Below are 56209 nucleotides of genomic sequence, written 5' to 3'. Positions count from 1 at the left end.
CGAAGTCGGCGTGACCAGGGGTGTCGACGAGATTGATGCGCACGCCGCCCCACTCGATCGAGGCGGCCTTCGCCAGGATCGTGATGCCTCGCTCCCGCTCCTGGTCGCCCGAATCCATGACGCGCTCCGTCAGCACCTCGTGAGCGGCGAAGACGCCGGTGGCGCGCAGCATGGCGTCGACGAGGGTCGTCTTGCCGTGGTCGACGTGCGCGATCAGCGCCACATTGCGGACAGAGGAGGATCCCGGCATGGGATCGCAAGGCTACTCGCCTCCCGGACGGCCAGAATGCGCTGGTGAACCTCGAAGACCTCCACGACGACTACGACACGCCGGGCCTGGAGGCGAGCGAGCTCGGTGCCGACCCCGTCGCCGCCGCCGCCGGATGGCTGCAGGAGGCGATCGACGCCGCCGTGCCGCAAGCCAACGCGATGAGCCTTGCCACGGCCGATGCCACCGGCAAGCCGTCCGTTCGTACGGTGCTCCTCAAGGAGGTCGACACCGGCTTCGTGTTCTACTCGAACTACCGTTCGCGCAAGGGCGACGAGCTCGAGCAGAACCCGCACGCCGCCGGGTCGCTCACGTGGGTCACCATCCACCGGCAGGTGCGTTTCGCGGGTCCTGTGGAGCGGGTCGACGACGCCATGTCGGACGCCTACTGGGCAACCAGGCCCCGCGGTGCCCAGATCGCGGCGGCCGCCTCGGATCAGAGCAGAGGATTGTCGTCGCGGGCCGAGTTGGAGCGGCGCGTCGCCGACCTCGAGGCCCGCCACCCCGGTGCCGTGCCTCGCCCTGCGGATTGGGGGGGATACCGGATCGTCCCGCGGCGCATCGAGTTCTGGCAGGGCCGCCGCAACCGACTCCACGACCGCATCGAATACCGGCGCGACGGCGGCATCTGGTCGGCAAGGCGGCTGGCGCCGTGATCCTCGGCGACGGCGAGGTTCACGTCGACTTTCGCAAGTGGCCCGACACGATCCACTGGCAGTTCAGGATGCGCCGGCTCGGCGAAGACGAGCACGGCATCTGGCTGTGGGCGCCGGCCGGGACGGTGGCAAGGCGCGCACAAGAGCCTCCGAAGCGCTTCGGGTACCTGACCGTCAAGGTGGTCCCACGGGACCGATGGTGGACCGCCATCTTCAACGACGGGGCATCGCATCGGGTGTACGTCGATATCATCACCCCGGCCGAGTGGAGCGGGGACACCGTGACGATGATCGACCTCGACCTCGATGTGGTCTGCACGCAACGAGGCGACGTGTTCGTCGAGGACGAGGACGAGTTCCTCGAGCACCAGGTGACGCTCGGATACCCGGATGACGTGGTGGCGAGGGCTCGGACGACTGCCGCCCAGGTCGCCCAAGCCCTCGAGGGCGGCCACGAGCCGTTCGCCGGGCTCGCCGACGCCTGGCTCGAGGCGGCGCGATCGCTCGACGGGTGATGGACCAGCGCGGCGTATCCTCGGCCTCCGATGATCGACCACTCGCATGTCTCGATGTTCGGCGACACCTCGTGCAGCTGCACCGAGCAGGAGGCGGCGAACCTCGACCTCGTCACCAGGTACAGGGCCGCCAGGGTGTCGGAGCGGGCGCCGTTCCTGTCCCGTGACTTCGTGCGACACCGGGCAGGCTTCAGCCACATCGGCGAGCTGTTCGGCATGGAGGGGTCGGCAGGCTTCGACGATGCCTCGATGGAGGACAGGGAGAACATCCTGCTCGAGCTGACCGCCAAGGACGACAAGGTCTGGGGGGTGTTCCGCATCGTCGGCACACACACCGGGACGATCTACGGGATCCCCGCCACCGGGAAACGGGTCGACGTCGTCGAGGCGGCGCTGTGGCGCTTGGAGGGCGAGAGGATCGCCGAGGCGTGGTACTTCGGCGACGAGCTCGGCATGCTCCGCCAACTCGGCGTCGCCCCTCCGCTGGGGACGAGCGCCTCAGAACAGCCCTGACGTACCCCCGCCGTCGACGGCGACAGAAACGCCCTGGATGTGACGCGCTTCGGGCGTGCAGAGGAAGGCGACGAGCCCGGCGACGTCCTCGGGGCGCCCCAGCCTGCGCACGCCTTGACGTTGGGTCGTCTGGTCCAAGAACTCGTCGCGGGTCACGCCCGCCGCTTCGGCCCGCTTGGTGAGGAGCATCTCGAACCGCTCCGTCATCGTCTGCCCCGGGTGGACTGCGTTGACGTTCACATCGTCGCGCAGCCCCTGGCCGGCCAGGGCTTTCGTGAAGTTGGCGAGGGCCGCGTTGACCGCTCCCCCGACGAGGATGTCGGGTGCCGGCGTCCTGGCGAGCCCGCCGACGACGTTCACGACGGTGCCGTGGGAAGCGGCCAGGTCGGGCCAGAAGAGGCGACAGACTCGCACCGTGCCGAAGAACTTGAGAGCGAAGCCGTCCTCCCACGTGTCGTCGTCGACGTCGAGGAGACCTCCCGGCTTGGTCGCCCCGGCACAGTTCACGAGCACGTCGACGCGGTCGAACGCCGATGTGGCGGCGTCGTGGAGGGCTGCACACCCCTCTGCCGTCCGCAGGTCGACCGGCACGACCGCGACGCGGCGCCCGGAGTGCGCCCTGATCTCGGACGCCGCCATTTCCAGGTCGACGGCAGAACGAGCGGCCAGCACGCAGTCGGCACCCTCGTCAGCCAAGCGCCCGGCGATGGCCCGCCCGATCCCCTTGCTGGCTCCGGTGACGACGGCCACCTTGCCTTCCAGCGTTCCACTCATGGCTCACTCCCTGCGAATCCCTGCGACACGGCCGGCACGGCCCGTACCGTACTCGCGCCGCCCGGCCGGATCAGCGAATTGGCCGGGCGGCGGGGCGCCGGGATCGTTACACTCGGCGGTGGTCGCCACAATCGATTGCAGCAGCACGAGGGTGGTGGTGCCACCGATTGGGCGAGAAGCCACAGAACACAAGGAGCCGATCCATGAGAAGAGCGATCATCTGGCTCGCAGCGTTCACCATGATCGTTGCCGCGTGCGGGGGAGGCGATGGCGACACCACGACGACTGCCGGTGGAACGGAAGCGCCGAGCACGACCGCCGATGCGGGTGGTGAGCCGAGCGGCGACCCCCTCGTCATCGGCACGTCATTGCCGTTGACTGGTGAGTTCTCCGTCCCAGCCATCAAGCACCGCGACGGATTCCAACTGTGCGTCGATCTGATCAACGAGCGCGGCGGCCTTCTCGGCCGACCGGTCGAGCTCCTCGTCGAGGACAGCAGGTCGGACACGCAGACTGCGGTCACGCAGTACGAGCGCTTCATCAGCACGGGCAACGTCGACGTCCTCTTCGGCACGTTCTCGAGCGCGCTCACTTTCCCGACATCGACCGTGGCGGAGCAGAACGGATGGGTCTATCCGGTGCCCTCAGGCGGTGCCGGTCGCATATGGGAGCGCGGCTTCGAGAACCTCTTCTATTTCCAGCAGGGAACTGCGGAGATCATCGGAGCAACCCCGATCCGTGCTCTCGAGTACTACCGGGACCAGGGGCTGATCCCTGAGGACGAGTTCCCGACAACTGCCGCCGTCATCAATGCGGACGACTTCTTCGCCATCGCCATCTCGGCAGGGCTGGTCGGCGACCTGGTCCCGATCCCGGACACGGACGTCGTGCTCGACCTCTCCCCCGGGTGGTTGGCCGAGGCCGGCATCGAAGCCGTCGTCGAGCAGGCATGGCCGGTTGGCGAGTTCAACGACTGGATCAACCTGGCGAACACGATCCAGGCGGCCGACGCCGACATCGTCTTCGTCGGGACCGCCTCGGTCGAGGAAGCCGTCTCGGTGGTCGACGCCTTCAATACGATCGGCTACCAGCCGAAGCTGCTCTACATGTCGCAGGGCGCACAATCCGAGTTCCGCGACACCGTCGGCGATTCCGCCAACGGCATCATCATCCACACCTCGTGGACGACGGACGTGAACTTCGACAGCCTGCTCGCAGGCGAGCCATACGGCAACGCCGACTTCATCGCCGACTTCACGGCGGTGCACGGCCGGGCCCCGGACGAGGACGAGGCGATCCCGTTCGCGGTGTGCCAAGGCATGGAGCAGGCCATCATCGCAACGGGAGGGACGGATCAGGACGCGCTTCGTGAGTTCTTCCAGACCCGCACTGCAGACGATCCCGTCAAGACGGTGCTCGGCGAGTTCAACTGGGACGAGAAGGGGCTGCCGATCGATCGGGCACACGTCCTCACCCAGTGGCAGGACGGAGAGCTGAAGACCGTGTTCCCGGCCATCGAAGGCTCCGTGGACATGATCTATCCCAAGCCTGAGTTCTGAGCCGATCGAGGGGGCCGGGTGGATGCCCGGCCCCCTCTCGTATCGTGCCGGGCGACAACGGAGGCAACGCGACAGGTGACAGCCCTACTCGAGGCACGTGAGCTGAGCAAGGCTTACGGCGGACTGCAGGCTCTCTCCCGGTGCTCCTTCGAGGTGCAGCTGGGCACCATCACATCGCTGATCGGACCGAATGGGGCGGGCAAGACCACAGCCTTCGATCTCATCAACGGGATCGTTGCCGCCGACGGCGGCTCGGTCACGTTCGACGGCGAAGACGTGACAGGGATGCTTCCTCACCAACTCACCAGGAAGGGCATGAGCCGCACGTTCCAGATCACCCGCGACCTCGGGGAGATGACGGCTCTCGAGAACATGGTCGTGAGCTCTCCCGCCTCGGGAATTCGCAGCCTGCTCGGCAATCGGATCCTCGCGCGGGAACGGGACAGGGCGATGGAGTTGCTCGAGTTCGTCGGTATCACGGCCCTGGCGCACACCAGCGCCAAGAAGCTGTCGTACGGACAGAAGAAGCTCCTCGAGTTTGCCTCCGTTCTCATGTCGGAGCCGAAGCTGATCCTCCTGGACGAGCCGGCCGGTGGCGTCAACCCTGCGCTCCTGGAGCGGATCATCGATCGGATACGCGACCTCAACAGGCGCGGCATGAGCTTCCTCGTCGTGGAGCACAACATGAACGTGGTGATGCAGCTCAGCGACTGGGTCATCGTCATGGCACACGGTGAGGTGCTCGCCCAAGGCACCCCGGAGGTGATCCAGAGCGACGACATCGTCCTCGACGCCTACCTGGGGAGGACCTGATGCTCGAAGTCGTCGAGGCGACGGCGGGGTACGGGCACGGACCCGACATCCTCAACGACATCTCGCTGACCGTGGAGCTCGGTAGGCGCTACTGCATCATCGGGCCCAATGGCGCCGGCAAGTCGACGCTGCTCAGGTTGATCTGCGGCATCATCGCGCCGCGCTCGGGAGATGTGCGGTTCGAGGGCCGTTCTGTGGGTGGGCTCCGACCCGACCAGCTCCTCGAGGTCGGCATCAGCTACGTCCCCCAGGAGCGCACCGTGTTCCCGTCGATGTCGGTCAAGGAGAACCTGGTCATGGGGGGGTTCACCATCAAGGACAAGGGCCTCGTCAACGAGCGCCTGGCGACGGTGTACCGGTTGTTCCCCGTGCTCGGGGAGCGCCATGGTCAGCTGGCCGGCACCCTCTCCGGCGGCGAGCAGCAGATGGTGACCCTCGGCAGAGCGCTCATGGTCCAACCGAAGGTCATGATGATCGACGAGCCGAGCCTCGGCCTGGCGCCTCTCATGGCCGATCAGATCTTCGACACGATCAGGGAACTGTCCGATCTCGGCATCACCGTGATCCTCGTCGAACAGAACGCCTACCGGGGCTTGCAGGCCTCGGATTGGGGCGTCGTGCTCGATCTGGGCACGAAGCGGTTCGAGGGCCCTGCCGAGAGCATCCTCGACGACCCGCGGATCCGAGAGCTGTACCTGGGCAGCCAGATAGCCGGGAAGGAGGGGTCGGCTTGAGTGACTTCCTCCAAGTCCTGGTGCTCGGGCTGTTGCTCGGTGGCGTCTACGCGCTCATGGCTTCGGGGCTCACCCTGCTCTTCGGGGTCATGCGGATCGTCAACCTGGCGCACGCCGCCTTCATCATCGGTGCGGCCTACATCGCCTTCTTCGCGTTCGACAAGGCCGGCATCGATCCGCTCCTGTCGATCGCCATCACCATGCCCGTCATGTTCGCCATCGGGGTCGGCGTCTACCTCGCCCTGTTCCCGAGGATCGAGGGGAGCCCGCGTTTTGGCGAGATGACGGTCCTGATGACGTTCGGCCTCGCCCTGATCATCGAGGGCCTTCTCACCTTCTTCTTCACCGGGATCTTCCGCTCGACGAGACCCGGCTACGCAACCCAATCTGTGTTCATCGGAGACCTGTTCATCCCGAAGGGTCAGCTGTTGGCCCTCGTCGTCAGCGTGGTGCTGTTGCTCGTGCTCTGGGCGTATCTCACGTTCAGCAGGATCGGCACGGCTGTGCGGGCCACCATGCAGAACCGCAGCGCCGCCCAGATCGTCGGGGTGAACGTCCGACGCATCTCGGCGCTCTCGTTCGGACTCGGGATGGCGCTGGCCGGCGCCTCGGGATCCATGCTCAGCTACCTGTTCCCGTTCTTCCCGTCGCGACACTGGCAGTGGGTGGCGTTGCTCCTCTCGCTGATCGTGCTCGGCGGGCTGGGCAGCCTGAAGGGTGCAGTCATCGGCGCGGTGATCCTCTCTGTGGCGGCCGCCTTCGTGACCGACCAGTTCGGGCCGACCTGGTCACCGATCACGTTCTACCTGGCCCTGTTCCTCATCATCATGGTCCGACCACAGGGCCTCTTCGGGAAGGCGGTGCGCATCTGATGGCACGAACGGGGATCACGCAGCGGATCGGTTTCGACTCCGTGGAGCCGGACACGACCAAACGACTGCGGCCAGACGCCGCCAGGAGACGGTTCCTGCTCGTCGTGGTCATCGCCGTGCTGGCACTGCCCCTGGCCCGACCGATCATCGGATCGTACAACTACGTGCTCCAGTTGGGCCTCATCACGCTGATGTGGATCGCCATCACGTCGAGCTGGAACATCATCGGCGGATTTGCCGGTTACATCTCGCTCGGCCACAACGTGTTCTTCGGGATCGGTGGCTACGCATCCGGCATGGCACTCGCATACTGGAAGTGGAATCCGTTCATGACGGCCGTGATAGCTGGGATCATCGCGGTGCTCGTCGGATTGGTCTTCGGGTTGATCACGCTCCGAGCCCGAGGACCGGCGTTCATCATCTCGACGATCGCCCTGCTGCTCCTCGTCGGCCTGTGGTTCGACAACTGGGAGACCGCCGGCGGCGGGAGCGGTCTCAGCCTGCCGCTCCCACAGCTGTCGGTCCAGTGGCTCAAGGTCCCCTTCTACTACGCGATGGCCATCCTGGCCATCGGATCCGTGTACCTGTCCTACCGAGTCGCCCATTCGAAGTTCGGGCTCGGGTTGCGAGCGCTCTCCCAGGACGAGACGAAGGCTGAGGTCGCCGGGATCAACACCAGGTGGTACAAGGTGATCGCCTTCGCCATGAGCGGTCTCTTCATCGGGATGGCGGGTGCCATCTTTGCGTACTCCCTGTCGTATCTGCGGCCCACGACCTTCTTCGAGATCGGGCTGGCAGCGCAGATGGTGCTCATGGCCATCATCGGCGGGAGAGGCACAGTCGCCGGTCCCGTGATCGGCGCCGTCCTCATCAATGCGATCAACGAATTCTCGGTGGTGCAGTTCGGGGCGACGGCCCTCAACATCGCCGTGACGGGCGGCATCCTCCTGGTTGCCCTGCTGTTCTTCCCGCTCGGCATCGTCGGTTCGCTCCGCGAGGCAGGCAGGTTGCCCGCAGTCCTCGACTGGGACTGACACCGGGCGTCATCTGCCGCGTCGTTGGGACGCAGTGACCGGCGGCATGCCCTACATCAGCCTCCCGAGGCCGTCGCCTCTCTCGGCCGTGCCCTCGACGCCCGGCGTGTCCTGATGCCACAGCTGGTTGCCCGACGACGTCAACCCGGCGGCGCTTCCGTAGACGATCGCAACCGCCCCTGCGTTCTTGACGCCGACGTCCTCCCCGGGCACACCGACGATGAGCTCGGCGAACCCGTCCCCATCGAGGTCGCCGGTGGCGACGAACCGACCGAACCGGTCCTTCGGCTCGGCGGTGTTGCGCAGGTTGGTGCCCTGGGCCCAGAGATCGGAGCCGGGAGCCGCCGGCCCTCCGGTGGTGCCCATCAGCACATTGACCGCACCGGCGTCCGACGTCGAACCGATGTCCTCCTTCGGGACCCCGATGGCGAGGTCCGAGAAGCCGTCATCGTCGAAGTCGCCGGCGGCCACCGCCGCCCCAAACCGGTCGCCCGGCTCCGGAGACCCTTCGACACCACCGCTGCCCTGCGAGTGGAGTCGGCTGCCGGCAGTGACGATCCCGCTCTTGGCGCCGAGGAACAAGGCGACCCGTCCGGTACCGTCGAGGTCGCCCGGGGCACCGACGGCCACGTCTGCGTGCCCGTCCCCGTCGAAGTCGGCTGCGGCAACCGCCGATCCGAAGTTCGACCGAGCCGCCGGATCGCCGGCCACTCCGGCGGTCGCCCGATCGATCCTTTGATCACCGGCGGGCGACAGGCCCCTCTTCGTGCCGTAGACGACGTGGAATGCGCCCGCGTTGCGTGCGCCGAGCCTGTCCTCGCCCGGCACGCCGGCAACGAGGTCGTCGCGGCCGTCGCGGTCGATGTCGCCCGACGCCAGCGCCGCGCCGAACCGGTCGCCACTCTGGGGTTTGCCCTTGACGCCGTCGGTCGCCTGGCTCCAGACCTCGGACGTGCGGAGCCGCAGCCCGTTGCGCCCACCGTAGATGACCTCGACCGAGCCGACGCGCCGGCCTCCGATCTTGTCCCGCGGTATCCCGATCGCCAGATCGCGGTAACCGTCGCCGTCGAAGTCGCCTGCCGCCAGCGACGATCCGAAGGCCTCGTTGCGCCTCGGCTTCCCGTTCACGCCGGCGATGCCCTGGTGGATCATGACGCTCCCGGTGGCGGTCAGCCCGCCGGCCGAGCCGTAGAGCACGTTGACGACTCCCCCTCCCGCTATGGAACCGACGCCGTCTCCCGGGGCGCCGAAGGCGAGATCGCCGTAGCCGTCCCCGTTGAAGTCGCCCCCTGCGATGGCGGCGCCGAAGCGGTCACCGCGCTCGGATGGCCCCTCGACGCCCGGCGAGTCCTGGTACCACAGCTCGTCCGTGGCGGTGCTCGGTCCCGACCCTCCCCCGTACATGAGGTTCACGACGCCACCGTTGACGATGTCCCCCAAGTCCTCCCCCGGTGCCCCGACCGCCAGGTCGACGTAGCGATCGCCGTCGACGTCGCCCGCCAGGGCGGCTCCGAATGCGGCGCACGTGCTGTCCGGTGTCTTGAACCAGAACGTGCTCGCCGCCGCCTGGTCGGCTCCGACGTGGACCGTGACCCTCCCGCTCGAGGTCATCGACAGCAGGTCCGACCGGCCGTCACCGTCGTAGTCGCCGATGCCATACGCGCCGGAGGGATCGGCGGGAGCACCGGTCGTCCTCGTCACGGCCGATCCCGAATAGCCGCCGTCGTCCGTGACTATCCGGAGCCGCACATCTGCCCCGGCTTGGATGGCGTAGAGGTCGGGACGACCGTCGAGGTCGTGGTCACCGAGGTCGAAGTGCCACGCCGCCCCGCGGGTGTCGCCGAGCCCCGTCGTGGTGTCGACGAGGCGCTTCGTGTACCCGGACTTGCCGGACCACACCTCGATCCTCGTCTGTCCCGACCGGCCGATCACGTAGAGGTCGACCTTCCCGTCACGGTCGTAGTCGCCGGCCAAGTACACCGCGTTGGCCCGCAGCGGCAGATCGTTCGAGATCACCTTCTGTGTATCGTATCCCTTGGCGTACCGGAAGACGGAGGCTCGGACGGTCGATCCGCTCGTCTTGAACACCCATATGTCGGGGCGGCTGTCGCCGTCGAAGTCGGCCACGAGCCGCTTCGTCCCGACGTCGGCTCCGTGGGCGTAGAGGCGTGACGTGGCGCAGTACCTGAAGCTGCCGCTCGATCTCGCATACTCGAGGAGCAGGCTGCCGTCCCCGTAGTCACGCAAGCGGACGAGGTCGGGTGCACCGTCGCGATTGACGTCTGCGAACGTGTGCAATGCGCCTGCGGCAGTCGAGGCCCAGGCTCCCTGCCCGTCGAAGGCCTCGTCCGTGTAGCCACCGGCTGTCGTGTTCGGGGCGTACGGGCCCGGGATGGCACCGTACCCCTTCGTGGCGGCCGGCCCCTTCCACGAGAAATGCATGGCGTCCTTCGTCTGGCTCCAGTCGCCTCCCCAGCAGAACCCGGCGTCCCGCCACGCCTGCACGTACCAGTCGGGCATGTCGGTGACCAGGACGCCGTCCGACCTGTAAGGATTGGTGTCCCAGTTGATGTCGATGGTGGTCCCGAACGAGTGGGTCGACATTCGGTAGCTGCCCCCGATGCGCCTCCACACCCACGTTGCTGCGATGCGTGCCGTGTAGTTGCGGCCCCGGGCTGCCTCTGCTGCGAGGTTGGAGGCCACCCGCTGGAAGGCAGGCAGCGCTCGTTGGTGGACCCTGACCGTGATGCCGCCGCTCATCGGAACGGTCCAGTCGACCATCGACCCGGCGACGTCCGAGTAGTCCCTGCCGAAGAATGCGCCCCATGGCCCGCGAACCTCGTGGCCGGGCGGGAGGGACCGGTTCGAAGAGGAGTTCGTGGTCGACGCCGGAGTGATGACACCGGCCGGGTCGTCGCACGCCCCCGACTCGTTGAAGAACGGCGACGTGAGGGAGGCGACTTCGGCGCCGTGGTCGTGGCCCTCCTCATCGCCGGCGCCGTGTCCGTCCGTCGGCGGTGGCTCGTCTTGCGCGCCGGCAGGTGCCACGCCGAAGGCGACGAGCAATGCGATCACGGCAACGGTTCGGGTCCCGATACTCATCCTCCCCTGAGTCTTCGGCGCCTGGCGCCCCGCGCCTGAGCGCGGCAGCCACTCAACCACAGTCCGTGGATTACGTCGGCGGGACGTGAGGCTCAGATGATCGGTGGTCGACCGAGCATCGTCATGCGCCACACGGTGCGCCACCGCATCGGAACCCGGGCGCCCGGGTCGGCCCGTAGCCCCTCGCCGATGCCCCTCCACACGTCTCGGGCGGCCGCCGGCGACCCCGAACGCAGGGTGGAGATCACGCTCCAAACCGCCACGTAGATCGCTGCAACCACCCATGGGAGCCGCCGCCTCGCCAGCCACACGCGGTTGCGGCTCGACCTCCTGTGGTATTCGTCGTGCCGTTGCGGCCGTTGGGCGGGGTGGAGGACCTCGAGATCGGCCCGGTACTCGATGCGCCAGCCGGCGTCGAGAGCGCGCCACGCCAAGTCCGTCTCCTCGTGTGAGTAGAAGAACTCGTCCGGGAACCCGCCGACATCCTCGAAGACCTTCCGGCGGACGGCGCTCGCACCTCCGAGGAACGTCGTGACGTCCGAGCTTCGATCGGGATCGGACCGACCGAGACGGGGGATGTGCCTGCGCTCGGTGCGACCCGTCGCCGGGTCGCGCAGCCGCAGGGACACGATTCCGAGGTCCGGGGCTGCCGCGAAGGCGGCGACGACCGCAGACGCCAGACCCTCGTCGGCGTAGCAGGCATCGTCGTCGAGGAAGAAGACGATGTCGCCCGTCGTGTGGCGAACCCCGGCGTTGCGCCCTGCCGGGATCCCCGCGTTGTCGGCGAGTCTCAGCACACCCGCTCCGGACGGCGCCGGCACGTCGGCGCCGTTGGCGACCACGAGGACCTCCGGCTCGACGTCTGCCTGCCGCCCGATCGACTCGACCGCGGCGGCCAGCTCCCTCGGCCTGTCCCCCATGCTGAGGACGACCCACGACGCCGAGGGAGTGCTCACGGTTCCAGCCGGGCGATCGCCGGCTCGCCTTCCGTGCGCCGGCCTGTCAGGAAGCCGAAGCCCCACGCCAGGTGCATCGTCGGCAGGACCACCGGCAACAGCAGGCCGGCCGGATCGGCCCGTCTCACCGTCTCGAGGAGCGCCGACGCCGCCAGGGCTGCCAGGTACAGCCCCGGCACCACCAGCGAGAGCGGGCGGGCCGGTGTCAGCGCCAGACCAGCCGAGGCGGCCAGCCCAACGACGAGCCCGGGAGCCGCCAGTTGGCGCCATCGCAGGGAATCGGGGTGGCGGCGGAGGACCTCGCGCTTCCACGTCCCGTACTGGCGGTACTGGCTCGCCAGGGCAGCCAGTGAGCGTCGTGGCGAGTACTCGACCGCCAGATCGGGATGGAAGTAGACCACGCCGCCCGAGGCGCGGATCCTGTGGTTCAGCTCGTAGTCCTGATTGCGCACCAAGGTCGTGTCGAAGAGCCCGACCTTCGCCAAGGTGCTCCTCCTGAAGACGCCGAGGTATACGGTGTCCGTCGGTCCCGGCGCCCCGCCGATGTGGAACTTGGCGTCACCGACGCCGAGCGGAGTGCTCATGGCGAGGGCGATGGCTCTGTGCATCGTCGACGTCCCTCTCGCCAACTGGATGCCGCCGACGTTGTCGGCCCCGGTGCCCTCGAGGAGCTCGACTGCCCGCCTCACATAGCCGGACGGGAGCACCGAGTGGGCATCGCATCGAACGATGACCTCCCCTGACGAGGCGATGATGGCCGTGTTGAGGGCGGCAGGCGTCGAGCCGGCCGGATTGTCCACCCATTTGAGACGGCGATCGCTCGACAGCTCGCCGAGCAGCGTGCGGGTGCCGTCCGTGCTCATGCCGTCCGCCACGACGACCTCGAGCCTCCCGGGGTACTCCTGCTCGAGTGCGCTCGCCACGGCAAGGCCGACCGCGTCTCGCTCGTTGCGGACGGGGATGACGATTGACACGTCCGGCCACTCCATCGGACGAGAGGCTAGAGGCCGGGGGCGGTGATCCGGGATCTCTCCCCCGTTCCGGCGTCCCGGCGTCGCACCCATGCGACGGGGGTACGCAGGAACGGCCTTCGGTCCCGCTCGGGCCGCTATTGCGCCCCGAAGCCGGAGAGCACCGTCCACACGCTCTTGCCGAGGATCTGCAGGTCGAGCCACGGCGACATCAACTTCACGTAGTAGAGGTCGTACGTCAGCTTCTCGACCGTGTCGGCCTGGTCGTCGGCATATCCGTAGTTGACCTGAGCCCAGCCGGTCACGCCCGGGCGGATGAGATGCCGGTAGCGGTAGAAGGGAATGCCGGCGGCGAACTGCTCGACGAAAGCGGGCTGCTCCGGGCGGGGGCCGACGAGGCTCAGGTCGCCCTTGAGGACGTTGAACAGCTGCGGCAGCTCGTCGAGCCGGATCTTGCGGAGGAGGCGGCCGGCACGGGTCAGCCTGGAGTCGCCGACGACCGTGAATTGCGGCCCGTCGGCGTCGGCGTCCTCGACCATCGTGCGGAACTTGTACAGCGTGAACGTCTCTCCCCCGCGGCCGACCCGCTCCTGCCGGAAGATCGCCGGGCCCTTCGAGTCGACTCGAACGAGAAGCCAGATGAGGCCGCACAGGAAGAGCCACAGGGGGGAGGTGACGAGCACGAACGTGACGTCCAGCACCCGCTTGACCGGGGCGTAGCTGTTCCGCGAGACCGGAGCCGTCAGCTCCCAACCCTCGGCGAGGTGGACGATCGGAAGCCGCCCGGTGTGCTCCTCGTACACGTTGCCGAGTGCCCGCACCGGAAATCCCGCCAGGTTCCATGACGAGACGTAGCGCGCCATCTCCTCCGAGAGAACGGGACGCAGGTCGAGCGTCAGGGTCACGCCCGGCGGCGGGTGCTCGGTCGGAGGATCTCCGGACGGGTCGTAGACGGCCATCACGTCTGCGTGTTGCGTGCTGCGCATGTCGTCGACGAGGCCTTTCTCCGAGGAGATGAGGATCATCCGCTCGGTCCACGGCTTGCGTCGGCGCAGCGCCCTGTGCGCCAGCGCCCCGACGAGGAACACGCCCATCGTCTCGAAGAGGAAGGGCCTCGACCAATAGACCCGGAAGAGGACGAGACCGACTGCGACGGTGGCAACCGCGGTGGTCGTGATCGCCACGGCGCGGCCATAGGAGGGACGAGGCACTCCGAGGACCGAGGCCCGGGCACTCAGGTACGAGCCGAGCACGACCCCGCCGGCGGTGAGGCCGATCAGGGGCCAAATGGAGGCACCCGGCCGCGCTCCCCACGGGAGTGGCGTGTCGAAGGTGACCAGCGAGGCGGCGACCATGCCAGATGCCAGGACGACCAGATCACTCGCCAGCACAGAAAGAAGGAATCTCCTGCGCATGAGCAAGCGGAAGCATACCCGCACGCCGCAGGAAAGAGACTGCACGGCGGCGCCGCCGGGCTGGCGCCTGGTGAGAGAGAAGGCATCGGACCGGGGCGACTACGCTCCCGGGCCGATGCCTTCAGCTTCGTTCAGCCACGCGGCGTCCGTGAGCGCCTCCGTCGAGGTGGTGTGGGCGACCCTCCAGGAAGCCGAGACGTGGGAGCTCATCGGGCCGCTGCAGAACGTGTGGGACGCCGAGCACGATGCGCACGGACGTCTCTTGAGGTATCGGTGGAGCGCCGTCGTCGGTCCGACGACGTATCGGGGGACGAGCGTGGTCACCGAGTCGCAGCGGCCGACCGTGATGGCCCTCGCCCTCGACTCGAGCGAGGTGGCCGGCGTGCTCACCACCAGACTCGCCATGGCCGATCGCAACACCAGCCTCGACGTGTCGCTCGCCATCACGTCGAAGGGTCCGCTCGCCTCGCTGTTCTTCCCGGTGGTGGCGGCCGCCATCGGCAACGGCCTGCCCCAACAGGTCGACGCCTTCGCGGCGTCGTTCGAGCAATGAGGGCCCCGGCCGGCGGTGACCGTTCCCGACGAACACCACCTCGGCGTGCCCTACGAGCTCACGACTCGCACCCGGATTCGTTCTCGCCGTTGCAGGAGTCCGTCCCCGACCCGCCCACCAGGGTGTCCGTGCCACGGCCGCCGACGAGGGTGTCGTTGCCACCCTGCCCGCGCAGCGTGTCGGCGCCCGCCTGACCACGCAGGGTGTCGCCCCCGCCGCCCCCGGCGATGGTGTCCATGCCGTCACCGCCGTCGAAGGCGTCTCGTCCCGAGTTGCCGTTCATCTCGTCGTTGCCCACTCCACCGTCGCCGACGTCGTCGCCACCGCCACCCGCGATCTCGTCGTTGCCGCTGCCGCCGTCGAGCGTGTCGTTGCCGCCGCCGCCTTTCAGCGTGTCCTTGCCGCTCCCTCCGTCGAGGTCGTCCTTGCCGCCGGACCCGATCAACGTGTCGGCGCCGCCCTTGCCGTCGAGGGTGTCGTTGCCACCCATGCCGCGCAGCACGTTGGCGCCACCGTCACCCTTCAGGGTGTCCTTGAAGGGTGATCCGTCGACGTTCTCGATGGACGCCAGAGTGTCCGAGCCCTGGTTCCCTGTGCCATTGGCGAGGTTGACGGTGACGCCGGCGGCGGCACCGGAGTAGTCGGCGGTGTCGACGCCGCTGCCGCCCATCAGGTTGTCGTCATCGTCGTCTCCCGCAAGGGTGTCCTTGCCCTTCTGGCCGAAGATCCTGTCGTTCCCGTTGCCGCCGTTGCCGACGTCGTTCCCGTTGCCGAGGCAGATGACGTCGTTGCCACCCTTGCCGTTGACGATGTCGGCACCGCCCAGAGACACGATGACGTCCTTGGCGGACGTTCCGTCGATCACATCCGGGCCGTCCGTTCCGATGATCGTCGCCGCCTGCCCGTCGCACTCGAGGTCGGGGAGGTTGGACAGAGCGTCCACCGCGTCGACCAACCCGTAGCCGCTGAGGTTGTCCACCCCGTTCGTCTCGATGTCGATGGCGGTGTTCTGGAGCTGGAAGTAGACACCGGCCGGCGTGAAGTCCGGGGCGCGGTCCAGGAGGAGCGCAGCCACGGCGGCCGCATGGGGCGCCGCCGCCGACGTCCCGAAGAAGTTCGGGAAGGCGTCGGCGTCGAACCCGATGTCGGATCCGAAGAACGTGGTGTTCGTGCCGTCGGCGGCCGCGATCTCCGGCTTGTGCCGCAACTCCGGACCGCCCGGAATGGTGTTGCCGCTGCCGTCGAAGTAGATGGGGATGTTGCCTCCGAGCGACGAGAAGGGCTCGACGTTCGTTTGGTTGTTGGGTGGGTCCACGGTCGGGTCGTCGATCTCACCGTAGAAGACGGCCGCCACCGACCGAGCGTCCTTGGCCACGGCGTGGCCGTACTGCTGGGCGTCGGTGAAGATGTCGCCCTCGAAGCCGAGCGAGGTGATGCTCGACGTGAGGCCGTAGGTGGCGATGCGGAAGTAGTTGCCACCGCCGGCGGCGCTGCAGAAGCGGTCGACGACGACGAAGACGTCCTGCTGCGATCCGGTCGTGTTCTGGTAGCTCAACCCCTCGAGGGGATCGCCGGCCTGCGTCCCGGCAGCGATCCCGCAGCCCTGGGCGCCGGCGCTGGCCGCCAGGAGATTGGCGGCTGGATCGGCGGCATCGAGGAGGTAGATGTCGAAGTCGTTGATGGCGCCGTCCCCGAGCGTGCCGTCGAACGGGTCGTTCCACTGCATGATCATCAGAACGCCTTCGCCGGGGTCGAGCCTGACCCGGGCGAAACGGTCGTTCCCGCCGAAGTCGTGACGACGGTCACCGAAGTCCTCGTAGGAGTCGGTGACCCCGAACGTGCCCTGGTTGCCGGCAGACGAGAAGTACGGGACACCGGCGTCGGCCGCCGCTTGGGCCGCCTGGGCGACGACGCCGTCCTGGAACATCGGCTCGGCGAAGTAGATCACGTCGTCGACGATGACGTTCGATCCGCAGTCGACGAGATCGGTGATTCCCTGGGCGAAGTCGGCCTCGCTGATGAAGGCGGTCCGGAAGCTCAGGTCGGCGCCCGGGGCCAGGTCGGAGATCAGCTCGGCCATGCCGCGACCCTCGTCGCTGCCGGCGGTGTCCTGGATGACCCGAACCGAGGCGGGGACGTCACCCGAGGTCTGGGAAGACGTGCCGCTGACCGTCCGGTTGCAGCCGCTGCCATTGACCGTGCCCGTCCCGGCGCCGTCGAACGAATCGGACAGAATCCCGATGTCCACGCCCGTGCCGTCGACGCCGAACTGGGAGCGGGCCTGGGCCGCCCGCATCGAGTCGTCGGCCTGGTTCTCGACCGACCCGGTCGCCGTCGTCGCCCCGTACATGGGGTGGATCGTCGCAAGGCCCTCGAGCTCGACGAGGTCGGCGATGCCGTCAAGGGCAATCGCTCCGTTCAGGAACCCGACGTCGAGGTGGGCCCCCGTCACCTGCAGTCCGGCAGCTTCGGCGGCGGCGACGGTCGCCGCATCCAACCTGTCGAATCTCAGCTCGACCTCAACGAGGCTGTCGACGAACGTGACGATGGGGACTTCCGCTTGGATCGCGGCGGTATCGGTGCCCTCCGCCGCCAGATCCATGGCGGCGACCAGGTGGCTCGACACGCTCACTCCCTGGGAGGTTCCCACGACCGATTTGACGGGTTCCTGCCGCCTGGTCGCCGCGGGAGCTGCGACCCACCCGGCGCTGACGAGCGTCAGTACTGACACGAACACGAATAGGCGGCGCATGTGGACTTCCCCTCACGAGATCATCGCCAGCCGAGCATACGCGATCGGGTCAGCCCGTTGTCGCTCCGAGCGCCGCCGCGATCGAGACGACGGAGTCCAAGTCGGCGAGATCCAGGAGGCCGCTGGGCGAGATCGACCCGGTCAGCAACCGCAGGTCCGGGTAGTCGCCCGTGATGTGCAGACCTACCGCCACGGCGGCGGCGCGCTCGACGTCGGTGAGATCGTCGAAGGTGACCTCGATCATGACCCCGCCGTCGTCGAATCTGAGCTCGGGGAGCTCGGCCGCGATCTCATCGATGCCCATGCCGGCCTCGGCCAAGTGAAGGGCCTGGATGAGACGCGACGCCAGCTTTGCCTCGGACCCGGTCGGCTTGTCCACACGTGGATCGTCCGACGGCAAGGTCTGCGGTGGAGCGGCCGTGGTCGTGCTCGTCGATGTCGAGTCGGTCGCAACGGGGTCGGCTGCACCGCATGCAGCCAGGATGATCGCCATCACCACGAGTGAGCGCTTCATGACATCCCTGAGACGCCGACACTGCGACCGCACGTTCCCGAGATGGCTGTCGGAGCGGTGGATCGACCCCCGGCGACGACGCCCAGAGCGGAGTCCGTCCCCGCTACGTCGACTCGTCCGCCGCCGCCTGCAACTCGACGGCCACCTTGAGCGCCTCCTCGCGACTCTCGCTGATCTCGGCACGGTCGGTCAGCAGCGTCACCTGGTTGTGGAAGATCTGGAGGAAACCGCCATGGATCCCGACGGTCGTCCGCGAGGCGTCCCGTCCCTGGATCTCGACCACCCCGGTTGCCAGCGCAGCCATCGTCGGCTCGTGGTCCCGCAGCACCCCCATCTCGCCTTCTGTGGTCCTCGCCAGCAGGAAGTCGGCCTCGCCCGTCCACACGACGGCCTCCGGCGTCACGACGTCGACGTCGAAGTACGGATGCTCCGCCATCAGGACGCCTCGATCTGCTTGGCTTTTGCGACGGCGTCCTCGGCGCCCCCCACCATGTAGAAGGCCTGCTCAGGGAGATGGTCGAGCTCTCCGTCGATGATCTGCTTGAACGACGAGATCGTCTCGTCGAGCGGTGTGTAGATGCCCTCCTGGCCGGTGAACTGGGCGGCGACGAACATTGGCTGGGCGAGGAAGCGCTGGATGCGGCGGGCCCGCCCGACGATGAGGCGGTCCTCCTCGGACAGCTCGTCGATCCCGAGGATGGCGATGATGTCCTGGAGGTCCTTGTAGCGCTGCAGGATCTGCTGCACCTGGGTGGCGACCGCGTAGTGGTCCTCGCCGACGATCTGCGGGTCGAGTGCCCGGCTCGTCGAGTCGAGAGGGTCGACGGCCGGGTAGATGCCGAGGGCGGTGAGCGGCCTGGAGAGGACCGTGGTGGCGTCGAGGTGGGCGAACGCCGTGTGCGGCGCTGGGTCGGTGATGTCGTCGGCCGGGACGTAGATCGCCTGCAGGGAGGTGATCGACCGGCCGCGCAGCGACGTGATGCGCTCCTGGAGGAACCCCATCTCTCCGGCCAGCGTGGGCTGGTAGCCGACCGCCGAAGGCATCCGACCGAGCAGGGTGGAGACCTCGGACCCCGCCTGGGTGAAGCGGAAGATGTTGTCGATGAACAACAGCACGTCCTGGCGTTGCACGTCACGGAAGTACTCGGCCATGGTGAGCGCCGACAGGGCGACACGGAGGCGCACGCCTGGGGGTTCGTCCATCTGGCCGAAGACGAGGGCGGCTCGCTCGATGACGCCGGACTCGGTCATCTCGAGGAACAGGTCGTTGCCCTCGCGGGTCCTCTCCCCGACCCCGGCGAACACCGATACGCCACCGTGCTGCTCGGCCACCCGGCGGATCATCTCCTGGATGAGCACCGTCTTGCCGACGCCCGCCCCGCCGAACAGGCCGATCTTGCCTCCCTGGAGGTAGGGGCAGACGAGGTCGAGTACCTTGATGCCGGTCTCGAACACCGTCTTCTGCGGCTCGACGTCTTCATACGCCGGCGGGTCGCGGTGGATCGGCCACCAGTCGCCGGTGAACTCGACGTCCGGGGCGTCGAGCGACTTCCCCCACACGTTGAAGATGTGGCCGAGCGTCTGGTCGCCGACGGGCACAGAGATCGGAGCACCCGTGTTGCGGACCTCGGCTCCCCTCACCAGGCCGTCGGTGGGAGCGAGGGCGATGGCACGGACCCGGTTGTGGCCGAGGTGCTGGGCCGTCTCGCACAGCACGGTGTTCGCCTCGCCGAGCAGCTCGTAGTCGACCTCGAGGGCGAAGTTGATCTCGGGAAGGGCGTCGGGAGGGAACTCCACGTCGATGACGGGGCCGGACACCTTGACGATGCGCCCGGTCGCGAGGCTTTGCGCTGTTGTTGTCACTGTCATGCTCCGTTGTCGCTCGAGAGTCGTGCTCGTAGAACCGTCTTCATCCGGAGAGCGCCTCTGCGCCTCCGACGATCTCGGAGATCTCAGTGGTGATCTCCGCCTGGCGAGCCTGGTTGGCCTGGCGTGTCAGGAGCCTCGTCAGCTCTTCCGCGTTCTCGGTCGCTGCCTTCATCGCTCTGCGGCGCGCCGCATGCTCGGATGCCGAAGCCTCGAGGAGGATGCCGAACACGGTTCCCTCGAGGTACCGAGGGAGCAAGCGGGTGAGGATCTCCTCCGGCGATGGCTCGAACGTGTACCCGCTGCCCGTGGTCGCCGCCTCCATGTCCGGCGGCTCGATCGGGAGCAGCGGCCAGAGGCCGGCGTTCTGCGTGAGCGCTGAGACGAAGCGGGTCGTGAACACCTCGACGGAGTCGATGACGCCTTCCTCGTAGTCGTTGAGCAGGACGTTGGCGATCGCCCTGGCGTCCCCGTACCCCGGCGTATCCGTGACGCCGAGGAATGACTGCTCCAGTACGTACTTCCGATAGCGGAAGTAGCCCTGCGCCTTCTTGCCGATCGCATACAGCCGCGTCTGGAGCCCGTCGGCTCTGTGGGCCGCCATCGCCCGCTCGGCGAGACGGATCACCGATGCGTTGTACCCGCCCGCCAGGCCTCTGTCCGACGTGACGACGAGGACGCCGACCGTGCGAACCTCCCTGCGCTCGAGCATCGGATGACGCAGGCCACCCGAGGCGGCCGCGATGTTCCTGATGACGTCCGCCATCTTCTGGGTGTACGGCTTCGACTGGGCGACCCGCACCTGGGCCTTGGCGATCCGCGATGTGGCGATCAGCTCCATGGCACGGGTGATCTTCATCGTGGACTGGACGCTGCGAATGCGCCTCCGGATCTGGCGAACCTCGGCAGATGCCATCGGCTACTCCCCGGCCTCCCCGTCCGGCACCTCGGACGGTTCCTCGTCCGAGCCGGCCTCCGCCACGTCGTGGGTCGGCGCCACGGCCGCCGGAGCAGCGGTCTCGCCCCGGCCGGTCGCCTTGAACGTATCGATTGCGCTGCGCAACTCGTCCTCCGGCAACTCGCCGGTGTCACGGATCGACGCCAGCAACCCCGGGTGGCGTGACTCCAAGAACCCGCGCAACTCGTGCTCGAACTCCCTGATCTGCTTGACCGGGACGTCGTCCATGTAGCCCTCGGTGACCGCGAAGATCGCAGCCACCTGCCCCTCCACGGGTACCGGGGCGAACTGGCCCTGTTTCAAGGTCTCGACGACCCGCCGGCCGCGCTCGAGCTGGGCCAGCGACGCCGAGTCGAGCTCCGAGCCGAACTCGGCGAAGGCTTCGAGCTCGCGAAACTGGGCGAGGTTGAGGCGCAGCGGACCGGCGATCTTCTTCATCGCCTTGATCTGGGCGTTGCCGCCGACCCGGGACACCGAGATGCCGGCGTTGATGGCGGGCCGGATGCCGGAGAAGAAGAGATCGGACTCGAGGAAGATCTGCCCGTCCGTGATGGAGATGACGTTCGTCGGGATGTACGCCGAGATGTCGTTCGCTTTGGTCTCGATGATCGGCAGCGCCGTCAATGAGCCCGCTCCCAGCTCGTCGGAGAGCTTGGCGGCGCGTTCGAGCAGCCGGCTGTGGAGGTAGAAGACGTCACCCGGGTACGCCTCACGCCCCGGAGGGCGGCGCAGCAGGAGCGAGATCTCCCGGTACGCCACGGCCTGCTTGGACAGGTCGTCGAAGATGACGAGGGCGTGCTCGCCCTTGTACATCCAATACTGGCCGATGGCGGAGCCGGCGTACGGGGCGTACATCTGGAGCGCTGCCGCCGTCGAGGCGGGGGCGCTCACGATCACGGTGTACGCCATGGCCCCGACCGCATCGAGTGCCGACTGCACCTCGGCAACGGTCGACGCCTTCTGGCCGATCGCCACGTAGACGCACTTCACGTTCTCGGTCGCCTGGTTGATGATCGTGTCGACGACGATCGCCGTCTTGCCCGTCTGACGGTCGCCGATGATGAGCTGGCGCTGGCCGCGTCCGATCGGAATCATGGCGTCGATCGCCTTGATGCCGGTCTGCAACGGCTCATGGACGGGCTGTCGCTCCACCACCGACGGCGCCTGCGTCTCGAGCAGGCGTGTCTCGGTGGCTTCGATGGGCCCCTTGCCGTCGACTGGGTTGCCGAGCGGGTCGATCACCCGGCCGAGCAGCGCGTCGCCGACGGGAACCGACAGCACCCGCCCCGTCGCCCGTACCTCGTCGCCCTCCTCGATCGTCGAGGAGTCGCCCATGAGCACCGCTCCGATCGAATCCTCGTCGAGGTTGAGGGCGACGCCGATCATCCCACCGGGGAACTCGAGGAGCTCGGAGGCCATGGCGCCGGGCAGGCCGACGACGCGTGCGACGCCGTCGCCGACCGAGGTCACGTAGCCGATCATCTCCTGCTCGAGGCGAGGAGACCAACCCTCCAGATTCTTGCGGAGCGCTTCGGTGATGTCGCCGAGTACCAATTCAGCCATTCGCTATCCCCATGCCTCTCTCAGATCCTGCAGGCGGCTGCGGACCGACCCGTCGATCACCATGTCACCGACCTTCGTGACGATGCCGCCGACGAGGGACGGGTCGACGATCACGTTGGCTCTGATGCGCTTCCCCGTCATCGCCGCCAGGGTCTCCTCGAGGCGTCCGACCGTCGCAGCGTCGAGGTCGACGGCTGAGCGCACCTCGGCCACGGTGAGCCGCTCGCTCTCGGCGGCGAGATCGACTGCCCGCTTGGCGATGCGGTTGAGGTCGGAGGTGCGCCCGGCGCCGACGAGCAGAGTGACGAGTGCGATGGACGCTCTGGAGGCCCGGCCATCGAGCACGTCCGTCAGCACGGCTTGCTTGCGCTCGACGGGCACCCGCGGGTCGGCGAGCGTGTCGTGCAGCTCGGCGGAGCCCTCGACGGCGCGGGCGATCTTGTACAGCTCGTCCGTGATCCCGTCCGGGTTGCCCTCCGCACGACCGACGTCGAGCACGGCGGAGGCGTACCCGTCGATGACGCCGGAGTCGGTGATCCCGTCCATCAGTTCTTGGTGCTCCCCAGCTCCTCGATGTAGCGGTCGACGAGGGCCTGCTGGGCGTCACGATCGAGGCTCGATCCGACCACCTTCTCGGCCACGTCGAGGGACAAGCTCGCCACCTCGCGGCGGATGGCCGCCTCGGCCCGCTCCCGCTCCCCTGCCAGGTCGGCCTGGGCGCGTTGCTTGATCGCCGTTGCCTCCTGCTCGGCCTTGGCGACGATGTCCGCCCGCACCTTCTCGGCCGACTGGCGGGCCTCTTCGACGATCCGGTTGGCCTCTTGGCGGGCACCGGCGAGCTGCGCCTGATAGTCGGAGAGCAGGGACTGCGCCTCGAGCTTGGCCTTGTCGGCCGCCGCCAGATCAGACCGGATGGCGGCTTGGCGCGCCTCGAGGATTCGGTTCACGGCAGGCAAGACCCGCTGGCGCACGACGATGAAGATGATGACCGCGGCGATGACCCCGGCGATCAGCTCCGACGTCTCGGGACGAAGCAGGTCGATGCCTCCGCCCTCCTCGGCCTCTTCGGCCGCAAGGATGAGCCCGGTTGACAGGAAGAACATCGCTGCCTCCTAGGCGATGAAGAAGAGCACGAAGCCGAGGAGCGCCAACGCCTCTGTGAAGGCGATGCCGAGGAACATCGTGGTCCTGGCGACACCAGCCGCCTCCGGCTGCCGCGCCATGGCTTGGATGGCGTTGCCCGCCACGATGCCGATGCCGATGCCCGGCCCGATGGCGGCAAGCCCGTAGCCGACGAGAGCGAGCGGTCCGCTCAGGTTGTCGATGTTGCCGCTCACCCCCTCGGCTGCCTGGGCAAGGATCGTCTGCACTGCGAGGAGTGCCTGCATCCGCTGTTTCCTTTCTCTTTTCTACAACCGTGTCCGGGTGCCGCTCAATGCTCCGGGTGCACCGAAGACTGGACGTACACCGCTGAGAGCAACGTGAAGATGTATGCCTGGAGGACGGCGACGACGATCTCGAAGACGAAGATGCCGAGCCCGAAGACGAACCACAGGATGCCGATGCCGGCCCTGACCCCGATGTCGCCGACGCTGCTCATGAAGATCCAGCCGGACACGAGCAGCAGGGTCAGCATGAGGTGGCCCGCCACCATGTTGGCGAAGAGTCGAACCGCCAGCGTGATGGGGCGCAGCGCGAACACTGACACGAACTCGATGAGGCCGACGAGCCACCGCAGGCCGATCGGCACGCTGCGGGGCCAGACGAGATCACCGACGTACCGAAGACCGTTCTTGGAGAAGCCGACCACCACGAAGATGACGTAGGTGACGAGTGAGAGAAAGAGCGGGATGGCCATGCGGGAATTGATCGGGAAGTTCACGAACGGCGTCACCTCGAAGAGGTTGCCCACGAGGATGAACGTGAAGATCGTGAGGAGGTACGGGGCGTACTTGGCGCCCTCCGGCCCGATGATCCCGAGCGCGATGTCGTTGCGGACGAATTGGACGAGTGACTCGACCATCAGGCCGAACTTCGTCGGCACGAGTTGTTGCCTGCGCAGCCCGAAGTAGAAGAGTGCCAGTACCACGAGCATCGCCAGGAAGATGAGGAAGACGGTGCGCGTGAAGTGGAACGGGCCGATGGAGAAGAGCGCCCTCTTGAACTCGAACAGCTCGAGGACGTCGGCGGGGGCGCATATCACCTCACCCGTCGTATCGCACTCGCTGGTGGCCAGGATCAGTTCCACTCGAGCTCCCTCTCCGCGCCGCGCACCACGGCCCACGCCTCCCACGTCAGCAGTGTCAGATATGCGACGACTGCTGCGATGCCCATCGCCGGGCGGTCGACCTCGAACACGGCGGCCAAGAGCAGCATCGTGAGTGTGATGAGGCCAAGCCGCACCAAGAAGCCGAGCAAGGCGGCCGCATGATAGACCCGGAGGGACACCGTCGCCGCCTTCGACAGGACGGCCCCTGCGAGCAGGAAGTTGGCGACCACGACCGTGACGCCGACGGCGGCGGACACGGCGCCGGCGCCGCCCCGTAACAGGAGGGCGCCGCCTACGACCGCCGGAGCGACGACGACGGCGCGGCGAACCGTCTCCCAGGCGAGGATGGACTCCACCGGTGTCTGCAGAGGGCTCGGCGAGCGGTAGGCCCGTTCGATCGACTCCGCCTCGTCCGGGCCGCCGCCGGCCCACGCCTTCCGACTCATGTTTCGCCGTCTCCTGTCGGGTCGGTCGCCCCGGCCGGCCTCGGAAGGGTGCGCGCTTCCGGGTTGATCTGCCGTGCGGACTCCATCATCCGCCAGAAGCCGACGGCCACGCCGGCGATGATCATCACCACCGTGAGCCACGGGTCGGTGCCGAGCGCCTTGTCTGCGAGGAAGCCGATCAGCAACCCTGCGAGTATCGAACCGAGGAAGTCGCCACCGGCCGACCACTCGCCGACGACAGATGCACTGCCGTTCCTCCGTCGGTTCTCCGGATGGTCGCTCACGGTCCCTCGATGCTACCGGCAATGATTGTGATTAGTTTCACAAGCGGCTGATGCGACTGTACAACAAGGCCGGGGGGTGCCGCAACCCTGTCACACGTGTCCGGGGAAGCCCGCCGGGTACGACGGGAACGTCGCAGCCAGCTCGGCCACCTGCTCGGCGAGCTGCTTGAGGGCGATCTCGTCCTCCCGCTTGCGGAAGATCTCCACCATGAGGCTGCCGAGCGTCGTCATCTGCTCCTGCTTCATGCCGGCGGTGGTGACAGATGGTGTCCCGATCCTGACCCCTGACGTGATGAACGGCGAGCGCGGGTCGAACGGGATCGAGTTGCGATTCAGCGTGATCCCGAGCGAGTCGAGCAGACGGGCGGCGTCCTTGCCGGTGAGGTCCTCGTCGACCGATCTCAGGTCTATCGAGAACATGTGGTTCTCGGTTCCTCCGCTGACGATGCGGGCGCCCTCCTCGGCGATCGTGTCGGCGAGGACGGCGGCGTTGCGCACGATCTGATTGGCGTAGGCCTCGAAGTCCGGCTTCGCCGCCAGCTCGAAGCACAAGGCCTTGGCTGCGATCTGGCTGTTGATGGCGCCGCCTTGCGCAAATGGGAACACCGCCTTGTCGACGTCCTTGGCGAAGCGGTCGGTCGAGAGGATCAGGCCGCCGCGGGGGCCGCGCAGCGCCTTGTGCGTCGTCGCCGTGACGATGTGGGCGTGCGGCGTCGGGTTGGGGTGCGCCTTGCCGGCGATGAGCCCGATGATGTGGGCCGCGTCGACCATGAGCAGCGCCCCCACCTCGTCTGCGATCTCCCTGAGCGCCGACCAGTCGATGAGTCGCGAGTAGTTGCTGTAGCCGGCGACGATGAGCCTCGGGCGATGCTCGACGGCGAGTCTGCGCACCTCCTCGAGATCGATCGTCTCGGTCTCCTTGTCGACGCCGTACGCCACGAAGTTGTAGAGCGCCCCGGAGAAGTTGACGGGAGAGCCGTGGGTGAGATGACCGCCCTGATCGAGCCGCATGCCCAGGATCGTGTCACCAGGATCGAGCACCGCGGCGTAGGCGGCCATGTTCGCTTGCGAGCCGGAATGCGCCTGCACGTTGGCGTGCTCCGCTCCGAAGAGCTCCTTCGCCCTGTCGATGGCGAGCTGCTCGACCTCGTCGATGATCTGGCAGCCCTCGTAGTAGCGGCGACCCGGATAGCCCTCGGAGTACTTGTTGTTGAGCACGGACCCGGACGCCTGCATCATCGCCCGGGAGATCAGGTTCTCGGATGCGATGAGCTGGATCTTGGTCCGCTGACGGTCGGCATCGCGGGCGATCAGCCCTGCGAGGCGCGGATCGACGTCAGCGATGTCGCGGGTGTCGAACATGGGCCCCCCGGGTGAGACGGTGTGAGCCGCAGGGTAGTCGGCGACGTCAGATGATCCGGCCTGCGTGCTCGTGCACCGGGACCTCGTCGAGGATCCGCTGAGGGCCGAAACGGGAGAGGTCGAGCGACACGGGCGCCTCGAGGATCAGCTCGGCGAGGTAGCGGCCGACGGCGTGGCATTGTTGGAAGCCGTGGCCGGAGAACCCATTGGCGAGGAAGAATCCGGGGGTAGAGGGCCACTCCCCCAATATGGCGTTCCCGTCGAGGGTGTTGACGGCATAGAGGCCCGTCCAGCCCCCGGTGACCCGAAGCTCGTCGAACGCCGGCATGACCCGAACGAGCTCGGGCCACAGTCGCTCGTAGAAGGCGTCCCGCCTGAACGTGAAGTCGTATCCGACCGGATCGTCCGGTAGCGACCATGCCATGACGAAGGTCCCGTCGTGCTCCGGGATGGCGTACAGCCCCCCCGGCAGGAAGACACTCGGCAGGTTCGACCCGGGGCCGGTGGCGGTCTCGACGACGTACACCGTCCGCATCACGGGCTCGACCGGCAGATCGACGCCGACCGTCTCGGCGATGGCGGCCGCCCAAGCTCCGGCGCCGTTGACGACCACGGGCGCACTGAGACGCTCTCCAGAAGCCAGGTCGACGCCGGCGATACGACCCCGCGCCGCGACGAGGCGGCGGACGTCGCCTTCGACGAAGCTGGCCCCCATGGCGGCCGCCTTGCGCCGGTACCCGAGGAGGACGGCGCTCGGGTCGACCGAGCCGTCGAGCCTGCCCAAGGTCCCGCCGACGATCCCTTCGGCGCGGTAAGGCGGGAACCGCTCGGCGATCTCGGCGGCGCTCAGCCATGCGACCTCGCATCCCGCCTCTCGCTGCCGGGCCAACCCCTCGTGGGCCGCATCCAGGCCGGCTTCGTCGACGAGGAACAGGTTCCCCTGGTGCCTTGCGCCCGGATCGGGCCGGCTGTCGCCGACCGCCATGTCGTCCGCGAACGTGCCGAGCACTTCGAAGGCGAATTGCGACATGGCGATGTTCTCCGGCAGGTTGAACTGCACTCGGACGTTCCCGTCGGACAACATCGTCGAGGCGTGCCGATACGTCGAATCCCTCTCGACGACGGTCACCGCCAGCCCGGCGTCGAGCCGGAGCAGGTGGTACGCCGTGGCGCACCCCATGACGCCTCCGCCGACGATGACGACGTCGCTGTTCATCCGATCGACCGGGTGATGCCGCCGTCGACTCGCAGGTTCTGGCCGGTGATGTAGGCGGCGTCGTCGGATGCGAGGAAGGCAACGGTCGCCGCGATCTCGTCGGTCGTCGCGTACCTGCCTGCCGGAATGGCGGCGAGGGTCTCGGCGGTCTCCGGATAGCTGTCGACGAACCCCGGCAGCACGTTGTTCATGCGAATGCCGGAGGCGGCGTGCTCATCGGCGTACAGCTTGCAGAACCCGGCGAGGGCGGCGCGTAGCGAACTCGAGACGGGGAACTCGGGGCTCGGCTCGAACGCCGAGAACGTCGAGATGTTCACGATCGACCCGCGCCGCTGCTCGAGCATCATGGGCGTGACCAGCCGGGCCATGCGGACGACGTTGAGGAGGACCATCTCGAGCCCGGCGTGCCACTCCTCGTCGGTGATGCCGAGCAGCGGACCTTTCGGTGGATGGCCGGTGTTGTTGACCGCCACGTCGATCCTGCCATGTGCATCGAGCGTCGTCATGACGAGTCCGGTGAGGTCGGCGGGTTCGGTGACGGACCCCTTCACCCCGATGGCGCCGAGCTCGGCGGCGAGGTCCTCCGCTCCGCCCCCGTCCGACATCAACGCCAAGTCGTATCCCTCCGCCGAGAGGCGGCGCGCCACCGCAGCGCCGATCCCCTTGCCGGCGGCAGTGACGATCGCTACTCGACCTGTCCCGCTCAAACCGGGCCCCGGCGCAGCACGAGGGGCGCCGGCTCCGTCAGGTCGATGATGGTGGACGCCTGACCGCCCGGAGCCTCGCCCTCGAGGTAGTAGCCGACATCGTCCCCGAAGATCTCAGCCGCTTCCTCGTGGTTGATCGCCGACACCCTGCCCGCCAGGTTGGCGGACGTCACCGCCAGTGGGCCGACCGTGCCGAGCATCTCGAGAGCGACATCGTGGCTCGGGCACCGCAATCCGATCGTGCGGCGGGCAGGGTCACCGAGCCAGTCCGGTGCCCCCGCCAGGCGCGGGAGCACGAGCGTCAGTCCGCCGGGCCAGTGCTCGTCTGCCAAGTCGAGCGCCTGGTCCGTGAACGAGGCCAGCGACATCGCCTGGTCGATCGAGGCGACCAGCAGGGCGAGCGGCTTGTTGCCCTCACGCCCTTTCAGCTCGTAGAGGCGCTCGATCGCCTCGACGTTGAACGGGTCGACCGCCAGGCCATAGACCGTGTCGGTCGGCATCCCGATGATCTCCCCCTCGCGAAGTGCCCATACCGCGGCGTCGATGCTCACACCCATCTCCTCCGAGTTCGACCTTCTAGGGAAAGCTAGTGCTCCGGCGTTGGCATGGGAACCCTCGGCCGGAGTCGTGGCGCGGCTTCGAGCACTCGGACGCTCGGGGGTCAGGGGATGAGACGGCCGATCACGAACCTCGGTCGCCCCGCCAGGTCGTTCCGGATAGCGGTGTCGAGCGATGCGAGGAGGGCGAGCGCCTGCTCGGCTCGGTACTCGTTGATCTCGCAGATCAGCCAGCCGCCGGGGGCGAGCCAGTCGGCTGCTCCTGCTGCGATCTCGGCGAGCACCTCGTCGCCCGACTCGCCGGCCACGAGGGCGGCGCGCGGCTCGTGGTCCCGCACATCGACCGGAAGAGTGTCGACCTCGCCGGCGGCGACGTACGGTGGGTTGGCGGCTATCAGGTCGACGCCGCCCCGAAGGGCGGGGTCGAGGGGGTCATACGTGCTTCCGATGTGGAAGACGGCCTGCAGGCCGGTACGGCGGGCGTTCGCCTCCGCCACCTCGATCGCCTCAGCGGAGACGTCGGTGGCATACACGTCACTGTCGGGACGGGCGTGCTTGATGGCGAGCGCCACGTTGCCGCTCCCGGTGCACAGATCGACGACGACCGGCGCGGCAACGTCACTGATGAGGTCGATTGCGATCTCGAAGAGTTGCTCGGTCTCGGGACGCGGGATGAGGACCCTCGGATCGACGAGCAGCTCGATCGGGCCGAACTGGACGGTGCCTTCGAGGTACTGGAGCGGCTCGCCCCGCCGCCTGCGGTCCGCCAGCTCGAAGAACGCCGCCGCCCACCGCTCCGACACCTCGGGATCGCCGATCATCCAAGCCCGCGGCCTCCCGGTGACGGCGACGAGGAGCCGTTCCGCCTCGTGCCGCGGAAGCTCGCTCTCTGCGATCATGCTCGAGACCTTCACCGTGTTGGGGGGGCGGCTCATCCGGTCCGCAGGTACACCCGCACACCATCGGTGCCGACGACCATGAACCATGGCTGCCCGGTGACGAGGTCGACGCCGAGGTGGGCCGGGCTGCCCGGATCGGCCGGCGTGAACGGATTCGTGAGCGCATCGGCCTCCGAGACGGCCCCGTCGGGTGTGATCGAGAAGATCCCGGCCACCTGCTGGGACTCGTCGACCTCGGGGACGCCGTAGAACAGCACGTGGAGCGTGCCGTCAGGGGCGCTCTCGACCTCGACGCCACCGAGCACGATCGACTCGGGGTCGTCCGCCCAACGCAACAGGATCGTCCCCGTCACTCCGGTGTCCGGCAGCGTCCGGGTCGCCTCGCCTCGCTCGATGGCGAAGGTGTAGCTGGTGCCTGCTCTCGTGCGGAACGCATCGACCGGCTGGGAGGCCCCCGTGGCCGGGTCCACCCGGACGATCGAGTCGGTTCCGATCTCGAAGCCGAAGAGGCTCTCTCCGTCCGTCGTCGTGAGCGAGACGGAGCGGTCGAGCGGGACGGTGCTCATGTCCCGCTGGCCGACGACGAGGAGCCTGCCCGTGTTGAGGCTCCCGGCGGCGACGGTGCCGTCGTCGAGCGGGCTCGGGATCTGGTATTGGAAGTACTGGCCGTCGACGAGGATGTCGGCGGGAACCGGGAGCGCATCCATGAACTGACCGGATGCGTCGTAGCGAGCGATGCGCTGCTTGGCTGCGTCGAGGAACCACCACGTCCCGTCCGCCGTCTGGGTCCCGTACTCGGGGCCGAGGGTGAGGCCCTCGCCACCTGGGGCGGTGCCGAGTTGATCGTCGCCCTCCCCGTACGGGATGAACAGGGTCTCCTCCCAGGTGTCGGCCATCGCACCGACGCTCGCGATGAGCACCGTTGCGGTGCCTTCGGCAGCCGTCGTCGTCGTCTCCGCAGCCGCGGTCGTCGTCGTCTCCGCAGGGACCGTCGTCTCCGGCGGCTCGCTCGTCGTCTCCGGCGGGGTGGTGGTCGTCGTCGCCGGGGGCGGTGTCGAGGTCGTGGTCGTGGTGTCGCCTCCTCCTCCGCCGCAGGCGGCCGCGGCGAACATCGCCACGGCTACGAGCACCGTCGACATCAACCTGCCGTCGAGCACGAGACCTCCTGCCTCAGACATCGGCGGTCTCGAATTCCGCCAGCCGCTCGGCGGCCTCGTGCGCAATGAGGGCAGCGTGGACCTCTTCCAGATCTCCGTCGAGAATCTCGGGGAGCGAGTGAACCGTCAGGCCGACGCGGTGATCTGTGACGCGGTTCTCCTTGTAGTTGTACGTGCGGATCTTCTCGGAACGCTCGCCGCTTCCGACCTGGGCCTTGCGCGCAGACGCCCGCTCGCCCATCTTCTCGGCGAGCTCCATCTGGTAGAGGCGCGCCCTGAGCACCCGCATCGCCTTCAGCTTGTTCTGGAGCTGAGACTTCTCGTCCTGGCACGAAACGACGATACCGGTCGGGACATGGGTGATCCGCACCGCCGAGTCGGTCGTGTTGACCGACTGACCGCCCGGCCCCTGCGAGCGCATGGTCTCGATCTCGAGATCGTTCTCCGAGATCTGGATCTCGACCTCCTCGACCTCCGGAAGGACCGCCACCGTCGCCATGGACGTGTGGACCCTCCCCTGCGACTCGGTCTTCGGCACCCTCTGCACGCGATGCGGCCCCGCCTCGTGCTTGAAGCGGGAGTAGGCGCCTCGTCCCTTGACCGCGAACGTCGCCTCCTTGAGGCCGCCCGTCCCCGTGAGCGACGTGTAGATCGGATCGATCTTCCAGCCGTGGCGCTCTGCGAACCGCTCGTACATACGGTGGAGGTCGCCTGCCCACAATGCCGCCTCGTCGCCACCGGCAGCCGCCCGGACCTCGACGATGACATCCTTGTCGTCGTTCGGATCCTTGGGCACGAGCATGAGCTTCAGCTCGGCCTCGAGCCGATCGAGCTCGGCGGCGCGTCCAACTGCCAGCCCACCGAGGTACTCCCGCATCTCGGGATCCGACTCGTCGCGCAGCATCTCCGTCGCCTCTGACTTGTCGACCTCGGCCGCCAGGTAGCCCCGGAAGCGCTCGACTATCGGCTTGAGCTCGGCGTGGCGAATCGAGATCTCGCGATAGCGATCGGAGTCGCCGAGCGTGGCAGGGTCGGCCATCTGCTCGAGCGTCTCGTCGTACGCCTGCTCGATCTCTCGGAGCTTGCCGATGAGGGTGTCATCCATCGGATGCTCCGCGAGCCGCCATGGCCGGCGCCAGGGCGCCGTCCGCCAGCGGCCCGCGCTGCTGCACCTCGGCGAGCTCCTCCTCGGAAAGCGCCGCCAGCAGGCTCGTCACGGCCACGGGCACCATGTCCTCCTCGGGCTCGGAGGTCGTGATCCGCTGCAGCCAGATGCCCGGGCGGCTCGCCCATTGGAGCCACTGCTTGGTCGCGGCGGCCTTGAGGACCTCGTACGAGAGTCCGGCGATCACCGGGATGAGGACGATCCTCGCTCCGATCTGTGGGAGCAGCGGCAGAGGCGCCAGCGTGAGGAAGACGACGAAGGCAACCATGCCCACGATGATGATGAACGACGTCCCGCACCGAGGGTGGCGAGGGCTGTATCGCTGGATGGCGTCGATCGTCAGCGGGTCGCCGGCTTCGTAGGCGTGGATCGTCTTGTGCTCCGCTCCGTGGTACATGAAGACTCGCTGGATCTCCTTCAGTCGGGAGATCAGCAGCATGTAGATCACGATCAACACCAGCCTGATGATCCCGTCGAGCACAACGAACCCGAGCGAGGAGTCGTTCACGAAGCGCTTGAGGAAGTCGGCGGCGAGCACCGGAGCGAGGATGAATAGGGCGAGGGCGAAGGCGACGCCGACCACCATCGTCACGATCGTCTGGCCGCGGGTGATCTCCTCGCCCTCCTCTCCCGACATCTGCGCCGACCACGACAGTGCTCGGAACCCGAGGCTGAGGGACTCGCCGAGCACCATGACCCCGCGGATGAACGGGATGCGGGCCGCCCTAGAACGCGCCGTGAGGCGAGGAAGCTCGTCGCTCCTCGCCTCGATGGTTCCGTCGGGCCGGCGAACGGCAACGGCCCAGCCCGTCGGGGCTCGCATCATCACGCCCTCGATGACCGCCTGGCCTCCGACGGTTGCGCCGGGTGATCGGCTCAATCAGGCCTCCGACTCACCCGCCGCGCTGTTCTCGGAGCCCTTGCCCATCTTGGCGTAGCGCTTGCGGAACCGCTCGACGCGGCCACCTGAGTCGACCAGCTTCTGCTTGCCGGTGAAGAACGGGTGGCACTCGTTGCAGAGCTCGACGTGGAGCTCAGGCCGTGTCGACTGCGTCGTGAACGTGTTCCCGCACGAGCAGGTGACCGTGGCTTCGATGTACTTCGGATGGATGTCGGCCTTCACGGCGGATCGCTCCCTTCTCTTCCAGAGATCTCTTCGACAGATCGAGCTCGGGGACGGTAGCGCGCCGCCGCTACTGGCCGCTCTTCGCCACGCTCAGCAGGAACTCGACGTTCGACTTCGTGCTCTTCAAGCGGTCGATGAGCAGCTCGAGAGCGGCGCCGGACTCGAGGGCGAGGAGCACCCTGCGCAGCTTCCACACCTCCTGGAGCTCGTCCCTCTCGAACAGCAGCTCCTCTCGGCGTGTTCCCGAAGCTTCGATGTCGATCGCCGGATAGATCCGCTTGTCCGCCAGCTTCCTATCGAGACGCAGCTCCATGTTTCCCGTCCCCTTGAACTCCTCGAAGATGACCTCGTCCATCCGTGATCCGGTCTCGACGAGTGCGGTACCCAGGATGGTGAGGCTGCCGCCTTCTTCGATGTTGCGCGCCGCGCCGAAGAATCGCTTCGGCGGGTAGAGGGCGGTTGAGTCGACACCACCGGAGAGGATGCGGCCGCTCGCCGGAGTCGCCAGGTTGTGAGCCCTGGCGAGGCGGGTGATCGAGTCCAGCAGGATCACCACGTCTGTGCCCATCTCGACGAGCCGCTTCGCCCGCTCGATGGCGAGCTCCGAGACCTGGGTGTGCTCCTCGGCAGGCCGGTCGAAGGTCGAGAAGATGACCTCGCCCTTCACCGAGCGCTGCATGTCGGTGACCTCTTCCGGCCGCTCGTCGACGAGCACGACCATCAGGTGGCACTCCGGGTTGTTGGCCGTGATCGAGTTGGCGACCTCCTTGAGCACGGTCGTCTTGCCGGCCTTCGGCGGCGAGACGATGAGCCCGCGCTGGCCCTTTCCGATCGGGGCGATGAGGTCGATGATCCTGGGGAGGATGTGGCCCGACTGGCCGTCCACCTCGAGCCGGAGGCGCTGATCTGGGAACAGCGGCGTCAGGTTGGCGAACTTCCTACGGTCCATCGCCTCTGCGGGATCCACCCCGTTGACCGTCACGACCCGCACGAGCGCAGGGAACTTCTCCTGGGCCCTGGCGGGGCGAATCGGGCCGGAGCAGATGTCTCCCTTGCGGAGCCGGTGCTTGCGCACGAGGTTCGCCGAAACGTAGACGTCCTTCTCCCCCGGCAGGTACCCGGTGCACCGAAGGAACCCATAGCCCTCGGGGAGGATGTCGAGGATGCCTTCGCGAACCTCTAGCTCGCCTTCGTCGACCTGCTCCTGCTGCCCGCTGCGGCCGCGCCGGCGGCGCCGGTTGCGGCTCCCACCCTGGCGGGAGTCCTGATCGTCGTCGTCCCCGTCCTCGCGGGGGCTCGCCTCCGATGGCTCGCCGTTCGTGGTCTCGGCGGGTTCGGGCACCATCGTGGCGTCGAACTTCTCCGACTCGACGATCGCCGCGATGAGCTTCGACTTCTGCAATCCGTCGTGTTCGACTTCGACCTTGTCGGCCATCTCGCGCAGTTCGTCGAGGCCGAGCTCCTGGAGTCTGGCTCGTGTGGTCATGTCCAGTGATGCCCCTTTCGGCGGTGAAGTGACCGCTGTCCGTCTCGGCGCCATGAAGTGAAACATGGCATCCTGCGGGCCTGTGGAGTTCCCCGGGACCGGCGGCAAGACGGGTCGCGCCCTGCTGGGAGTGGGGGAACGGATAACGATCCGGATGGCATTGTAATTCCGCTCCGGAACTTCGCAAGAACAGGATCGGCCAACCGACGCTCGGGACTTAGCGATTCGCGATCCGACCGGTACTTGGACGGCATCCTCTCAGGTGTCGGACGGCAGCCACTCGGGTATGGGACGGGCTCGACAGAGGAGGATCCCGGTGACGGCGCACACCCCCGAGCAGCTCGTCTGTCCCGAGTGCGGGCGTCGCGTCGGCCACGACGAATGGCGGCGGCGCTCCGACGATTACCGCTGCCGGTGCGGTTCGACGCGAGAGCCGATCGTCGACTTCGGAGACGCCCCGATGGCGACCACAACGTCCCGGACGACGAAGACGACGAGCTCGACGCCTCGACGCACGACGCCCGTGAGGAAGCCGTCGAAGTGCTCGAAGACGAAGGGGCGCCCGGGACCATCAACCCGCAGACCTTGCCCCGCTGAGACTCACAGGCCGACGAAGTCGGTGACGGCGTCGAGACGCGGTGGGATCGGCCGAAGGTCCGGGAACGTCGCCGTCGCGACGTCGGGGTCCTTCAGGCCGTGGCCCGTCAGGGTGCAGACGACTCGACCCGCCGGGAGGTGCTCCTTGAACTTGAGCACACCTGCGATCGAGGCGGCAGAAGCCGGCTCGCAGAAGATGCCCTCGGTCGACGCAACGAGCCGGTACGCCTCGAGGATCTCCTCGTCAGTGACTGCCTCGATGCGCCCGCCGGACTCGTCGCGGGCCGCGATGGCACCTTCCCATGACGCCGGGTTGCCGATGCGGATGGCGGTGGCGACCGTCTCGGGCTCGTCGACGATCTCTCCCAGGACGAGGGGTGCCGCCCCGGCCGCTTGGAAGCCCCACATCACGGGGGCCTCTTCAACGGCGCGGTAGCCCTTCCAATGGGCGGTGATGTTGCCTGCATTGCCGACGGGCAGCGCATGCACCGCGGGTGCCTCCCCGAGCTGGTCGATGATCTCCCAGGCCGCTGTCTGCTGGCCCTCGATCCTGTGAGGGTTGATCGAGTTGACGAGCACGACGTCGTGCTCCTCCGTGAGCTGTCTCACGAGCGCCAGGGCATCGTCGAAATTGCCGTCGATCGGGACCACGGTCGCTCCATGGGCGACGGCTTGGGCGAGCTTGCCCCGGGCGATCTTGCCGGCCGGGAGCACCACGATGCATCTGATCCCGGCCCGGGCCGCATAGGCCGCCGCCGACGCCGACGTGTTGCCGGTCGAAGCGCACGCCACGGCGGTCGCCCCCGCCTCGAGGGCCTTGGACACGGCCATGGTCATCCCTCTGTCCTTGAACGAACCAGTCGGGTTGGCGCCGTCGAACTTCAATGACAGCGGGCGGTCGACCATCTCGGAGAGGCGGATGGCCGGGACGAGAGGGGTGTTGCCCTCGTTGAGCGTGACCACGGGGGTGGCGTCGGAGACGGACAGCCTGTCGCGGTATGCCTCGATGAGGCCGCGCCACTGCACCGGTCAGTCCCCCAGCGTCTCGACGCGGATGATCGAACCGACAGAGCGGACCGCCGCCAGGCCGCGCACCGCGTCGACTGCCATGCGCTGCCGATGCTCGGGGGCGGAATGGGTGACGATGAGGAGCCTGGCCTCGCTGCCGAGCCCGTCCTGCCACACCGACTTGATGGACACGTCCGCCTTGCCGAACTCGCCTGCGATCTGGGCGAGCACCCCCGGCTTGTCGTCCACCTCGAACCGCACGTACCACTGCGTCTCGACCTCACCGAAGTCGATGAGTCGGCCGGGCGAGAATTGGATCCGCGGGGCAACTTGGGCACCGGCGAGCAGCTCTCGCGAGGCGTCGATGACGTCGCCGAGCACCGCGGTCGCCGTCGGTTCGCCCCCCGCGCCGGGCCCCGCGAACAGCAGCTGGCCGACGGACGGGCCTTCGATGAAGATCGCATTCGTCGCGCCGCGGATGGCGGCGAGCGGATGCGAGGCGGGGAGCATCGCCGGGTGGACCCTGGCGCAGATGCCGTCGGCGGACTTCTCCGCCACCGCGAGCAACTTGATGGCGAAGCCGGCTCCTCGAGCGAAGGTGAAGTCGGCGGGCGCCAGGTCCTCGATGCCCTCGAAGCGGACGTCGCCGATGCCCACCCAGGTCCCGAATGCGAGCGACGCCAAGATGGCGGCCTTGGCGGCCGCGTCGGCACCAGAGACGTCCGCGGTCGGATCCGGCTCGGCGTAACCGAGCTGCTTGGCTTCTGCGAGGGCATCCTCGTAGCCCTGCCCCTCCTCGGCCATGCGCGTCAGGATGAAGTTCGTGGTGCCGTTGACGATCCCGAGCACTCGCTCGACCTGCTCGCCCGCCAGTGTCTCGGTGAGCGGCCGGATGATGGGGATGCCGCCTCCAACCGCCGCCTCGAACAGAAGTGGGACGCCGCGCGACTCGGCGGCGGCGATGAGCTCGGGGCCCCTGGCGGCGATCAACTCCTTGTTGGCCGTCACCACCGGCTTGCCGGAGTCGAGTGCCCTCAACACGAGGTCCCCGGCAGGGTGGCGGCCTCCCATGACCTCGACGACGAGCTGCACGTCCGGATCGTCGACGACGACAGAGGGATCGGCGACGAGCACCCCGTCCGGGACCGAGAATTGGCGCCGCTTGGCGGCATCGCGCACCGCCACCCGCCTCACTTGGAGATCGAGCCCGGTCTTGGCGCGGATCGCCGCCCCATCCTCCACGAGGCGCCGTATCACGGTTCCCCCAACGGTCCCTGCTCCGAGGATGCCTATCCCTACCGTTGTTTCCATGAGGCGGGATGGTAGAGCGGCACCCGCCGGCTCCCGGCACCCGACGCCTTCCAACCGTCGGCCGGCACGGCGGGAGCGCCTCTGCGGCGGGTCTCTCCCCCTACGATCCCGTCAATGTCGCGCCTCGGATCGATTCACCAGGTCAACACGTCCGACGGGGGCGTCCCCAAGCTCCCCATCCCGATCGCCGAGATCGGCTACCGCGGAGTGGTCGGCGATCGCCAGGCAGACAGAGTCCACCACGGGTCGCCGGACCAGGCGCTCTGCCTGTACTCACTGGAGGTCATCGAGGCGCTCCAGGCCGAGGGCCACCCGATCGAGCCCGGCAGCGCCGGTGAGAACCTCACGATGGCGGGCATCGACTGGGGACTCATCGGGATCGGAGCCCGACTGAAGGTCGGCCGTGACGTCGAGCTGGAGGTCACCGGGGTCACCGAGCCGTGCTCCAAGAACGCAGCGTGGTTCGTCGGCGGCGACTTCAGACGGATGGCCGAGGACCGTCACCCGGGCTCGAGCCGCTGGTACGCCAAGGTGATCACAGCCGGGATGGTCGAGGCGGGCGACCGGGTCGAGATCGTCGGCTAGCGGCGACGGCGGCCCTCGACCCCGCTCATGGGCGCCGCGCCCTCCGAGTCCCGCCGTCAGACGTCGCGTCGAACCAGGTCCTCGTAGGTCTCACGCCGGACGACGAGACGGGCGTCTCCGCGGCGTGCGAAGACGACTGCGGGGCGCAGCACCATGTTGTAGTTCGAGCCCATGGAGTGGCCGTACGCTCCGGTCACCGGCGTCGCCAGCACGTCGCCGACCACCACGTCGCTGGGCACTGCGGCGTCGGAGACGATCACGTCCCCCGACTCGCAGTGCTTGCCGACGACGCGAACCGCGAGGTCTCGGGACGCCTGTGTGGCCCGCGGCAGGAATGCCTCGTATCCACTCCCGTACAGGACCGGCCGCGGGTTGTCGCTCATCCCGCCGTCGACTGCCAGGTACGTGCGAACCCCCGGGATGCGCTTGATCGTCCCGACCCGGTAGAGGGTGATCGCAGCCTGGGCGACGATCGCCCTGCCGGGCTCGGCAGTCACGGTGGCGCCGATGCCGGCGTCGTGGCACGCCGCCTTCACGGAGCCGGCCCACTCGGTGATGGTCGGGGCCGACTCGCCGGTGACGTATGCGACCCCGAGTCCCCCGCCGATCGAGAGCTCGGCGACACCCGACTCCTTCACGAGTGGGGCCAGCACGCCGACGACCTTCACGAAGGACTCGACCACGAACACCTGGCTGCCGATGTGGGCGTGGATGCCGACGAGCTCCATGTGCCCGCTGGCGGCGGCGCGCTTCAGCGCCGCGGCGGCGTCGCCCGAAGCGACACCGAAGCCGAACTTCGAGTCGGCGACGCCGGTCTGCAGGTACTCGTGGGTGTGTGCCTCCACGCCGGGGGTGACCCTCACGAGCACATTGGGAGCCGCTGCGCCACCCGCGACGAGCTCCTCGATCCTGTCGAGCTCGTCGAACGAGTCCACGACGACGCGCCCCACCCCCGCCTCGAGTGCGAGGCGCAGCTCGAGGAGAGACTTGTTGTTGCCGTGGAGCACGAGCCGCTCGGCAGGTACTCCGGCACTGAGCGCCACGTGCAGCTCCCCGCCCGTCGCCACGTCGAGGTGCATCCCCTCGTCGGAGGCGAGTGTCGCCATCGCCTTGCACAGGAACGCCTTCGTCGCGTACGCCACGCCCGGTCCGAAACCGGCCACGGCTTCCCGGCACCGGGCCCTGAGGTGGTCCTCGTCGTACACGAAGAGCGGTGTCCCGAACTCACCGGCGAGCTCGATGACGTCGCAGCCGCCGATCGACAGCGACCCGTCGGCGTCGATCTCAGCCGAGTCCGGGAGCAAGGCGGCCGGGAGCGCCGTCACATGCGCTCCGGGATGCGGATCGCCAGCAGGTCGAGGAGCGTCTCGATGTGGTCGAGCGTCGACGCCACGAGCCCGAGCCACGACGACTGGATGGCCGGGTCTTCCTCGCGCAGGATGTGGCACGCCTCGTAGAAGCGGCTGAAGGCGGCGACCACGTCGTATGCGTATTCGGCGAGGTGGTTGGGAGCCCGCTGGGCGGCGGCCCGGTCGATCACCTCCGGGAATCGTGCCAGCTCGAGCATGAGCGCCCTGTCCCGAGGGTGCACCGCGGCGAGGATCGGACCAGCCGTCAGTCCACGCTCGGCTGCCTCACGCATGATCGACTTGATCCGTACCGCCCCGTAGAGGAGGTACGGCCCCGTCTTCCCGAGCAGCTCGGAGAAGCGCTCCAGGTCGAAGACGTAGTCGCTCGTCCTGTGGTTCTGCAGGTCGCCGTACTTCAAGGCGGCCACGCCCACCAGCTCGGCGATGAGGTCCCGCTCGGCGCCGGGGTAGCCGAGGGCCAGCTCGTTGTCGTCGAGCCTGCGGCGGGCCCCGGCGATCGCCTCGGCGATGAGGTCGCGCAGCAGCGGCAGATCTCCTTCCCTCGTTCGCAACGGCGTGCCGCCGGGTCCGTTGACCGTCCCGAACGGGGCGTGCTCGAGGACGGTGTCCGGTCCGGCGATCCCCCCCTTGCGGGCGGCACGGAACACCTGCTCGAAGTGGAGCGACTGGCGGGCGTCGACGACGTAGACGACCTCCTCCTCTGCGAGATCGCCCACCCTCTCGTCGACGGTCGCCAGGTCGGTCGTGCCGTAGGTGTACCCGCCCGCCGACGTGACGAGCATGAGTGGTGGAATCTCCCTGTTGTCGTTCGGCTCGGCAACGTGGACGACGACGGCGCCGTCGCTCGCCACGGCGACGCCGGAGCTCACGAGCCGCTCGATCATCGGCGCGATCCGGTCGTGAACCCGGCTCTCGCCATGCCACAGCTCGAAGACGACCTCGAGCATGTCGTAGACGCGGCGCATGTCATCGATCGAGACGCGCCTGATGTGCTCCCACAATGCTCGATACCCCGGCCGGCCCGCCTGGAGCTCGACCGTCGCCGTTCTGGCGGCGGCGGCCCGCTCCGGATCGTCCTTGGCCTTGCGGGACGCCACCGGATAGACCTCGTTGAGCTCGGCCGTCGTCACCGGCGACTCGGCCGGATACGGGCCCGAAGAAGCGGCATCGAAGTACGGGAGATCCGGGTGACGCTCTTCGAGCTCGGCGATGAGCTGGCCCATCGGGGCACCCCAGTCACCGAGGTGCACGTCACCGACGACGTCGTGTCCCAAGTAGCGCAGCGCCCTCTTGACGCTCTCGCCGATGATGGCGGGACGCAGGTGCCCGACATGGAGCTCCTTGGCGACGTTCGGCCCCCCGTAGTCGACCAGGATCCGCCGCGGCGCGGGAGTGGGGAGGCCGACACGGATGTCGCCTCGCCTCGTCTCGGAGTGGGCGCCGAGGAAGGCGTCGTCGAGGGTGAGGTTGATGAACCCGGGTCCGGCGATCTCGACTGAGGCGAATGGGGCGTCTCGTGGGATGGCGGCAACCACGTCGGCGGCGACGTCTCGGGGACTGCGGCCGACCGCTTTGGCGCCGGCAAGAGCCCCATTGCACTGGAACTGCGCCAGGTCCGGCCGGTTCGAGACCACGACGTCGCCGAGGGCGCTGTCGAGCCCGCCGGCGGCGAAGGCGTTGCCGAGCATCTCGCTGAGTTCGGTGAGGAGCGACATGGGGTCAATCGGGGCCGGGGACGAGGACGGCGCAGGTGCGCGTGCCCCAGGCAGGATTCGAACCTGCGCACCCGGCTCCGGAGGCCGGCGCTCTATCCCCTGAGCTACTGGGGCGCGACCTGCGAGTGTAGAGGGCGGGCAACGACCGCCGGCACCGGATCTATCGAGCCGTTACTCGGGGATCAGCATGCTGGCGCCCCAGCTGACGATGCTGATCACGATCGCACCGAGCAGGGCCCAGCCGAAGTTCTCGATCGCCAGTGCCGTCGTGAGGGCGTCCGTGATCAACAGCATGAGGGCGTTGATCACGATGAGCACGAGACCGAGCGAGAGGACGATGAGCGGCAGTGCCAGCAGCTGCACGACCGGTTTGATGACGGCGTTGATGACTCCGAAGATCGCCGCGACGAGGAGGATCCTCCAGAAGTCGCCTTCGAGTTCGACGCCGCTGAGGATCCCGGCTGCGATCCAGAGCGCCAGCATGTTGATCAGGATTCGGATGATGATGTGACGCACGTGCGCCCCTCCCAAAGACGACGGCCGCCAGCCTAACGATCAGAGGATGTTGCCGACGGCTCCGGTCCTCGCCAGAACAAGCAGGTCCATCGTCAGCGCCACTGCGATGTGGAGGAACACCCCGGGCACCCAGCTCCTCGAACGCAGCGCCATGTAGCCGAGGATCAGGCCGGCGCCGATCGCGGCGAAAGCCTCCGGCACCGGCTTGGTGAAGTGGATCATCGTGTACGGCACGGTCATGATCGGGATGGCGAGGGCGCCGACCCTGCGCGCCAGGCCGAACGTCATGAATCCTCGGAAAAACGCCTCCACCCCGACGAACTGGAAGGCGTAGCCGAGTTCGTACAGCCAGAAGGCCGACCCGCCCGCGGCCGCCCTGTCGTAGAACGGGTAATACGAGAGGAACGAGGAGAAGCTGGACGCCCACACGAGGAGCGGGAGCATCACGAGGTACATGAGGCCGTACACCGGCAGGTGCCGCATCACTCCGCGAACCCGAAAGCCGTAGTCGCCGGGAAGCCGGCGGAGCAGCCAGTAGGCGAGGGCGAGCGGGACGCCCACGCGGAGCACGAGCGACGCCAGCCCCCACCACAGGTACGCCCCGACGCCGATGTCCTCCGGGGCGACGCCGGAGGCGACGTCTCCGGCCCACCCGGCGATGCCGGACGTGAAGAAGAAGCCGGGACGACCCCAATAGAAGAAGGCGACGAGCAGCACCGTCGAGGCGACGAGCACCACGACGGCCTCGCGCTCGGTCTCCTTCGTGGCGGTGCCCTCGACTTCGAGCGGGGGCAGGCGGTCGAGGATCACGCCGGGAGTGTATCGGTGGGCATCGCTGCGATCGCATCGCCGCACGGCGTTGCCGATGGCGGCGAGGCGATTGGTAGCGGTCCCGCACACTCCTACACTCGTTTTCGCGAACCGACCCCGGAGGACACGCAATGCGGCCGATCTGGAAGGGCGCCATCTCATTCGGGCTCGTATCGATCCCGGTAGGGCTCTACTCGGCGACCGAGGACAGGCGCCCCAAGTTCAAGCAGCTACGCAACAGTGACAGCAGCCCGATCCGCTACAAGCGCGTCGCGGAAGCCGACGGCCAGGAAGTCCCATTCGACGAGATCGTCAAGGGCTACGAGGTCGACAAGGGCCGCTACGTCGTCTTCACGCCCGAGGAGCTCGAGTCGATCGTGAGCGGGAGCTCGGGCAGCATCGTCGACGTGATTCAGTTCGTCCCGCAGGCGGACATCGATCCGATCTACTACAAGAGCTCGTACTACCTCGCTCCGGAGAAAACCGGGGTCAAGGCGTACAAGATCCTCCTGTCTGCGCTCGAAGAGAAGGACATGATCGGGATCGCCAAGGTGGCCATCAGGGAGCGCACCCACCTCGCCACCGTACGAGCCGAGGACGGTGTCATCATCCTCGAGACGATGTTCTGGCCGGACGAGATCCGGGAGCCCGAGTTCGAGACGCTCGATGAGAGCGTCGAGGTGCGGGACGAGGAGGTGAAGATGGCCGCGATGATCGTGGACAACCTCACCGGCAGCTTCGACCCCTCTGCCTGGCACGACGAGACACGCGAGGCCGTGGAAGCGGCCGCCCAGAAGAAGATCGACGGTCAGGAGATCGTCGCCCCCGAGGCGCCTCAGCCCACCGGCGTGGTCGACCTCATGGAGGCGCTCAAGGCAAGCGTCGAGGCAACGAAGGCGAAGAAGGCCGGATAGGAAAGCCCGACCGCCGCCGCCTCGGGCGAGGGTCGGACCCGGTGGTGGGACGCCGTCAGGCTCCGAGGCGCTCCAGGTCGAGTGACACCCGCTCGCCATACGCGATGAGTGCCACGGTGATGCACGCGATGAGGATCTCCACGACCGCCATGAGCCTTTCATCGGTCGGCTGATACGCCGAGTTGAGACGACCGAGCGTTCGCGAGGGTTCCGACATCTCGCGCATCAGCCGGGCCCTTCCACCTCCCAGGTGGCGGCGTCGACGTCGTCGTCGGTGAACCCGACGAACACGGGCGCCCTGAGGCGGGGCCCGGCCGTCCACTCCTTGAACTCGACCATGGCGACGAGCCGGGGCACCACCCAGGTTCTCTGCTTCGGCAGCATCGGGTCGTCGTGGAACGGCGAGGCGTCGCTCGCCATGTCGTCGAGGGCGTGACGGATCGCCCGCAGGGCGGCGTGGTCGAAGCCCGTCCCGACCGATCCGATCCACCGCAGACGGTCCTGCTGCCAGAGCCCCACGAGGAGACCACCGAAAGAGTCGGCGCGCCCACCGATGCCGGGTGTGAACCCGCCGACGACCGCACGAAGGCGATGGCGTACGGTGACCTTTCGCCAGTCGGCGCTTCGGACGCCCGGGCGGTACGGGGAGCCGCGCCGCTTGGCGACGATGCCCTCGATGCCCCGGTGCCGCACGGAGTCCCACAGGGCTGCGGGATCGCCTTCGAACCGGTCCCCGATGACCACGGGTTGGCGCACCTGCACGGCGGCGAGGCGCTCCTTCCTCGCTTCGATCGGCTCGCCGATGACCGGGGCATCGGCGTGGAGGAGGTCGAAGGCGACGAAGTTCACCGGCACCGCCGTCATCGCCTCACGAACGAGATGCGGCGATCCAAGGTTCATGCGTTGCTGCAGCCTCTCGAACGAAGGGCGGTGGGCGTCGTCGAGCGCCACGATCTCGCCGTCGATGATCACCGGCGGACCCTCGATCGTGCCGCCCAGCTCCGGATAGCGGTCGGTGGCATCGTTGCCTGCTCGGCTGCGCAGCGTCACCCGACGACCGTCCCAGGTCAGCAGGGTACGCACTCCGTCCCATTTGACCTCCCACACCCAACCGTCGTCTGCGAACGGCCCGGGCCATGGCGTGGCGAGCATCGGGGAGTACTGCGGCATCTCGACCGCTATCGGAGCTCCTCACGCACCAGCTCGGCGACGAGCGAGCCGTCGAGGTCCTTCGCCGAGCGCATCACCTTTCCGATCACCTGGCCGGCCTGCTTGGCGTCGCCGACGCCCATCTCTGCGATCACGGACCGCACGAGGGACCTGGTCGCCTCCTCGTCGAGGGTCTCGGGCAGCCAACGGGCGAGGTAGTCGATCTCGTAGGCGAGCTTGTCCGCCTGGGCCCGGCCGCGGTCTCCTGCGGCCTCGAACTCATGCTTCGCCTTGCTCATCTTCTTGACGTACCCGGCGATGGTCGCCCGGTACAGCTCGTCGTCGATCCGTCCACCGAAGCCCGGCGCCGACTTCGCCACGGCGACTTCCGACTCGATCTGGCGGACGACGTTCACGCGGGGCTTGTCGCCTGCACGCATGGCGTCCTGTAGCTCTGTTCTCAGCTCTTCGGCGATGCTCATCTTCGAGACCGTTCGATTGGGGCCCCGTGACGATAGCTGACAGCCCTCGCGAAAATTTCCGGGAAAAGCGCTTGAATTCGCGCAACCCATCCGTAGACTTCTGCGGGCAGGGACCGGGTCCCTTTTTCTAAGCCCGGTCATGTGAAAGATTTCACATTCACAATGTTTCCAGCTCGCCTGGAGCTGCAAGAAAGCCACCTGAGGAGGAGGGCCCAATGCTGACCATCACCGATTGGAGGGAACTCGGCGCCTGTCGAGACTCCGACCCGGACCTCTTCTTCCCCGTGGGTACGACCGGACCGGCCGTCCACCAGATCACCAAGGCCGTCGCCATCTGCAGCATCTGCAGCGTCAAGGAGGCCTGCCTGCAATACGCCCTCGAGACGAACCAGGAAGCAGGCGTATGGGGCGGATACGCCGAGGACGACCGTCGCAGGCTTCGCAAGCGGTGGCTCGCCGAGCGGCGCCGCCAGCGTCAGGCGAGCTGAGCGCACAACACAGACTCCTCCGACGAGAGCCCGGGCATCCCCGGGCTCTCGTTCTTCTCGAAGGCGTACGCTTGTCGGTGACCCCGCGACGAGCCAGCCGGCGTTGGCGCGGGTGACGAGCCGCAGACATGGGATGAGAATCTCGAAGAGAGGTGACGGTATGTCGAGGCGCTGGATCTTGATCGGGATCGCCGCCCTTCTCTTCTCCTCGACCATGGCCGGAGTCGCGCTCCCGCAGGTCGAGACGTGCAAGGGCGTCGAGGCAACGATCGTCGGTACCCCCGGAGGCGACGTCATCGTTGGGACGTCCGGAGGCGACGTGATCGTCGGGCTCGGTGGGTGGGACACCATCAGCGGGCTTGGCGGTGACGACGTCATCTGTGGAGGCGCCGGGTACGACACCATCAGCGGCGGCGGCGGGAACGATGCGATCTACGGTGGGCGCGGCGGCGACACCCTTTCCGGTGACGCCGGCAACGACGACCTCCACGGCGGCGGGGACTCCGATAAGTTCAGGGGAGGACCCGGCAACGACGACATCAAAGGCGGAACCGGCTACGACTTCGCCCTATACAGCGAGGCGGCGGGGCCGATCTCAGTCGATATGACGATCGGCGTCGTGACCGGGGAAGGCGTCGATCAACTCACCTCGATCCGCGTCATCAATGGATCGACGTTCAATGACTTGATGGTCGGCAACGAAGTCGCGAACTCTCTTCTCGGCAACGGAGGTGACGACGAGATCCACGGTGGTGGTGGCCGTGATCTCCTCGGCGGTGGCGACGGGGCCGACGTGATCCACGGCGGGGATGGTCGCGATGTCATCTTCGGCGGCGAGGGCGATGACGTGCTCTACGGCGAGAAGGCCCCCGACCACATCTACGCCGAGCAAGGGAGCGATCAGATCCACGGCGGTCTCGGCCGGGACAGGCTGTACCACTGTCCGCTCGAAGGCTGCACGGACGCCGACGACTCCGACTTGCTCTTTGGCGGACCCGGTCCCGATCGCGTGTTCGTCCAGGGTGTGCTCGACGCCGTCGGCGGTGCCGGTCGCGACCACTTGCATCTCGTGGTGGCCGCCACCCTGGACGTCGCGGCAGGCACCGTCACGCGGGACGCTGCGGTTGGTACGTTCTCCGGTTTCGAGGTCTACAGGGGATCGCGCGAGGACGACACCATCATCGGCGATGGCGAGGACAACGACCTGCGCGGCGGCAAGGGAAACGACGTGATCCTCGGCAAGAGCGGCGACGATCGGCTACTTGGCGACGAGGGGATGGACGCGCTGGACGGCGGAGCCGGGTTCGACGACCTCGACGGCGGGGACGGCTCCGACAGCTGCGTCAACGGCGAGGTCGTCGTGAACTGCGAGTAGCTAGCCGCCGACGCCGAGTCCGACGGATTTCTCGTCCTTGCTCTCGACCTCGACGGTTGTCAGGACACCGACACCTGCCTGAACGGCGAGACCGTCGTCAACTGCGAGCGAAGCAGGACATGCTCTGACCGGTACGGTCCGGGCCGTGGCGGCATCTGCTCGAACGTGCCCGGAAACTGAACCAGGTCGGCGCCGAGGTGAACAGGTTCGACGTCCAGGTGAACGACCCCGGGTTGACTAGTGAACCTTCTCGACTAGACATTGAGTCATGCTCACACGAACTCGATCCTCATCCGTCCTCTTCCTCGTCCTCACCGCGGTCGCCGGCTTCGTGGCAGCTTCGCCTGCGGTGGCGCAGGCCCTTCCGACCTGCGGCGGCCTCGAAGCCACCATCGTCGGCACGGACGGCCCGGACATGCTCGACGGGACCCCCGGCGACGACGTCATCGTCGGCCTCGGAGGCCCGGACACCATCAGCGGGCTCGGCGGCAACGACCTCATCTGCGGTAACGGACAGAACGACACGATCGACGGCGGGCCCGGAAACGACATCATCTTCGGCAACCGCGGAGGAGACAAGCTCGACGGAGGACCAGGACCCGACCAGATCCACGGCGGAGCGGGCAACGATTGGATCACCGGCGGCCCCGGCAACGATGACTTGTTCGGGGGCTCCCAGCCCGACAACCTCGACTACCGGGATGCCGCCGGACCTCTCGTGGTCGATCTCACCGCCGGGACCGCAACCGGTGATGGAAGCGACACGATCCACTCCATACGAAACGTATACGGATCGCCATTCGACGATCACGTCACCGGGAATGCGGCGCCGAACCTCATCGTCGGCATGAGCGGCGACGATTTCCTGGATGGCCGCGGCGCCGGGGACCGAATCGAAGGCGAGGCGGGCTCGGACACGCTCATCGGTGGGCTCGGGCACGACTACATGCGCGGGGGCACTGGCGCTGACACGATGCTCGGTGGTTCGGGCCACGACCGCATGTGGGGCGAGGAGGGCAACGATACGGTCGATGGCGGGCCAGGTGCCGACACCATCCTCGACGGAATCGGGAGCGACCATCTGAATGGGGGAACCGGCCGGGACGTACTCAGCAACTGCTGCCAGCAGGACGAGCCCGACGAGCTCATGGCGGGCCCCGGCCGCGATGAGGTCGTCATCGAGGGCAACGGCCACGTCGTGGCAGGTGGTGCCGACAAGGATCGCCTCTTCGTGCGGGCGGCATCCACCATCGACGTCGCCGCGGGCAGCGTGACGGGAGATGTCACCGCAACGTTCAGCGGGTTCGAGGTATTCATCGGCTCGAGCTCGGGCGACATCCTGATCGGCAGCGACGGCAACGACGTGCTCCGAGGTGAGGGTGGCGACGACACCATCATGGGCAACGGCGGGAACGATCTCCTCAAGGGGAACCGGGGCGACGACACCCTCGACGGGGGACCGGGCACGGACACCCTCTACGGCGGCAAAGACACCGACAGCTGCCTCAACGGCGAGGTCGTCGTGAACTGCGAGTAGCTCAGCCGCCGACGCCGAATCCGACGGACTTCTCGTCCTTGCTCTCGACCTCGACGAAGGCGATCTGGGCGGCGACGATCCCGTGACGATGGCCCTTGGCGTCTTTGATCCACACCAGACCGTCGCCGTTCGAGACTGCCTTCTCGACGGCAGCGACGGTCGCGTCGGCGTCCTCTACGTCGAGCTCGAGCTCTCGGGCGCTGTGCACCCCGATGCGCACCTTCACGGTGTCGGCCATGGATGTCCTCCGTTGGATCGAGGGAAGCTACCACGGGGCCGGTCCACCCTCCCCCGTCTCGCCCCGTTCCGGCGTCCCCACATCGCACATACGCGTCGCAGGGACGCAAGAACGGATCGGCGGGTGGCGTCACCCGTTCCGGCGTCCCCACATCGCACATAGGCGTCGCAGGGACGCAAGAACGGATCGGCGGGTGGCGTCACTCGTTCCGGCGTCCCCACATCGCACATAGGCGTCGGAGGGACGCAAGAACGGAAGTTCGATCTAGCGGACGATGAGCTCCGGGTGGCTTCGCAGGCGAGGTTTGCGGGCCTCGACCTCGTGGGCGAGGTCCTGGAAAGCGAGCGTCGCCTCTCCGCCCGGGTCGGCGATCGTCGCGGGCTGGCCGCGGTCGGCACCCTCACGCAGCGCAGGCACGAGTGGGATCTGGCCGAGTAGCGGCACCTCGAGCTCGTCGGCGAGAGACTGACCGCCGCCTTCGCCGAAGATCGCGTAGCGCTTGCCGTCGTCGCCCGTGAACCACGACATGTTCTCGACGACGCCGATGACCTCCTGGTTGACCTTGCGGGCCATCAGGGCCGCCCGCTTGGCGACACGCTGCGCGGTGATCTGAGGGGTCGTGACAACGATCGCCTGAGCCCGCGGCAGGAACTGCGACATCGAGATGGCGATGTCGCCCGTGCCCGGGGGCATGTCGATGAGGAGGAAATCCGGGTCCCCCCAGTGGACGTCTGCGAGGAACTGCTCGAGCGCCTTGTGGAGCATCGGACCGCGCCAGATGACAGCCTGGTCGGGCTGCACGAAGTAGTCCATCGACATGATGCGAACGCCGTGAATCTCGGGCGGCAGCAGCGTCTCGTCGATCACGGTCGGCTGGCGGTCGGCGCCGAGCATCTTCGGAATCGAGAACCCCCAGACGTCGGCGTCGATGATGCCGACCGTCTTGCCGAGCCTGGCGAGCGCCACCCCGAGGTTGGCGGTCACCGAGGACTTGCCGACGCCGCCCTTGCCGGACGACACGGCGATGACCCTGGTGTTGGAGCCGGGCCTACCGATGGTGATCTCACGGGTCGGAGCGCCGCGGACGTGCTCGACGAGGCCGGCTCGCTCCTCGTCCGTCATGTGGGTGAACTCCACGTCGACTCGGGTGACGCCCGGAACCGCCATGGCTGCGGCGGTCACGTCTGCGGTCAGCTTGTCCTTGAGGGGACAGCCGGGGATGGTCAGCGCGACGAGGGCGCTGACGGAACCGTCGTCGGCGACCTGCAGATCGCGCAGCATGTTCAGCTCTTCGAGTGATCGATGGATCTCGGGATCCTCCACTGCCCCGATGGCAGCCCTGAGCGCAGCGACGTCTACCAAAACTGCATCTCCTATCTGCGTAGTAGATAGAAACTATAGTGGAGGTCGGGTTCTCCCCTTCCGGGCCCCGCCACCGATGAGGAGCCCGCGACATGGATACGAGTCTGTTCGACAAGCAGATCGGAGACCTCGCCGCCTCGCTCGGCGATCCGACCCGGCGCGGGATCTACGTCTCCGTCCGCGAGGCCCCAGAGTCCGTCACCGCATCAGAGATCGCGGCCCTCTTCGCCATCCACACGAACGTGGCGCGCCACCACCTCGACCGACTCGTCGACGACGGGTATCTGCAGGTGACGCACCGCAGGCGCTCTGGAAAGCAGGGACCGGGTGCCGGCCGCCCGGCCAAGCACTACGAAGTCACCTCGAAGGAGGTGTCGCTGCAGTTCCCGGCCCGCCGATACGACCTGCTGTCCGAGTTGCTCGTTCGAGTCGTCGAGCGCCTCTCCCCGACCACTGCCGCCGCCGTCGCCGAGGAGGTGGGCCGGGAATATGGACGTGAGCTGGCCGCCGAGATCGGGCTACCCGAGGAGGCCGGGTTCACCGAGGCCGTGCAGGCCGTCGCCAGAGCGATGATGGGCGTCGGCTTCGAGGCGGAGGCCAACACCGACGACAGGCAGATCATCAGCCGCTTCTGTCCGTTCGGCGACACCGCGGCGAACCACCCCGAGGTGGTCTGTCGGCTCGACCAAGGCATCGTGCGCGGGCTGCTCGGAGCCACCCGCCAGACCACTCTCGCAGTGCTCACCCCGCACGCCACCGCAGACGAGGACTGCATCACTCAGGTCTGACCGGAATCAGGGAGCGAGCCGCCCGTCCAGATCACCGAGGCCGGCGAGCCACTCATCGGCGCCCGCCTCGTTCCACATCTCGAGGAGCTCGGAAGGCGCCGTCCCCGCCCGCTGCACGGCGGCCCTGGCGACCTCACGCTCGTCCGGCGTCGGCGCCCTCTCGATACGGTCGATCCATGAGCACACCGACTCGGGCAGTCGCCACGGCCCCGGTCGCTGTGCGGCGGCGGCCAGCGACTCTGCAGCGGCAACGGCGACGGAGGCATCCCAGGCGGCGAGTTGGGCGTCTCGGTCGCACCTCGCTACTGGTGCGAGTGCGGCGACGACGTATGCATAGTCGGAGGCCCCGTCCAGCTTCCACACCCAGTCTGCGGCGTCGTCGTTGTCGAAGGGCCCGATGTCCCAGGCGCCCATGGACCGATTCTATGCGGTGACGCTCGCTCGCCCATTGGACGACGCCGGCCAGTTTCAGGTGCGACGCCGGCGGGTACGTGGCGGCGCGACTCGAGAGAGGAGAGGCGATGCCGAAGCGAGACAGGCCGACCGTCGAGGACGACGACCGGTACGAGGCGATGCGAGAGGACGGGATGAGCAAGAAGAAGGCGGCCCGCATCGCCAACACCCCGGCATCCGTTGCGGGCAGACGCGGCGGCAAGGCTGCGAAGTACGAGGAGTGGACGAAGGACGAGCTGTACGACAAGGCGAAGGACGTCGGCATCAGCGGACGCTCGAAGATGTCGAAACGTCGGCTCATCTCGGCGTTGCGCAACCACTGAAGGCGCGCCGCACCGCCGAGCGAGCTCAGCTGAACAGCACGAGGTCGTCGGGAGCGGCGCCCTCCAATGTGAACCCGGCGCCATTCGGGCTGCGTCCTCCGCAGAGTCGCACGAATGTCTCCACATCGGTCACGAGCGTGGCGGCCGGCGTCCCGTCGTCCCTCCCGAGAGAGTGCACCTCGCCGTCGATCGTGGCGACCACGCTCCGCATGCTGCGGGAGGCGCTGCGCTCGACGAGGAGGGGGACGGCGAGGTCGGATCCTTCGCTGACGTACGCGCCCGGCAGCCCGAGCGCCTCACGGATGTCACCGCCGTGGATCCACTCACCGAGACCGACGCCGTCGAGTGCCCCTCCGGACCGGTCGATGGCGACCGCGGCGTCCTGGTAGCCGCGATGGAGCTCTTCGAGCAATTCCTCGAGCTGCCACGACTTTCTGGCGTCCACGTCTGATTGATTGGCTTCGGGTGAGAAGTCGTGCAGGTCGCCCGATGCCGTGCGGGTAAGCGCTGCCGCACAATGGGCGATGACGTCCCGAACGCTCCAGCCGACGCAGACGGTCGGACGATCGAAGTCGTCGGGCGGGACAGGGGCGAGGGCGATGCGCAGCGCCGCGCTCTCGATCAACAGCAGCTCGGCGGCGGGGCGCATTCGGCAGGGAGGCTACATCGGTGACCGGTGCCGCCTGGACGAGGCCAGTACCGTCCGGCCGTGCCGCGGCAAGGAGCGGAGGTGCAACGTGGCCTGGATCGAGACGATCCGTGAGGACGAGTGGTCCGGCGATCTCGCCGAGATGCGCCGTCGAGTCGAGGACCCGGAGGCGCGGCGCGTCGATAACATCATGCAGATCCACTCCCTGAACCCGGCAGCCATGGCGGCTCACGACGCTCTCTATCGGTCGGCGATGGCAGGCACGAAGACCCTGCGCAAGGTGGAGAGGGAGCTGATCGCCCTCGTCGTCAGCTCCGTGAACGACTGTCACTACTGAGTCGTCCATCACCGGCGCGGTCTGCGCCGCCTCCTCCGCGACGACGACCTGCTCGGACGCATCGAGAGCGACTGGCGAACAGCCGGCTTGAGCGCCGCGAGATGCGCCATGCTCGACTATGCCGTCAAGCTGACGGTCGCCCCGGCATCCGTCACCGAGGACGACATCGGGAACCTGCGGCGAGAGGGATTCGGGGATCGCGACATCCTCGACATCTGCGAGGTGACCTCGTACTACGCCTACGTCAACCGGATGGCGGACGGGCTCGGCGTGACACTCGAGACGTGGGGAACGGGAGGATGACCGACTTCGCCGCCGAGGCGAAGCACATCCACGCCAGCCTCCCCGTCGTCGATGGGCACAACGACCTGCCGTGGGCGATACGGGTGAGAGCGGGCGGAAGTCTCGACGTCGCGGACCCTCGACGGCACCTCGCCGGATACCACACGGACACCGCCAGGTTGCTCGAGGGCGGCGTCGGCGGACAGTTCTGGTCCGTATATGTCCCGTCCTGGCGTCCCGACCCATTCGATGAGGTCATGGCGCAGGTCTCGCTCGTCCAGGCAATGGTCGCCGCCGATCCTCGGAGGCTGACGCCGGCGACCACCGCGGCAGACGTCATGAGGGCGCGGGAGGAGCGCAAGGTGGCGAGCCTGATCGGCGCCGAAGGCGGGCACGCCATAGAAGGCTCCCTCGACAAGCTCGAAGCACTCGCCGCAGCGGGGGTGCGCTACATGACGCTCACGCACGGCTCCACGATCGAGTGGGCCGACTCGGCAACCGACATCGAATCGAACGGCGGGTTGACCGGCTTCGGCAGGGAGGTCGTCCGCGAGATGAACCGCCTCGGGATGCTCGTCGACATCTCGCACGTGTCGGCCGCCACGATGCGACACGCCATCGACGCCAGCGTGGTCCCTGTGATCGCCTCTCATTCGGGCGCCCGAGCGGTCACGGACCACCCTCGCAACGTCCCGGACGACGTGCTGCGTGCAGTCGGCGAGACCGGAGGCGTCGTGATGGCCGTGTTCTGCCCGGCATTCGTCGTGGCGTCGACGGCGCGATCCGCCCTCGACATGTTCGAGGCGGAGCGGGCGCTGCGCGCCGAGTTCGACCCGCAGGACGAGGCCGGCTTTGCCGCTGCGAGCGCGGCACGGGCGACGGCGATGCAACTCGACCCGGGAACGGTCGGCCACGTCGTCGACCACCTGGAGCACATCGCCGAGGTCGCAGGGGTCGCCTCGGTCGGGATCGGTAGCGACTTCGACGGGATCGAAACGACGCCGACCGGCCTCGAGGACGTCTCGTGCTTCCCAGCCGTCACCGAGGAGCTGCTGCGCCGGGGATGGCCCGAGCAGGAGATCCGGATGACCCTGGGTGACAACGTGCTCCGGGTCCTCGAACAGGCGGAACGGACCGCCGCCTGATCTCGATTGAAGATCGCGTGGTGCCATCGGTACCCTCGGGCCCGTGGCTCGTCAGCCCCCAGCCGGCGGAGCAGTGCGCTTGGCGGCTTCGCTCGCCCTCATCGGCTCACTCAGCGCCTCCCCGATCGGGGTGGCGTCCGCCGCGGTCGAGCTCTGCCATGGTGTCGTTGCCACGATCGTCGGCACGTCTGCCGACGACCTGATCGAAGGGACCCCGGCCAGTGACGTGGTGGTGGGCAAGGGCGGCCGCGACGTCATCCGGGGCCGCGGAGGCAACGACCTCATCTGCGGCGGCGCCGGGCGAGACGATATTCACGGAGGGCAAGGCAAGGACGTGCTCTATGGGGGGCCCGGCGCGGACACCGTTCACGGCAACCATGGTCACGACCGGCTCTACGGCGGTGGCCAAGACGATTCGCTGTTCGGAGGGGGCGGGAATGATCGGATCTTCGGCAGGGGCGGTGTCGATTTCGCCGGCGGGTCACGGTGGAGCGATGTGTGCCGCGCCGAGGATGAGTCGAGGTGCGAGCTCGACTACAGAGGGCCCCGCCCGGTGGAACTGTGGGAGGCCCTCGTTGATGAGTACTTCGGCGACATCGGGCAGACGGCGAACGCGCTCACGATCGTCGACTGCGAATCCAATGGCGACCCGTTCGCGTACAACCCGGACGGTCACGGACCCAAGGGGCTGTTCCAGTTCATCCCCGATACGTGGGACTGGGCGAGCGACGGGGCGGGGTGGGCAGGCGAGACGCCATATCACCCCGTGGCGGCCACGGCCTCGGCGCGCTTCCTCTACGAGTGGAGCGAGGATCGAGGAGGCGGCGGATGGGATCCGTGGACGAACTGCCGCTGCAAGATCGTCGAGTACGACTGCAAGTACAAGTCGGCGCGCGCCGATTGACCCTGGTGCCCCCCAGGCTCTGCCAATTGTCGGTTTGAAGGTTCGCATGCTTTCTGCCGATACTCCTGGGGCATGGCGCCAACTGAAAGCCGCTCGCGGGGCGTAGGTCTCGTGGCTGTTCTCGTCCTCCTCACAGGTCTCATCGTCGCGACGCCCGCCGGCGCCGGTGCGGCGTCGGCGACCTGCGGCGGCCACCCCGTCACGATCAGAGGAACCGCCGGTCCCGATGAGATCGATGGCACCTCGGGGCGCGACGTCATCGATGGGGGAGCAGGCGACGACCGCATCCGCGGGCGCGGCGGGAACGACGTCATCTGCGGCGGGGCCGGCAAGGACGTGATCTTCGGAAATGCAGGCAACGACGTCATCTTTGGTGAGAAGGGTGGCGACACGATCCGGGGCGGCAGAGGGGACGACGTGCTGCGCGGCGGCAACGGCAACGACCGACTCTTCGGCAAGGCAGGCCGCGACAAGGCCTTCGGCGGCTTCTACAGCGACGTCTGCAAGGCCGAGCGGGAGCACAACTGCGAGTTGAACTACCGGGGTCCTCGCGACGAGGAGGCATGGCGCAACCTCGTCGACCGCAACTTCGGCGACATCGGTCAGACCGACAACGCCCTGATCATCATCGACTGCGAGTCGAACGGCGACCCGTTCGCCCTCAACCCGAACTCGGGGGCCGCAGGCTTGTTTCAGTTCCTCCCATCGACGTGGGAGAAGCGAAGCGCAGAGACGCCCTTCGCCGGCGAGACTCCGTACCACCCGAAGGCCAACGCGGCGACGGCGCGGGAGACGTACGACGCCTGGGT

Annotated in this window: 62 protein-coding genes and 1 tRNA gene (1 of these 63 cut by a window edge); 21 read left to right on the top strand and 42 right to left on the bottom strand. The window is 67.8% G+C overall.

From position 1 onward, the window contains the following. Window positions 1-250: the 5' portion of a translational GTPase TypA gene (gene typA / locus VGC47_08100; protein HEX9855259.1), read on the bottom strand. The gene continues 1571 nt to the left of window position 1, outside the view; only the first 250 of its 1821 coding nucleotides appear in the window; the start codon lies at window positions 248-250; its stop codon lies off the left edge, out of view. A 44-nt stretch (window positions 251-294) separates the two neighbouring features. On the opposite strand from typA, the gene pdxH reads away from it, so the two are divergent. The 3 genes from pdxH to VGC47_08085 are packed head-to-tail and all read left to right on the top strand — an operon-like array spanning window position 295 to window position 1952. Next, a complete protein-coding gene (gene pdxH / locus VGC47_08095) occupies window positions 295-924 on the top strand; it encodes a pyridoxamine 5'-phosphate oxidase (GenBank protein ID HEX9855258.1) in 630 nt (209 codons plus the stop codon). Continuing rightward, window positions 921-1439 (top strand): DUF402 domain-containing protein, encoded by a 519-nt coding sequence (locus VGC47_08090; protein HEX9855257.1) that lies wholly within the window; start codon window positions 921-923, stop codon window positions 1437-1439. The genes pdxH and VGC47_08090 overlap by 4 nt, the downstream gene beginning before the upstream one ends. 30 nt (window positions 1440-1469) lie before the next feature. Continuing rightward, window positions 1470-1952, top strand: a complete 483-nt coding sequence (locus VGC47_08085) for an ester cyclase (GenBank protein ID HEX9855256.1) — start codon at window positions 1470-1472, stop codon at window positions 1950-1952. Here VGC47_08085 and VGC47_08080 read toward each other — a convergent pair. Beyond that, the gene (locus VGC47_08080; GenBank protein HEX9855255.1) at window positions 1938-2726 is read right to left on the bottom strand and encodes an SDR family oxidoreductase; all 789 of its coding nucleotides are present in this window, start codon (window positions 2724-2726) and stop codon (window positions 1938-1940) included. The genes VGC47_08085 and VGC47_08080 overlap by 15 nt on opposite strands. A 203-nt stretch (window positions 2727-2929) precedes the next feature. Between VGC47_08080 and VGC47_08075 the strand changes: the two genes are divergently transcribed. The 5 genes from VGC47_08075 (at window position 2930) to VGC47_08055 (ending at window position 7738) form a co-directional block, all read left to right on the top strand. Next, window positions 2930-4285 carry an amino acid ABC transporter substrate-binding protein gene (locus VGC47_08075; protein ID HEX9855254.1) on the top strand — a complete coding sequence of 452 codons (1356 nt, stop codon included), beginning with the start codon at window positions 2930-2932 and terminating at the stop codon, window positions 4283-4285. 75 nt (window positions 4286-4360) lie between these two features. After that, window positions 4361-5098, top strand: coding sequence for an ABC transporter ATP-binding protein (locus tag VGC47_08070; protein HEX9855253.1), 738 nt, complete (start codon window positions 4361-4363; stop codon window positions 5096-5098). Next, on the top strand, window positions 5098-5832 hold the full coding sequence (locus VGC47_08065) for an ABC transporter ATP-binding protein (GenBank protein HEX9855252.1): 735 nt from the start codon (window positions 5098-5100) through the stop codon (window positions 5830-5832). Before VGC47_08070 ends, VGC47_08065 begins: the two co-directional genes overlap by 1 nt. Continuing rightward, window positions 5829-6704, top strand: coding sequence for a branched-chain amino acid ABC transporter permease (locus VGC47_08060; GenBank protein ID HEX9855251.1), 876 nt, complete (start codon window positions 5829-5831; stop codon window positions 6702-6704). The genes VGC47_08065 and VGC47_08060 overlap by 4 nt, the downstream gene beginning before the upstream one ends. Beyond that, window positions 6704-7738, top strand: a complete 1035-nt coding sequence (locus tag VGC47_08055; protein ID HEX9855250.1) for a branched-chain amino acid ABC transporter permease — start codon at window positions 6704-6706, stop codon at window positions 7736-7738. The genes VGC47_08060 and VGC47_08055 overlap by 1 nt, the downstream gene beginning before the upstream one ends. A gap of 51 nt (window positions 7739-7789) precedes the next feature. Here VGC47_08055 and VGC47_08050 read toward each other — a convergent pair whose 3' ends face one another. From VGC47_08050 to VGC47_08035, 4 genes are all read right to left on the bottom strand, one after another. Next, window positions 7790-10840 carry an FG-GAP-like repeat-containing protein gene (locus VGC47_08050; GenBank protein HEX9855249.1) on the bottom strand — a complete coding sequence of 1017 codons (3051 nt, stop codon included), beginning with the start codon at window positions 10838-10840 and terminating at the stop codon, window positions 7790-7792. Between the two features lie 92 nt (window positions 10841-10932). Further along, window positions 10933-11796, bottom strand: a complete 864-nt coding sequence (locus tag VGC47_08045; GenBank protein HEX9855248.1) for a glycosyltransferase — start codon at window positions 11794-11796, stop codon at window positions 10933-10935. Further along, a complete protein-coding gene (locus VGC47_08040) occupies window positions 11793-12785 on the bottom strand; it encodes a glycosyltransferase family 2 protein (GenBank protein ID HEX9855247.1) in 993 nt (330 codons plus the stop codon). The genes VGC47_08045 and VGC47_08040 overlap by 4 nt, the downstream gene beginning before the upstream one ends. Window positions 12786-12904: 119 nt before the next feature. Then, the gene (locus tag VGC47_08035) at window positions 12905-14182 is read right to left on the bottom strand and encodes a sugar transferase (protein HEX9855246.1); all 1278 of its coding nucleotides are present in this window, start codon (window positions 14180-14182) and stop codon (window positions 12905-12907) included. Between the two features lie 115 nt (window positions 14183-14297). Here VGC47_08035 and VGC47_08030 point away from each other — a divergent pair, with 115 nt between their 5' ends. Further along, window positions 14298-14735 carry an SRPBCC family protein gene (locus tag VGC47_08030; GenBank protein HEX9855245.1) on the top strand — a complete coding sequence of 146 codons (438 nt, stop codon included), beginning with the start codon at window positions 14298-14300 and terminating at the stop codon, window positions 14733-14735. A gap of 58 nt (window positions 14736-14793) precedes the next feature. On the opposite strand, the gene VGC47_08025 is transcribed toward VGC47_08030, so the two are convergent. The 22 genes from VGC47_08025 to rho all read right to left on the bottom strand — a co-directional run bounded on the left by VGC47_08025 (window position 14794) and on the right by rho (window position 35011). After that, window positions 14794-17487 (bottom strand): S8 family serine peptidase, encoded by a 2694-nt coding sequence (locus VGC47_08025; protein HEX9855244.1) that lies wholly within the window; start codon window positions 17485-17487, stop codon window positions 14794-14796. 49 nt (window positions 17488-17536) lie between these two features. Then, window positions 17537-18001, bottom strand: coding sequence for a hypothetical protein (locus VGC47_08020; protein ID HEX9855243.1), 465 nt, complete (start codon window positions 17999-18001; stop codon window positions 17537-17539). A 103-nt stretch (window positions 18002-18104) separates the two neighbouring features. After that, complete coding sequence (locus VGC47_08015) at window positions 18105-18437, bottom strand: F0F1 ATP synthase subunit epsilon (GenBank protein ID HEX9855242.1); 333 nt, start codon at window positions 18435-18437, stop codon at window positions 18105-18107. After that, the gene (atpD, locus tag VGC47_08010) at window positions 18437-19870 is read right to left on the bottom strand and encodes a F0F1 ATP synthase subunit beta (GenBank protein HEX9855241.1); all 1434 of its coding nucleotides are present in this window, start codon (window positions 19868-19870) and stop codon (window positions 18437-18439) included. The genes VGC47_08015 and atpD overlap by 1 nt, the downstream gene beginning before the upstream one ends. 40 nt (window positions 19871-19910) lie before the next feature. Beyond that, the gene (locus VGC47_08005) at window positions 19911-20783 is read right to left on the bottom strand and encodes a F0F1 ATP synthase subunit gamma (GenBank protein ID HEX9855240.1); all 873 of its coding nucleotides are present in this window, start codon (window positions 20781-20783) and stop codon (window positions 19911-19913) included. Between the two features lie 3 nt (window positions 20784-20786). Next, the gene (gene atpA / locus VGC47_08000; protein HEX9855239.1) at window positions 20787-22388 is read right to left on the bottom strand and encodes a F0F1 ATP synthase subunit alpha; all 1602 of its coding nucleotides are present in this window, start codon (window positions 22386-22388) and stop codon (window positions 20787-20789) included. A gap of 3 nt (window positions 22389-22391) precedes the next feature. Next, window positions 22392-22934, bottom strand: coding sequence for an ATP synthase F1 subunit delta (gene atpH / locus VGC47_07995; GenBank protein ID HEX9855238.1), 543 nt, complete (start codon window positions 22932-22934; stop codon window positions 22392-22394). Next, complete coding sequence (gene atpF, locus VGC47_07990; protein ID HEX9855237.1) at window positions 22934-23491, bottom strand: F0F1 ATP synthase subunit B; 558 nt, start codon at window positions 23489-23491, stop codon at window positions 22934-22936. Before atpF ends, atpH begins: the two co-directional genes overlap by 1 nt. Window positions 23492-23500: 9 nt before the next feature. Further along, on the bottom strand, window positions 23501-23776 hold the full coding sequence (gene atpE / locus VGC47_07985; protein HEX9855236.1) for an ATP synthase F0 subunit C: 276 nt from the start codon (window positions 23774-23776) through the stop codon (window positions 23501-23503). A 44-nt stretch (window positions 23777-23820) separates the two neighbouring features. Beyond that, window positions 23821-24636, bottom strand: coding sequence for a F0F1 ATP synthase subunit A (gene atpB / locus VGC47_07980; protein ID HEX9855235.1), 816 nt, complete (start codon window positions 24634-24636; stop codon window positions 23821-23823). Further along, on the bottom strand, window positions 24627-25103 hold the full coding sequence (locus VGC47_07975) for a hypothetical protein (GenBank protein HEX9855234.1): 477 nt from the start codon (window positions 25101-25103) through the stop codon (window positions 24627-24629). The genes atpB and VGC47_07975 overlap by 10 nt, the downstream gene beginning before the upstream one ends. Then, window positions 25100-25387, bottom strand: coding sequence for an AtpZ/AtpI family protein (locus VGC47_07970; GenBank protein ID HEX9855233.1), 288 nt, complete (start codon window positions 25385-25387; stop codon window positions 25100-25102). Before VGC47_07970 ends, VGC47_07975 begins: the two co-directional genes overlap by 4 nt. A gap of 90 nt (window positions 25388-25477) precedes the next feature. Continuing rightward, the gene (gene glyA / locus VGC47_07965; protein HEX9855232.1) at window positions 25478-26749 is read right to left on the bottom strand and encodes a serine hydroxymethyltransferase; all 1272 of its coding nucleotides are present in this window, start codon (window positions 26747-26749) and stop codon (window positions 25478-25480) included. A gap of 46 nt (window positions 26750-26795) precedes the next feature. Further along, the gene (locus VGC47_07960; GenBank protein HEX9855231.1) at window positions 26796-27965 is read right to left on the bottom strand and encodes an FAD-binding oxidoreductase; all 1170 of its coding nucleotides are present in this window, start codon (window positions 27963-27965) and stop codon (window positions 26796-26798) included. After that, window positions 27962-28672: an SDR family oxidoreductase gene (locus VGC47_07955; GenBank protein ID HEX9855230.1), complete on the bottom strand. Its 711-nt coding sequence runs from the start codon at window positions 28670-28672 to the stop codon at window positions 27962-27964. The genes VGC47_07960 and VGC47_07955 overlap by 4 nt, the downstream gene beginning before the upstream one ends. Beyond that, window positions 28669-29223, bottom strand: coding sequence for an L-threonylcarbamoyladenylate synthase (locus tag VGC47_07950; GenBank protein ID HEX9855229.1), 555 nt, complete (start codon window positions 29221-29223; stop codon window positions 28669-28671). Before VGC47_07950 ends, VGC47_07955 begins: the two co-directional genes overlap by 4 nt. A 110-nt stretch (window positions 29224-29333) precedes the next feature. Then, window positions 29334-30164: a peptide chain release factor N(5)-glutamine methyltransferase gene (gene prmC / locus VGC47_07945; protein ID HEX9855228.1), complete on the bottom strand. Its 831-nt coding sequence runs from the start codon at window positions 30162-30164 to the stop codon at window positions 29334-29336. After that, complete coding sequence (locus VGC47_07940) at window positions 30161-31306, bottom strand: hypothetical protein (protein HEX9855227.1); 1146 nt, start codon at window positions 31304-31306, stop codon at window positions 30161-30163. Before VGC47_07940 ends, prmC begins: the two co-directional genes overlap by 4 nt. Further along, window positions 31299-32390: a peptide chain release factor 1 gene (gene prfA, locus VGC47_07935; GenBank protein HEX9855226.1), complete on the bottom strand. Its 1092-nt coding sequence runs from the start codon at window positions 32388-32390 to the stop codon at window positions 31299-31301. Before prfA ends, VGC47_07940 begins: the two co-directional genes overlap by 8 nt. Then, the gene (locus VGC47_07930) at window positions 32383-33330 is read right to left on the bottom strand and encodes a DUF1385 domain-containing protein (GenBank protein ID HEX9855225.1); all 948 of its coding nucleotides are present in this window, start codon (window positions 33328-33330) and stop codon (window positions 32383-32385) included. Before VGC47_07930 ends, prfA begins: the two co-directional genes overlap by 8 nt. Next, entirely contained in the window at window positions 33331-33573 is a 243-nt protein-coding gene (rpmE, locus tag VGC47_07925; GenBank protein ID HEX9855224.1) for a 50S ribosomal protein L31, read from the bottom strand. A 70-nt stretch (window positions 33574-33643) separates the two neighbouring features. Then, on the bottom strand, window positions 33644-35011 hold the full coding sequence (gene rho / locus VGC47_07920) for a transcription termination factor Rho (protein HEX9855223.1): 1368 nt from the start codon (window positions 35009-35011) through the stop codon (window positions 33644-33646). A 465-nt stretch (window positions 35012-35476) separates the two neighbouring features. On the opposite strand from rho, the gene VGC47_07915 reads away from it, so the two are divergent. Further along, window positions 35477-35659, top strand: a complete 183-nt coding sequence (locus tag VGC47_07915; protein ID HEX9855222.1) for a hypothetical protein — start codon at window positions 35477-35479, stop codon at window positions 35657-35659. Between the two features lie 3 nt (window positions 35660-35662). Here VGC47_07915 and thrC read toward each other — a convergent pair whose 3' ends face one another. Together thrC and VGC47_07905 are read right to left on the bottom strand one after the other, a co-directional pair. After that, window positions 35663-36685, bottom strand: coding sequence for a threonine synthase (gene thrC, locus VGC47_07910; GenBank protein ID HEX9855221.1), 1023 nt, complete (start codon window positions 36683-36685; stop codon window positions 35663-35665). A gap of 3 nt (window positions 36686-36688) precedes the next feature. Further along, window positions 36689-37978, bottom strand: coding sequence for a homoserine dehydrogenase (locus tag VGC47_07905; protein ID HEX9855220.1), 1290 nt, complete (start codon window positions 37976-37978; stop codon window positions 36689-36691). Between the two features lie 114 nt (window positions 37979-38092). On the opposite strand from VGC47_07905, the gene VGC47_07900 reads away from it, so the two are divergent. After that, window positions 38093-38563 (top strand): MOSC domain-containing protein, encoded by a 471-nt coding sequence (locus tag VGC47_07900; protein ID HEX9855219.1) that lies wholly within the window; start codon window positions 38093-38095, stop codon window positions 38561-38563. Between the two features lie 56 nt (window positions 38564-38619). Here the strand turns inward: VGC47_07900 and lysA are convergent, their stop codons facing one another. From lysA to VGC47_07875, 5 genes are all read right to left on the bottom strand, one after another. Then, complete coding sequence (gene lysA, locus VGC47_07895) at window positions 38620-39888, bottom strand: diaminopimelate decarboxylase (GenBank protein ID HEX9855218.1); 1269 nt, start codon at window positions 39886-39888, stop codon at window positions 38620-38622. Next, the gene (gene argS / locus VGC47_07890; protein ID HEX9855217.1) at window positions 39885-41648 is read right to left on the bottom strand and encodes an arginine--tRNA ligase; all 1764 of its coding nucleotides are present in this window, start codon (window positions 41646-41648) and stop codon (window positions 39885-39887) included. Before argS ends, lysA begins: the two co-directional genes overlap by 4 nt. A 42-nt stretch (window positions 41649-41690) precedes the next feature. Next, a tRNA-Arg gene (locus tag VGC47_07885) sits at window positions 41691-41762 on the bottom strand. A gap of 57 nt (window positions 41763-41819) precedes the next feature. Further along, on the bottom strand, window positions 41820-42164 hold the full coding sequence (locus VGC47_07880; protein HEX9855216.1) for a phage holin family protein: 345 nt from the start codon (window positions 42162-42164) through the stop codon (window positions 41820-41822). Between the two features lie 39 nt (window positions 42165-42203). Further along, window positions 42204-42974: a CPBP family intramembrane glutamic endopeptidase gene (locus VGC47_07875; protein HEX9855215.1), complete on the bottom strand. Its 771-nt coding sequence runs from the start codon at window positions 42972-42974 to the stop codon at window positions 42204-42206. Between the two features lie 131 nt (window positions 42975-43105). On the opposite strand from VGC47_07875, the gene VGC47_07870 reads away from it, so the two are divergent. Continuing rightward, window positions 43106-43888 (top strand): Ku protein, encoded by a 783-nt coding sequence (locus VGC47_07870; protein ID HEX9855214.1) that lies wholly within the window; start codon window positions 43106-43108, stop codon window positions 43886-43888. A 55-nt stretch (window positions 43889-43943) separates the two neighbouring features. Here the strand turns inward: VGC47_07870 and VGC47_07865 are convergent, their stop codons facing one another. The 3 genes from VGC47_07865 to VGC47_07855 are packed head-to-tail and all read right to left on the bottom strand — an operon-like array spanning window position 43944 to window position 45519. After that, a complete protein-coding gene (locus VGC47_07865; GenBank protein ID HEX9855213.1) occupies window positions 43944-44114 on the bottom strand; it encodes a hypothetical protein in 171 nt (56 codons plus the stop codon). Continuing rightward, on the bottom strand, window positions 44114-45058 hold the full coding sequence (ligD, locus tag VGC47_07860) for a non-homologous end-joining DNA ligase (GenBank protein HEX9855212.1): 945 nt from the start codon (window positions 45056-45058) through the stop codon (window positions 44114-44116). The genes VGC47_07865 and ligD overlap by 1 nt, the downstream gene beginning before the upstream one ends. 8 nt (window positions 45059-45066) lie before the next feature. Continuing rightward, window positions 45067-45519, bottom strand: a complete 453-nt coding sequence (locus VGC47_07855) for a GatB/YqeY domain-containing protein (protein HEX9855211.1) — start codon at window positions 45517-45519, stop codon at window positions 45067-45069. Window positions 45520-45734: 215 nt separating this feature from the next. Here VGC47_07855 and VGC47_07850 point away from each other — a divergent pair, with 215 nt between their 5' ends. The 3 genes from VGC47_07850 to VGC47_07840 all read left to right on the top strand — a co-directional run bounded on the left by VGC47_07850 (window position 45735) and on the right by VGC47_07840 (window position 48919). Beyond that, entirely contained in the window at window positions 45735-46007 is a 273-nt protein-coding gene (locus VGC47_07850) for a WhiB family transcriptional regulator (GenBank protein HEX9855210.1), read from the top strand. Window positions 46008-46167: 160 nt separating this feature from the next. After that, entirely contained in the window at window positions 46168-47382 is a 1215-nt protein-coding gene (locus VGC47_07845; GenBank protein HEX9855209.1) for a calcium-binding protein, read from the top strand. Between the two features lie 268 nt (window positions 47383-47650). Next, entirely contained in the window at window positions 47651-48919 is a 1269-nt protein-coding gene (locus VGC47_07840; GenBank protein ID HEX9855208.1) for a calcium-binding protein, read from the top strand. A 1-nt stretch (window position 48920) separates the two neighbouring features. Here VGC47_07840 and VGC47_07835 read toward each other — a convergent pair whose 3' ends face one another. Together VGC47_07835 and VGC47_07830 are read right to left on the bottom strand one after the other, a co-directional pair. Beyond that, window positions 48921-49157 carry a DUF3107 domain-containing protein gene (locus VGC47_07835; protein ID HEX9855207.1) on the bottom strand — a complete coding sequence of 79 codons (237 nt, stop codon included), beginning with the start codon at window positions 49155-49157 and terminating at the stop codon, window positions 48921-48923. A gap of 264 nt (window positions 49158-49421) precedes the next feature. Further along, window positions 49422-50519 (bottom strand): Mrp/NBP35 family ATP-binding protein, encoded by a 1098-nt coding sequence (locus VGC47_07830; GenBank protein HEX9855206.1) that lies wholly within the window; start codon window positions 50517-50519, stop codon window positions 49422-49424. Window positions 50520-50611: 92 nt separating this feature from the next. On the opposite strand from VGC47_07830, the gene VGC47_07825 reads away from it, so the two are divergent. Continuing rightward, window positions 50612-51307, top strand: a complete 696-nt coding sequence (locus tag VGC47_07825) for a helix-turn-helix domain-containing protein (protein ID HEX9855205.1) — start codon at window positions 50612-50614, stop codon at window positions 51305-51307. Window positions 51308-51313: 6 nt separating this feature from the next. On the opposite strand, the gene VGC47_07820 is transcribed toward VGC47_07825, so the two are convergent. Next, window positions 51314-51721 carry a DUF4259 domain-containing protein gene (locus tag VGC47_07820; GenBank protein HEX9855204.1) on the bottom strand — a complete coding sequence of 136 codons (408 nt, stop codon included), beginning with the start codon at window positions 51719-51721 and terminating at the stop codon, window positions 51314-51316. Between the two features lie 107 nt (window positions 51722-51828). On the opposite strand from VGC47_07820, the gene VGC47_07815 reads away from it, so the two are divergent. After that, on the top strand, window positions 51829-52083 hold the full coding sequence (locus VGC47_07815) for a Rho termination factor (GenBank protein HEX9855203.1): 255 nt from the start codon (window positions 51829-51831) through the stop codon (window positions 52081-52083). A gap of 25 nt (window positions 52084-52108) precedes the next feature. Here the strand turns inward: VGC47_07815 and VGC47_07810 are convergent, their stop codons facing one another. Then, window positions 52109-52732, bottom strand: a complete 624-nt coding sequence (locus VGC47_07810; GenBank protein HEX9855202.1) for a maleylpyruvate isomerase family mycothiol-dependent enzyme — start codon at window positions 52730-52732, stop codon at window positions 52109-52111. Between the two features lie 88 nt (window positions 52733-52820). Here VGC47_07810 and VGC47_07805 point away from each other — a divergent pair, with 88 nt between their 5' ends. From VGC47_07805 to VGC47_07790, 4 genes are all read left to right on the top strand, one after another. Beyond that, window positions 52821-53372, top strand: a complete 552-nt coding sequence (locus VGC47_07805; protein ID HEX9855201.1) for a peroxidase-related enzyme — start codon at window positions 52821-52823, stop codon at window positions 53370-53372. Then, a complete protein-coding gene (locus VGC47_07800) occupies window positions 53369-54496 on the top strand; it encodes a dipeptidase (GenBank protein HEX9855200.1) in 1128 nt (375 codons plus the stop codon). Before VGC47_07805 ends, VGC47_07800 begins: the two co-directional genes overlap by 4 nt. A 43-nt stretch (window positions 54497-54539) precedes the next feature. Then, window positions 54540-55400, top strand: a complete 861-nt coding sequence (locus tag VGC47_07795) for a hypothetical protein (protein HEX9855199.1) — start codon at window positions 54540-54542, stop codon at window positions 55398-55400. A gap of 72 nt (window positions 55401-55472) precedes the next feature. Beyond that, window positions 55473-56209: transglycosylase SLT domain-containing protein (locus tag VGC47_07790; GenBank protein ID HEX9855198.1), on the top strand; the 737-nt coding region annotated here is incomplete at its 3' end.

This window comes from Acidimicrobiia bacterium (assembly GCA_036396535.1).
Taxonomy (GTDB): domain Bacteria; phylum Actinomycetota; class Acidimicrobiia; order Spongiisociales; family UBA5794; genus DASWKR01.
This window is presented reverse-complemented; position numbering and strand designations above follow the sequence as displayed.

Coding starts and splice junctions, on each gene's coding strand:
- VGC47_08085 (HEX9855256.1), top strand. CDS start 1,470: ATGATCGACCACTCGCATGTCTCGATGTTCGGCGACACCTCGTGCAGC.
- VGC47_08080 (HEX9855255.1), bottom strand. CDS start 2,726: ATGAGTGGAACGCTGGAAGGCAAGGTGGCCGTCGTCACCGGAGCCAGC.
- VGC47_08075 (HEX9855254.1), top strand. CDS start 2,930: ATGAGAAGAGCGATCATCTGGCTCGCAGCGTTCACCATGATCGTTGCC.
- VGC47_08065 (HEX9855252.1), top strand. CDS start 5,098: ATGCTCGAAGTCGTCGAGGCGACGGCGGGGTACGGGCACGGACCCGAC.
- VGC47_08055 (HEX9855250.1), top strand. CDS start 6,704: ATGGCACGAACGGGGATCACGCAGCGGATCGGTTTCGACTCCGTGGAG.
- VGC47_08050 (HEX9855249.1), bottom strand. CDS start 10,840: ATGAGTATCGGGACCCGAACCGTTGCCGTGATCGCATTGCTCGTCGCC.
- VGC47_08040 (HEX9855247.1), bottom strand. CDS start 12,785: ATGGAGTGGCCGGACGTGTCAATCGTCATCCCCGTCCGCAACGAGCGA.
- VGC47_08035 (HEX9855246.1), bottom strand. CDS start 14,182: ATGCGCAGGAGATTCCTTCTTTCTGTGCTGGCGAGTGATCTGGTCGTC.
- VGC47_08030 (HEX9855245.1), top strand. CDS start 14,298: ATGCCTTCAGCTTCGTTCAGCCACGCGGCGTCCGTGAGCGCCTCCGTC.
- VGC47_08025 (HEX9855244.1), bottom strand. CDS start 17,487: ATGCGCCGCCTATTCGTGTTCGTGTCAGTACTGACGCTCGTCAGCGCC.
- VGC47_08020 (HEX9855243.1), bottom strand. CDS start 18,001: ATGAAGCGCTCACTCGTGGTGATGGCGATCATCCTGGCTGCATGCGGT.
- VGC47_08015 (HEX9855242.1), bottom strand. CDS start 18,437: ATGGCGGAGCATCCGTACTTCGACGTCGACGTCGTGACGCCGGAGGCC.
- atpD (HEX9855241.1), bottom strand. CDS start 19,870: ATGACAGTGACAACAACAGCGCAAAGCCTCGCGACCGGGCGCATCGTC.
- VGC47_08005 (HEX9855240.1), bottom strand. CDS start 20,783: ATGGCATCTGCCGAGGTTCGCCAGATCCGGAGGCGCATTCGCAGCGTC.
- atpA (HEX9855239.1), bottom strand. CDS start 22,388: ATGGCTGAATTGGTACTCGGCGACATCACCGAAGCGCTCCGCAAGAAT.
- atpH (HEX9855238.1), bottom strand. CDS start 22,934: ATGGACGGGATCACCGACTCCGGCGTCATCGACGGGTACGCCTCCGCC.
- atpF (HEX9855237.1), bottom strand. CDS start 23,491: ATGTTCTTCCTGTCAACCGGGCTCATCCTTGCGGCCGAAGAGGCCGAG.
- atpE (HEX9855236.1), bottom strand. CDS start 23,776: ATGCAGGCACTCCTCGCAGTGCAGACGATCCTTGCCCAGGCAGCCGAG.
- VGC47_07975 (HEX9855234.1), bottom strand. CDS start 25,103: ATGAGTCGGAAGGCGTGGGCCGGCGGCGGCCCGGACGAGGCGGAGTCG.
- glyA (HEX9855232.1), bottom strand. CDS start 26,749: ATGTTCGACACCCGCGACATCGCTGACGTCGATCCGCGCCTCGCAGGG.
- VGC47_07960 (HEX9855231.1), bottom strand. CDS start 27,965: ATGAACAGCGACGTCGTCATCGTCGGCGGAGGCGTCATGGGGTGCGCC.
- prmC (HEX9855228.1), bottom strand. CDS start 30,164: ATGAGCCGCCCCCCCAACACGGTGAAGGTCTCGAGCATGATCGCAGAG.
- VGC47_07940 (HEX9855227.1), bottom strand. CDS start 31,306: ATGTCTGAGGCAGGAGGTCTCGTGCTCGACGGCAGGTTGATGTCGACG.
- prfA (HEX9855226.1), bottom strand. CDS start 32,390: ATGGATGACACCCTCATCGGCAAGCTCCGAGAGATCGAGCAGGCGTAC.
- rho (HEX9855223.1), bottom strand. CDS start 35,011: ATGGCCGACAAGGTCGAAGTCGAACACGACGGATTGCAGAAGTCGAAG.
- VGC47_07905 (HEX9855220.1), bottom strand. CDS start 37,978: ATGGAAACAACGGTAGGGATAGGCATCCTCGGAGCAGGGACCGTTGGG.
- VGC47_07900 (HEX9855219.1), top strand. CDS start 38,093: ATGTCGCGCCTCGGATCGATTCACCAGGTCAACACGTCCGACGGGGGC.
- argS (HEX9855217.1), bottom strand. CDS start 41,648: ATGTCGCTCCTCACCGAACTCAGCGAGATGCTCGGCAACGCCTTCGCC.
- VGC47_07870 (HEX9855214.1), top strand. CDS start 43,106: ATGCGGCCGATCTGGAAGGGCGCCATCTCATTCGGGCTCGTATCGATC.
- VGC47_07865 (HEX9855213.1), bottom strand. CDS start 44,114: ATGCGCGAGATGTCGGAACCCTCGCGAACGCTCGGTCGTCTCAACTCG.
- ligD (HEX9855212.1), bottom strand. CDS start 45,058: ATGCCGCAGTACTCCCCGATGCTCGCCACGCCATGGCCCGGGCCGTTC.
- VGC47_07855 (HEX9855211.1), bottom strand. CDS start 45,519: ATGAGCATCGCCGAAGAGCTGAGAACAGAGCTACAGGACGCCATGCGT.
- VGC47_07850 (HEX9855210.1), top strand. CDS start 45,735: ATGCTGACCATCACCGATTGGAGGGAACTCGGCGCCTGTCGAGACTCC.
- VGC47_07845 (HEX9855209.1), top strand. CDS start 46,168: ATGTCGAGGCGCTGGATCTTGATCGGGATCGCCGCCCTTCTCTTCTCC.
- VGC47_07840 (HEX9855208.1), top strand. CDS start 47,651: ATGCTCACACGAACTCGATCCTCATCCGTCCTCTTCCTCGTCCTCACC.
- VGC47_07835 (HEX9855207.1), bottom strand. CDS start 49,157: ATGGCCGACACCGTGAAGGTGCGCATCGGGGTGCACAGCGCCCGAGAG.
- VGC47_07825 (HEX9855205.1), top strand. CDS start 50,612: ATGGATACGAGTCTGTTCGACAAGCAGATCGGAGACCTCGCCGCCTCG.
- VGC47_07820 (HEX9855204.1), bottom strand. CDS start 51,721: ATGGGCGCCTGGGACATCGGGCCCTTCGACAACGACGACGCCGCAGAC.
- VGC47_07815 (HEX9855203.1), top strand. CDS start 51,829: ATGCCGAAGCGAGACAGGCCGACCGTCGAGGACGACGACCGGTACGAG.
- VGC47_07810 (HEX9855202.1), bottom strand. CDS start 52,732: ATGCGCCCCGCCGCCGAGCTGCTGTTGATCGAGAGCGCGGCGCTGCGC.
- VGC47_07800 (HEX9855200.1), top strand. CDS start 53,369: ATGACCGACTTCGCCGCCGAGGCGAAGCACATCCACGCCAGCCTCCCC.